The sequence below is a fragment of the Streptomyces sp. NPDC040622 genome (genome assembly GCF_055593965.1).
Genome location: NZ_JBVIXD010000012.1, coordinates 98,849 through 155,724, shown reverse-complemented (window position 1 = coordinate 155,724; position 56,876 = coordinate 98,849). Strand labels below are relative to the sequence as shown.

At 71.6% G+C, this 56,876-nt stretch carries 49 protein-coding genes (1 of these 49 cut by a window edge); 13 read left to right on the top strand and 36 right to left on the bottom strand.

Annotated elements, in window-relative coordinates; genetic code table 11:
- A protein-coding gene (gene pruA / locus ACZ592_RS32240) for an L-glutamate gamma-semialdehyde dehydrogenase (protein WP_471585220.1) crosses the window boundary here: on the bottom strand, positions 1-1,598 show its 5' portion. Its footprint begins 34 nt before the window's first position; the window shows 1,598 of its 1,632 coding nt (coding positions 1-1,598); its start codon is at positions 1,596-1,598; its stop codon lies off the left edge, out of view.
- 47 nt (positions 1,599-1,645) lie between these two features.
- Positions 1,646-2,572, bottom strand: a complete 927-nt coding sequence (locus ACZ592_RS32235) for a proline dehydrogenase family protein (protein ID WP_471585219.1) — start codon at positions 2,570-2,572, stop codon at positions 1,646-1,648.
- Between the two features lie 162 nt (positions 2,573-2,734).
- Here ACZ592_RS32235 and ACZ592_RS32230 point away from each other — a divergent pair, with 162 nt between their 5' ends.
- Both ACZ592_RS32230 and ACZ592_RS32225 read left to right on the top strand, forming a co-directional pair.
- The gene (locus ACZ592_RS32230; RefSeq protein WP_471585218.1) at positions 2,735-3,934 is read left to right on the top strand and encodes a PucR family transcriptional regulator; all 1,200 of its coding nucleotides are present in this window, start codon (positions 2,735-2,737) and stop codon (positions 3,932-3,934) included.
- Positions 3,935-4,054: 120 nt separating this feature from the next.
- Complete coding sequence (locus ACZ592_RS32225; RefSeq protein ID WP_471585217.1) at positions 4,055-4,408, top strand: hypothetical protein; 354 nt, start codon at positions 4,055-4,057, stop codon at positions 4,406-4,408.
- Between the two features lie 418 nt (positions 4,409-4,826).
- On the opposite strand, the gene ACZ592_RS32220 is transcribed toward ACZ592_RS32225, so the two are convergent.
- A complete protein-coding gene (locus ACZ592_RS32220) occupies positions 4,827-5,435 on the bottom strand; it encodes a TetR/AcrR family transcriptional regulator (protein WP_471585216.1) in 609 nt (202 codons plus the stop codon).
- Between the two features lie 110 nt (positions 5,436-5,545).
- On the opposite strand from ACZ592_RS32220, the gene ACZ592_RS32215 reads away from it, so the two are divergent.
- Complete coding sequence (locus ACZ592_RS32215) at positions 5,546-7,087, top strand: MFS transporter (RefSeq protein ID WP_471585215.1); 1,542 nt, start codon at positions 5,546-5,548, stop codon at positions 7,085-7,087.
- A 182-nt stretch (positions 7,088-7,269) separates the two neighbouring features.
- On the opposite strand, the gene serA is transcribed toward ACZ592_RS32215, so the two are convergent.
- The 6 genes from serA to ACZ592_RS32185 form a co-directional block, all read right to left on the bottom strand.
- Positions 7,270-8,874, bottom strand: a complete 1,605-nt coding sequence (serA, locus tag ACZ592_RS32210; RefSeq protein ID WP_471585214.1) for a phosphoglycerate dehydrogenase — start codon at positions 8,872-8,874, stop codon at positions 7,270-7,272.
- Positions 8,875-9,141: 267 nt separating this feature from the next.
- Positions 9,142-10,140 (bottom strand): ketol-acid reductoisomerase, encoded by a 999-nt coding sequence (ilvC, locus tag ACZ592_RS32205; RefSeq protein WP_471585213.1) that lies wholly within the window; start codon positions 10,138-10,140, stop codon positions 9,142-9,144.
- 115 nt (positions 10,141-10,255) lie between these two features.
- On the bottom strand, positions 10,256-10,783 hold the full coding sequence (ilvN, locus tag ACZ592_RS32200) for an acetolactate synthase small subunit (protein ID WP_030785263.1): 528 nt from the start codon (positions 10,781-10,783) through the stop codon (positions 10,256-10,258).
- A gap of 29 nt (positions 10,784-10,812) precedes the next feature.
- Complete coding sequence (locus ACZ592_RS32195; protein ID WP_471585212.1) at positions 10,813-12,660, bottom strand: acetolactate synthase large subunit; 1,848 nt, start codon at positions 12,658-12,660, stop codon at positions 10,813-10,815.
- Positions 12,661-12,894: 234 nt separating this feature from the next.
- Complete coding sequence (locus tag ACZ592_RS32190; protein WP_471585211.1) at positions 12,895-15,906, bottom strand: putative bifunctional diguanylate cyclase/phosphodiesterase; 3,012 nt, start codon at positions 15,904-15,906, stop codon at positions 12,895-12,897.
- A 386-nt stretch (positions 15,907-16,292) separates the two neighbouring features.
- Positions 16,293-17,246: a 2-hydroxyacid dehydrogenase gene (locus ACZ592_RS32185; RefSeq protein ID WP_471585210.1), complete on the bottom strand. Its 954-nt coding sequence runs from the start codon at positions 17,244-17,246 to the stop codon at positions 16,293-16,295.
- Between the two features lie 118 nt (positions 17,247-17,364).
- On the opposite strand from ACZ592_RS32185, the gene ACZ592_RS32180 reads away from it, so the two are divergent.
- Together ACZ592_RS32180 and ACZ592_RS32175 are read left to right on the top strand one after the other, a co-directional pair.
- Complete coding sequence (locus ACZ592_RS32180) at positions 17,365-18,390, top strand: aldo/keto reductase (RefSeq protein ID WP_471585351.1); 1,026 nt, start codon at positions 17,365-17,367, stop codon at positions 18,388-18,390.
- A 186-nt stretch (positions 18,391-18,576) separates the two neighbouring features.
- Positions 18,577-19,740 (top strand): PQQ-dependent sugar dehydrogenase, encoded by a 1,164-nt coding sequence (locus tag ACZ592_RS32175; protein ID WP_471585350.1) that lies wholly within the window; start codon positions 18,577-18,579, stop codon positions 19,738-19,740.
- 9 nt (positions 19,741-19,749) lie between these two features.
- On the opposite strand, the gene ACZ592_RS32170 is transcribed toward ACZ592_RS32175, so the two are convergent.
- The 7 genes from ACZ592_RS32170 to ACZ592_RS32140 all read right to left on the bottom strand — a co-directional run bounded on the left by ACZ592_RS32170 (position 19,750) and on the right by ACZ592_RS32140 (position 29,895).
- Positions 19,750-20,025 (bottom strand): DUF6191 domain-containing protein, encoded by a 276-nt coding sequence (locus ACZ592_RS32170; RefSeq protein ID WP_471585209.1) that lies wholly within the window; start codon positions 20,023-20,025, stop codon positions 19,750-19,752.
- A 433-nt stretch (positions 20,026-20,458) separates the two neighbouring features.
- Positions 20,459-23,590 carry a helix-turn-helix transcriptional regulator gene (locus tag ACZ592_RS32165; protein WP_471585208.1) on the bottom strand — a complete coding sequence of 1,044 codons (3,132 nt, stop codon included), beginning with the start codon at positions 23,588-23,590 and terminating at the stop codon, positions 20,459-20,461.
- 67 nt (positions 23,591-23,657) lie between these two features.
- Positions 23,658-23,837: a hypothetical protein gene (locus tag ACZ592_RS32160; RefSeq protein WP_471585207.1), complete on the bottom strand. Its 180-nt coding sequence runs from the start codon at positions 23,835-23,837 to the stop codon at positions 23,658-23,660.
- A 194-nt stretch (positions 23,838-24,031) separates the two neighbouring features.
- Positions 24,032-24,673 (bottom strand): hypothetical protein, encoded by a 642-nt coding sequence (locus ACZ592_RS32155; RefSeq protein ID WP_471585206.1) that lies wholly within the window; start codon positions 24,671-24,673, stop codon positions 24,032-24,034.
- A 35-nt stretch (positions 24,674-24,708) separates the two neighbouring features.
- Positions 24,709-25,266: a GNAT family N-acetyltransferase gene (locus ACZ592_RS32150; RefSeq protein ID WP_471585205.1), complete on the bottom strand. Its 558-nt coding sequence runs from the start codon at positions 25,264-25,266 to the stop codon at positions 24,709-24,711.
- On the bottom strand, positions 25,235-27,508 hold the full coding sequence (locus ACZ592_RS32145) for an MMPL family transporter (protein ID WP_471585204.1): 2,274 nt from the start codon (positions 27,506-27,508) through the stop codon (positions 25,235-25,237). The genes ACZ592_RS32150 and ACZ592_RS32145 overlap by 32 nt, the downstream gene beginning before the upstream one ends.
- 233 nt (positions 27,509-27,741) lie before the next feature.
- Complete coding sequence (locus tag ACZ592_RS32140; protein WP_471585203.1) at positions 27,742-29,895, bottom strand: phosphocholine-specific phospholipase C; 2,154 nt, start codon at positions 29,893-29,895, stop codon at positions 27,742-27,744.
- Positions 29,896-30,110: 215 nt separating this feature from the next.
- On the opposite strand from ACZ592_RS32140, the gene ACZ592_RS32135 reads away from it, so the two are divergent.
- Complete coding sequence (locus ACZ592_RS32135; RefSeq protein WP_471585202.1) at positions 30,111-30,884, top strand: SMI1/KNR4 family protein; 774 nt, start codon at positions 30,111-30,113, stop codon at positions 30,882-30,884.
- The gene (locus ACZ592_RS32130) at positions 30,881-31,330 is read left to right on the top strand and encodes a hypothetical protein (RefSeq protein WP_471585201.1); all 450 of its coding nucleotides are present in this window, start codon (positions 30,881-30,883) and stop codon (positions 31,328-31,330) included. The genes ACZ592_RS32135 and ACZ592_RS32130 overlap by 4 nt, the downstream gene beginning before the upstream one ends.
- Before the next feature lie 109 nt (positions 31,331-31,439).
- Here the strand turns inward: ACZ592_RS32130 and gatB are convergent, their stop codons facing one another.
- The 9 genes from gatB to ACZ592_RS32085 form a co-directional block, all read right to left on the bottom strand.
- Positions 31,440-32,954 carry an Asp-tRNA(Asn)/Glu-tRNA(Gln) amidotransferase subunit GatB gene (gatB, locus tag ACZ592_RS32125; protein WP_471585200.1) on the bottom strand — a complete coding sequence of 505 codons (1,515 nt, stop codon included), beginning with the start codon at positions 32,952-32,954 and terminating at the stop codon, positions 31,440-31,442.
- Positions 32,955-32,970: 16 nt separating this feature from the next.
- The gene (locus ACZ592_RS32120) at positions 32,971-33,210 is read right to left on the bottom strand and encodes a hypothetical protein (RefSeq protein ID WP_471585199.1); all 240 of its coding nucleotides are present in this window, start codon (positions 33,208-33,210) and stop codon (positions 32,971-32,973) included.
- The gene (gene gatA, locus ACZ592_RS32115) at positions 33,207-34,700 is read right to left on the bottom strand and encodes an Asp-tRNA(Asn)/Glu-tRNA(Gln) amidotransferase subunit GatA (RefSeq protein ID WP_471585198.1); all 1,494 of its coding nucleotides are present in this window, start codon (positions 34,698-34,700) and stop codon (positions 33,207-33,209) included. The genes ACZ592_RS32120 and gatA overlap by 4 nt, the downstream gene beginning before the upstream one ends.
- Positions 34,701-34,704: 4 nt before the next feature.
- Positions 34,705-35,001 carry an Asp-tRNA(Asn)/Glu-tRNA(Gln) amidotransferase subunit GatC gene (gatC, locus tag ACZ592_RS32110; protein WP_010984178.1) on the bottom strand — a complete coding sequence of 99 codons (297 nt, stop codon included), beginning with the start codon at positions 34,999-35,001 and terminating at the stop codon, positions 34,705-34,707.
- Positions 35,002-35,188: 187 nt separating this feature from the next.
- Complete coding sequence (locus ACZ592_RS32105) at positions 35,189-37,516, bottom strand: putative bifunctional diguanylate cyclase/phosphodiesterase (protein ID WP_471585197.1); 2,328 nt, start codon at positions 37,514-37,516, stop codon at positions 35,189-35,191.
- Positions 37,517-37,830: 314 nt separating this feature from the next.
- Positions 37,831-40,023 carry an NAD-dependent DNA ligase LigA gene (gene ligA / locus ACZ592_RS32100; protein WP_471585196.1) on the bottom strand — a complete coding sequence of 731 codons (2,193 nt, stop codon included), beginning with the start codon at positions 40,021-40,023 and terminating at the stop codon, positions 37,831-37,833.
- A 30-nt stretch (positions 40,024-40,053) separates the two neighbouring features.
- Positions 40,054-41,064: a methionine synthase gene (locus ACZ592_RS32095; protein WP_471585195.1), complete on the bottom strand. Its 1,011-nt coding sequence runs from the start codon at positions 41,062-41,064 to the stop codon at positions 40,054-40,056.
- Complete coding sequence (locus ACZ592_RS32090; RefSeq protein WP_471585194.1) at positions 41,061-41,750, bottom strand: SDR family oxidoreductase; 690 nt, start codon at positions 41,748-41,750, stop codon at positions 41,061-41,063. The genes ACZ592_RS32095 and ACZ592_RS32090 overlap by 4 nt, the downstream gene beginning before the upstream one ends.
- A 36-nt stretch (positions 41,751-41,786) precedes the next feature.
- Positions 41,787-42,332 (bottom strand): LOG family protein, encoded by a 546-nt coding sequence (locus tag ACZ592_RS32085; RefSeq protein WP_471585193.1) that lies wholly within the window; start codon positions 42,330-42,332, stop codon positions 41,787-41,789.
- Positions 42,333-42,460: 128 nt separating this feature from the next.
- On the opposite strand from ACZ592_RS32085, the gene ACZ592_RS32080 reads away from it, so the two are divergent.
- Positions 42,461-42,820: a DUF427 domain-containing protein gene (locus tag ACZ592_RS32080; RefSeq protein ID WP_471585192.1), complete on the top strand. Its 360-nt coding sequence runs from the start codon at positions 42,461-42,463 to the stop codon at positions 42,818-42,820.
- Here ACZ592_RS32080 and ACZ592_RS32075 read toward each other — a convergent pair.
- On the bottom strand, positions 42,804-43,799 hold the full coding sequence (locus ACZ592_RS32075) for a GlxA family transcriptional regulator (protein WP_471585191.1): 996 nt from the start codon (positions 43,797-43,799) through the stop codon (positions 42,804-42,806). The two genes, ACZ592_RS32080 and ACZ592_RS32075, sit on opposite strands and share 17 nt — an antisense overlap.
- Positions 43,800-43,939: 140 nt before the next feature.
- Between ACZ592_RS32075 and ACZ592_RS32070 the strand changes: the two genes are divergently transcribed.
- Entirely contained in the window at positions 43,940-44,881 is a 942-nt protein-coding gene (locus ACZ592_RS32070; protein ID WP_471585349.1) for an NADP-dependent oxidoreductase, read from the top strand.
- A 50-nt stretch (positions 44,882-44,931) separates the two neighbouring features.
- On the opposite strand, the gene mnmA is transcribed toward ACZ592_RS32070, so the two are convergent.
- On the bottom strand, positions 44,932-46,062 hold the full coding sequence (mnmA, locus tag ACZ592_RS32065; protein WP_471585348.1) for a tRNA 2-thiouridine(34) synthase MnmA: 1,131 nt from the start codon (positions 46,060-46,062) through the stop codon (positions 44,932-44,934).
- Between the two features lie 67 nt (positions 46,063-46,129).
- Here mnmA and ACZ592_RS32060 point away from each other — a divergent pair, with 67 nt between their 5' ends.
- Positions 46,130-46,870, top strand: a complete 741-nt coding sequence (locus ACZ592_RS32060) for an N-acetylmuramoyl-L-alanine amidase (protein ID WP_471585190.1) — start codon at positions 46,130-46,132, stop codon at positions 46,868-46,870.
- Positions 46,871-46,986: 116 nt separating this feature from the next.
- Here the strand turns inward: ACZ592_RS32060 and ACZ592_RS32055 are convergent, their stop codons facing one another.
- The 3 genes from ACZ592_RS32055 to ACZ592_RS32045 form a co-directional block, all read right to left on the bottom strand.
- Entirely contained in the window at positions 46,987-48,165 is a 1,179-nt protein-coding gene (locus tag ACZ592_RS32055) for a cysteine desulfurase family protein (RefSeq protein ID WP_471585189.1), read from the bottom strand.
- 48 nt (positions 48,166-48,213) lie between these two features.
- On the bottom strand, positions 48,214-48,432 hold the full coding sequence (locus ACZ592_RS32050) for a DUF4190 domain-containing protein (protein WP_471585347.1): 219 nt from the start codon (positions 48,430-48,432) through the stop codon (positions 48,214-48,216).
- A gap of 214 nt (positions 48,433-48,646) precedes the next feature.
- The gene (locus tag ACZ592_RS32045) at positions 48,647-48,799 is read right to left on the bottom strand and encodes a hypothetical protein (RefSeq protein WP_471585188.1); all 153 of its coding nucleotides are present in this window, start codon (positions 48,797-48,799) and stop codon (positions 48,647-48,649) included.
- 110 nt (positions 48,800-48,909) lie between these two features.
- On the opposite strand from ACZ592_RS32045, the gene ACZ592_RS32040 reads away from it, so the two are divergent.
- On the top strand, positions 48,910-49,542 hold the full coding sequence (locus ACZ592_RS32040) for a TetR family transcriptional regulator (protein ID WP_471585187.1): 633 nt from the start codon (positions 48,910-48,912) through the stop codon (positions 49,540-49,542).
- A 160-nt stretch (positions 49,543-49,702) separates the two neighbouring features.
- Positions 49,703-50,551, top strand: coding sequence for an alpha/beta fold hydrolase (locus ACZ592_RS32035; protein ID WP_471585186.1), 849 nt, complete (start codon positions 49,703-49,705; stop codon positions 50,549-50,551).
- On the opposite strand, the gene ACZ592_RS32030 is transcribed toward ACZ592_RS32035, so the two are convergent.
- The 3 genes from ACZ592_RS32030 to ACZ592_RS32020 form a co-directional block, all read right to left on the bottom strand.
- The gene (locus ACZ592_RS32030; RefSeq protein ID WP_471585185.1) at positions 50,548-51,024 is read right to left on the bottom strand and encodes a F0F1 ATP synthase subunit B family protein; all 477 of its coding nucleotides are present in this window, start codon (positions 51,022-51,024) and stop codon (positions 50,548-50,550) included. The genes ACZ592_RS32035 and ACZ592_RS32030 overlap by 4 nt on opposite strands.
- A 167-nt stretch (positions 51,025-51,191) precedes the next feature.
- The gene (locus tag ACZ592_RS32025) at positions 51,192-52,079 is read right to left on the bottom strand and encodes a thioesterase family protein (RefSeq protein WP_471585184.1); all 888 of its coding nucleotides are present in this window, start codon (positions 52,077-52,079) and stop codon (positions 51,192-51,194) included.
- 75 nt (positions 52,080-52,154) lie between these two features.
- Positions 52,155-52,829: a trimeric intracellular cation channel family protein gene (locus ACZ592_RS32020; RefSeq protein ID WP_471585183.1), complete on the bottom strand. Its 675-nt coding sequence runs from the start codon at positions 52,827-52,829 to the stop codon at positions 52,155-52,157.
- A gap of 188 nt (positions 52,830-53,017) precedes the next feature.
- On the opposite strand from ACZ592_RS32020, the gene ACZ592_RS32015 reads away from it, so the two are divergent.
- Positions 53,018-53,263, top strand: a complete 246-nt coding sequence (locus ACZ592_RS32015) for a hypothetical protein (protein ID WP_471585182.1) — start codon at positions 53,018-53,020, stop codon at positions 53,261-53,263.
- 81 nt (positions 53,264-53,344) lie between these two features.
- Here ACZ592_RS32015 and ACZ592_RS32010 read toward each other — a convergent pair whose 3' ends face one another.
- The 3 genes from ACZ592_RS32010 to ACZ592_RS32000 are packed head-to-tail and all read right to left on the bottom strand — an operon-like array spanning position 53,345 to position 56,771.
- The gene (locus tag ACZ592_RS32010) at positions 53,345-54,631 is read right to left on the bottom strand and encodes an ABC transporter ATP-binding protein (RefSeq protein WP_471585346.1); all 1,287 of its coding nucleotides are present in this window, start codon (positions 54,629-54,631) and stop codon (positions 53,345-53,347) included.
- A gap of 44 nt (positions 54,632-54,675) precedes the next feature.
- Positions 54,676-55,773 (bottom strand): ABC transporter ATP-binding protein, encoded by a 1,098-nt coding sequence (locus ACZ592_RS32005; protein WP_471585181.1) that lies wholly within the window; start codon positions 55,771-55,773, stop codon positions 54,676-54,678.
- Positions 55,770-56,771, bottom strand: coding sequence for an ABC transporter permease (locus ACZ592_RS32000; RefSeq protein WP_471585180.1), 1,002 nt, complete (start codon positions 56,769-56,771; stop codon positions 55,770-55,772). The genes ACZ592_RS32005 and ACZ592_RS32000 overlap by 4 nt, the downstream gene beginning before the upstream one ends.
- Positions 56,772-56,876: the final 105 nt, after the last annotated feature.

Genomic DNA, 56,876 nt, shown 5'->3' with positions numbered 1-56,876 from the left:
GGGACCAGCGTCTCCTTGATGGCGCGGGTCAGCGTCCAGCGCTGCAGGTTCTGCGGGGCGCCGGCCTTGTCGTTGGTGCCGGAGGCACGGCCGCCGCCGAAGGGCTGCTGGCCGACGACGGCGCCGGTCGACTTGTCGTTGATGTAGAAGTTGCCCGCGGCGTAGCGCAGCTTCTCCATCGTGTACGCGGCCGCGGCGCGGTCGCCCGCGATGACCGAGCCCGTGAGCGCGTAGTCGGAGGCCGACTCCATCTGGGTCAGCATCTCCTCGTACTTGTCGTCCTCGTAGACGTGGACGGCGAGGAACGGGCCGAAGTACTCGGTCGAGAAGACCTCGTTGGCCGGGTCCGAGCACTCGACGACGGTCGGGCGCACGAAGTAGCCGACCGAGTCGTCGTAGGTGCCGCCCGCGACGATCGTGCAGGAGTCGTCCGACTTCGCACGGTCGATCGCGGCCTTGTTCTTGGCGAACGCGCGGTCGTCGATGACGGCGCCGATGAAGTTCGACAGGTCGGTGACGTCACCCATCTTGATGCCGTCGACCTCGGCCGCGAACTCCTCCTTGAAGCCGGAGTTCCAGATGGAGGCGGGGACGTAGGCGCGCGAGGTGGCGGAGCACTTCTGGCCCTGGTACTCGAAGGAGCCGCGGGTCAGCGCGGTCTTGAGGATCGCGCGGTCGGCGCTCGGGTGCGCGACGACGAAGTCCTTGCCGCCGGTCTCGCCGACCAGGCGCGGGTAGGTGCGGTACTTCGAGATGTTCTCGCCGACCGTCTTCCACAGGTGCTGGAAGGTCGGGGTCGAGCCGGTGAAGTGGATGCCGGCCAGGTCGCGGTGGTGCAGGGCGACCTCGGAGACGGCGATGCCGTCGCCGGTGACCAGGTTGATGACGCCCTTGGGCAGGCCCGCCTCCTCCAGGAGCTGCATGAGCAGCACGGCGGCGTGCGTCTGCGTCGGGGACGGCTTCCACACGACCACGTTGCCCATCAGGGCGGGGGCGGTGGGGAGGTTGCCCGCGATGGCGGTGAAGTTGAACGGCGTGATCGCGTAGACGAAGCCCTCGAGCGGGCGGTGGTCCAGACGGTTCCAGACGCCGGTGGAGTTCGCCGGGGGCTGCTCGGCGAGCAGGTCACGGGCGTACTTCACGTTGAAGCGCCAGAAGTCGACGAGCTCGCAGGGGGTGTCGATCTCGGCCTGCTGGGCGGTCTTGGACTGGCCGAGCATCGTGGAGGCGGCCAGGGTCTCGCGCCACGTCGTGGAGAGCAGCTCGGCGGCGCGCAGGATGATCGCGGCGCGGTCGTCGAAGGACATCGCGCGCCACGCGGGAGCGGCGGCCAGGGCGGCGTCCACCGCGTCCTGGGCGTCCTGCTTCGTGGCGCCGCGGCCGGTGCCGATGACGGCCTTGTGGTTGTGCGGCTGCACGACCTGGAAGGGCTCGCCGCCGCCGAGGCGCTTGACGCCGCCGATGGTCATCGGCAGCTCGATGGGGTTCTCGGCGAGCTCCTTGAGCTTGCTCTCGAGACGGGCGCGCTCCGGGGAGCCGGGGGCGTAGCCGTGGACCGGCTCGTTGACCGGGGCGGGGACCTGGGTCACAGCGTCCATGAGTTCCTGAGCTCCTTTGTGCGGGGGCTTTGTACGGGTCGGGCGGCTCAGCCCTTGGTGAGGATGGAGCGGGCGAAGAAGAGCAGGTTGGCCGGCTTCTCCGCCAGACGGCGCATGAAGTATCCGTACCAGTCGGTGCCGTAGGCGGTGTACACACGCATCCGGTGGCCTTCCGCGGCGAGCCGCAGGTGCTCGTCGCTGCGGATGCCGTACAGCATCTGGAATTCGTACTCGTCCAGCTTGCGCCCCGCGCGCCGCGCGAGCTCCTGCGCGATGGAGATCAGGCGCGGGTCGTGGGACCCGATCATCGGGTACCCCTTGCCCTCCATGAGGATGCGCAGGATCCGGACGTACGCCTTGTCGATCTCGGACTTGTCCTGGAAGGCGACCTCGGCCGGCTCCTTGTAGGCGCCCTTCACGATGCGCACGCGGCTGCCGTTGCCGGCGAGGCGCCGGGCGTCGGCCTCGGTGCGGAAGAGGTAGGCCTGGATGACGCAGCCGGTCTGCGGGAAGTCCTTCCGCAGCTCGTCGTGGATGGCGAACATCGAGTCGAGGGTGGTGTGGTCCTCGGCGTCCAGGGTGACCGTGGTGCCGATGGCGGCGGCGGCCTCGACGACGGGACGCACGTTGCTCAGGGCGAGCTCGTGGCCGTCCGCCAGCGCCTGGCCGAACATCGACAGCTTCACGGACATCTCGGCCCTGGTGCCAAGGCCCAGGTCCTTCAGGCGCCCGATGAGCTCCAGGTAGGCGTCGCGGGCGGCGTGGGACTGCTCGACGGTGGTGATGTCCTCGCCCACCACGTCGAGGGTGACCTCCAGCCCCTTGTCGGCGGCGTCGACGATGACCGGGACGACCTGCTCGACGCCCTCACCGGCGATGAAGCGGGCGACGACCTGCTTGGTGCCGGGGGCCGCCGAGACAAAACGGCGCATCTTGTCGCTGCGCGACGCGGCGAGGATCACGGGACCCAGCACGGGGCACCTCCACGGGTGTACGAAATCGGGGGCCGTACCGACATAGCCCTATGTGGAGAGAATGCGGCGGTACGGCACGGAGAACCACCGTGAAATTTAAGGATCTCTCCGATCGTGGGCCATCGACAGCTGTCACGCATCCGTGCCCTGGATCTCAGACAGATGTATGAAGAACGGGGCGGGCCGCGCGAGAATGGGGTCATGAAGGGCGATTACCAAGAACTGGTCGACGAGATTTCGGCGCTGCTCGGCGCGCCCGCGACCCTGGAGAACCGGGATTTCGAGCTGATCGCCTTCGGCGCGCACGACGGCGGGGGCGACAGCGGCTTCGACGCGGCCGTCCTGGACCCGGTCAGGACCCGGTCGATCCTGACCCGCCGGTCCACGGCCGAGGTCCGCTCCTGGTTCGAGAGCTTCGGCATCACTCGCGCCACCGCCCCGGTCCGCATCCCGCCCACCCCGGAGGCGGGCGTCTACCGGGGCCGCATCTGCCTGCCCGTACGCCATCGGGGTTTCGCCCTCGGATACGTGTGGCTGCTCGACGACGAGCCGGGCCCCGCCGACCAGCAGCTGGCCGCCGCCATGGAGGTGGCCACCCGCATCGGCGCGCTGCTCGCCGACGAAGCGCAGGCGGGCGCCGACCTGACCAGGGAGTTCCGCGCGGTCCTGACGGCCGAGCGGGGCTGGCAGCGCGACATGGCGGTGTCGGCCCTGCGCACGGCGCTCGGCTCCCGCGCCGACGGGCTGCACGCGGTGGTGTGCGTGGCCCCCTGGCGCTCGGCGGACCCGGACGACGCCCCGGCCGCCCGTACGGTGCCGGGCGCGGCGGCGGTGTGCACGGCGCCGTGGGGCACGACCGCACAGTCCCTCGCGGCGCTGGTGCGGCTGCGTTCGGCCGACGCGCTGTCGCCCGCGCACACGGCGGCCTCGCGGCTGCTGGACTCGGTGCCGGGCGCGGCGGCCGGCATCGCGGGGGCCCGGCAGGGCCTGGAGGACCTCGGCGCGGCCTGGTGGGAGGCGTCGGGGGCGGCCCGTGCGGCGCTCGCCGAGCGGCGTTTCGGTCCGGTGGCGCAGTGGTCGGACGTGGGTCCGTACCGGCTGCTGACCGGGCTGCCCCCGGAGGCCGCGCACGACCCGGTGGCCCGCCTGCTCCTGAGCCCGGCCCACCGGGAACTGGCCCGCACCGCCGAGGTCTTCCTCGACTGCGCGGGCCAGGCCGGCCGCGCGGCGGCGGAGTTGGGCATCCACCGCCAGACGCTGTACTACCGGCTCTCGCGCGTGGAACAGCTCACCGGCCTCGATCTGGACGAGGGCGAGGACCGGCTGCTGCTGCACATGGTCCTGAAGTCGTCACGACTGTAGGCACCGTGGTCACGACTGTAAGCACCGCGCAACGAACGATCTCTCCCATGATCGTGGGGCGATACGGTTCCCCGCGTCCGAACATCCATCCCCCCACGCAAACGGGAGAACGAACACCTCATGAAGTTCAGACTGTTGGCCCCCGCGGTCGCCTTCTCCGCCGTCGCGCTCGCCGGCACCACCCTCGCCACCGGCGGTACCGCGGTCGCCGCGGCCAAGCCCGACTGCTCGCGGCAGATCGTCAACGTCCCCGCCAAGGAGACGGTCAAGGTGCGCACCCACACCAAGGTGAACGCCACCGCGATCGGCCAGTGGAACAAGGGCAAGAAGGGCAGTCTCTGCAACGACGGCCACTTCTACACGGGCCAGAAGTACAAGCTGTGCGGCAAGACCAGCACCAAGTGGCTGTACGGCAGCCAGTTCGGCACCAGCAAGCGGGGCTGGATCCCGGCCGCCTGCCTCAAGTGGTCATGACCACCGCGGCCTCGAGGCCGGCCCGGAACGCGGGCCGCGCCTCGACCCGGCACCCCAGCCGGTAGCCGGTCGTCGCCGACCGTCCGCGCACCCGGAGCCGCACCTCGGCCGGCCCCGGGTGCGCGCGCAGGCCCCCCCGGCCGCCGGACCGCGGCCGGCCTGACCTGCGCCTCGCGCTTGTCGAGGCGGGCCTTGACGAACATCGCGGCGTCCTCGACGAGTTGGGGCGACTCCAGCCGGTACGTCGCCGGGAAGAACATGCACTCGATGGGCCCGGCGACGAAGTCACCGCCGGCCGGCTGCCCGACCCCGGCGCCCCCGAGCACGCGAAGGACACCAGGACCCCTGACGGCCTGGGCCGCCTGGACCTCCTGGATCGCCCAAGACGGCCTGAACCGCCTGGCGAGAGCGAGAGCCACTACCCGAGGTTGGCCTCCGGCCGGCCTTCGGACCGCGCCATCACGCGCCGCAGCCCTTCGGTGAGCTGCTCGGCGGTCGTCGCCGAGTCCGGGTCGAAGAGCCACTGCACCATCAGACCGTTGAGCAGGGTGGTGTAGAAACGGCCCTCGCTCTCCACGACATCCTCGGGGAGCTCGCTCTCCTCGATGCCGGTGAAGAGCGCCGCGAGCCCGCTGCGCCCCTCCTTTTGCGCGTCGATCAGCAACTCCCGGATCCCGGCGAGGCGTTCGCCCTGCGTGATGACCTCCAGGGTCAGCATCCAGATGGGCCGGGACTGAGGCACGGACCGGATGATGCCGCCCCACACCTGCTGAAAGCGTTCGAGGCCGCCACCGGCGGCACCCGCTTCCGCCCCCTCGGCCCGCGAACGCTCGAAGTCGTCGCCCATCGGCTCGACGAGCGCGACGAACGCCTCGACCAGCAGCGCGTCCTTCGATCCGTAGTGGTAGCCGATGGACGCGAGGTTCGCCCCCGACTCCTTGACGATGTCGCGGGCCGTCGTCCGCACGAACCCCTTCTCCAGCAGGCAGCGCTTCGCGCCTTCGAGCAGGTCTTCTCGATGTCCCATGTCGACCACCCTAATCCGGATCCATACACACGTCCTACACGAGCGTCTTACACGCTGGATCTATACATCCGTACTAGACAAGCGTTTAAGACGTCCGTACAGTCCTCGGCATGCAGACGAACCCGCGCGCCACCCGCAAGGAATGGACCGCCCTCGCCGTCCTGATGCTCCCGCTGCTCCTGGTCTCGATGGACGTCTCCGTCCTCTACTTCGCCATCCCACAGATCAGTGCCGACCTGCGGCCCAGCGGCACGCAGCAGCTGTGGATCTTCGACATCTACGCCTTCGTGCTCGCCGGGCTGCTGATGACGATGGGCTCTCTCGGGGACCGCATCGGCCGCCGCAGGCTCCTCATGTTCGGCGCGGCGGCCTTCGGCGCGGCCTCGCTCGTCGCCGCGTACGCGACCAGCGCCGAGATGCTGATCGCGGCCCGCGCGGTCCTCGGCATCGGCGGCGCGACCCTGATGCCGTCCACGCTGGCCCTCGTGCGCAACATGTTCCGCGACGACGGACAGCGCGCGAAGGCGATCGGCATGTGGCAGGGCGTGATGGTCGCCGGTGTCGCGCTCGGCTCGGTGCTGAGCGGTGTCCTCGTCGAACACTTCTGGTGGGGCTCGGTCTTCCTGGTCAACCTGCCCGCGATGGTGCTGCTGCTCGTCCTCGCGCCCGTCCTGATCCCCGAGTTCAAGGACCCGCGCCCCGGCCGCTTCGACCTGCTGAGCGTGCCGCTGTCGATGGCCGCCGTACTGCCGCTCGTCTGGGGCCTCAAGGAGCTGCCCGCCGAGGGGATCAAGGTGTCCTACATGGCGTCCGTCGCCGTCGGCCTCGCGTTCGCCGCGCTCTTCGTGCACCGCCAGCGCACCGCCGCGTCGCCGATGATCTCGCCGGACCTGTTCCGCGGCCGGGCCCGCGCCTTCGGCGCGGCCGTCTCCCTGAACCTCGTCTCCTCGCTGGCGATGATGGGTTCGGCCTACTTCACCACGCAGTACCTGCAGTCCGTGCTCGGCAAGAGCGCCATGGAGGCCGCGCTGTGGGCCCTGTTGCCCTCGGTGCTCATCGGCTTCGCCGCTCCCGTCGCCACGGTGCTCGTGCAGCGCGGCATGAACCGCGCGCACGTCGTCGCCACCGGCTTCGTCCTCTCCGCCTGCGGCTACGGTCTGCTCGCCGTCACCGGCACCGACTCCCTGTGGCTCGTCCTCGCCGGAGCGGGCGTCCTGGCCTGCGGCGCGGTCGTCATCGGCTCGCAACTCACCGACCTGGCGCTCGGCGCGGCCCCTGCGGAGAAGGCGGGCACCGCGTCGTCACTCCTGGAGACCGGGCAGGAGTTCGGCGGGGCGATGGGCATGGCCCTGCTCGGCTCCATCGGCAACGCGGTCTACCACGCCCGGATCCCGGACTCCGCCCCCGGCGAGGCCCGCGAGACGCTCGGCGGCGCGGTCTCCGCGGCCCACCACCTGCCGGCCCGCGCGGCGGACGACCTCCTGACGGCGGCCCGCTCGGCGTTCACCGACGGCATGCACGTGGCGGCGCTGACGGGAGCGGTGCTCCTCCTCGTGGCGGCAGCACTGGCCACGGTGACGCTCCGCGGGGTACGGGTACCGGAACCGGCCCCCGAGGCGGCGGTCCCGGAGCCGGAGAAGACCCTGATCTGACGCCCCACACGTACGAGCGCCGGGCGGACCGGAATACCCGGTCCGCCCGGCGCTTTCGCTGTCAGCCCGTCCCGCGCCTCCGCACGAAATCGGCGAGCGCGGCATGTTCAGCGCGTCCGGCGTTCGAGGACGAACTCGGCGGTGCCGGTGACGACCCCGACCCCGCCCAAGGCTCCGGAGCCCTAGTCCGTCAGGTCGACCGCCCGCGCGGACTCCGCCCCGATCTCCGCGGCCAGCTCGTTCAGGACGGGCTGCGGCACCGTGTCGTCCACGGTGAGAACGGCCAGCGCCTCCCCGCCGACGTCCGCACGAGCGACCTGCATGCCACCGATGTTGATGCCCGACTCCCCGAGGACACGGCCGACGGTGCCGACGACACCGGGACGGTCCGCGTACCGCAGGACGACCATGTGCTCGGCGAGCGCCAGGTCCACGTCGTACTCGCCGATGGCGACGATCTTCTGCAGGTGCTTGGGCCCGGCCAGCGTGCCGGAGACCGCGATCTCCTCGCCGCCGGTCAGCGTGCCGCGCACCGTGACCACGTTGCGGTGGTCCGGGGACTCCGAGCTCGTGGTGAGGCGGACCTCGACGCCGCGCTCCTGCGCGAACAGCGGCGCGTTCACGTACGACACGGTCTCGTCGACGACGTCCTCGAACACGCCCTTCAGCGCGGACAGTTCGAGCACCTTCACGTCGTGCTGGGTGATCTCGCCGTACACCTCGACGTCGAGCCGCGCGGCGACCTCGCCCGCGAGCGCGGTGAAGATGCGGCCGAGCTTCTCGGCGAGCGGCAGTCCGGGGCGCACGTCCTCGGCGATGACACCGCCCTGCACGTTCACCGCGTCCGGCACGAGCTCACCGGCGAGGGCGAGGCGCACCGACTTGGCGACGGCGATGCCCGCCTTCTCCTGCGCCTCGTCCGTGGAGGCGCCGAGGTGCGGGGTGCAGACGACCTGGTCGAACTGGAAGAGCGGGGAGTCCGTGCAGGGCTCCTTCGCGTACACGTCCAGACCGGCGCCGGCGACGCGGCCTTCCTTCAGCGCGGAGTACAGCGCCTCCTCGTCGACGATCCCGCCGCGCGCGGCGTTCACGATGCGGACGGCGGGCTTGACCTTGTGCAGGGCCTCGTCGCCGATCAGACCGACCGTCTCGGGGGTCTTGGGCAGGTGCACGGTGATGAAGTCCGAGACCTCGAGCAGCTCGTCGAGGGTGAGGACCTTGACGCCCATCTGCGCGGCGCGCGCGGGCTGCACGTACGGGTCGTACGCGACGACCTTCATGCCGAAGGCGCTCATGCGCTGGGCGACGAGCGCGCCGATGCGGCCGAGGCCGACGACGCCGAGGGTCTTCTCGGCGAGCTCGACACCCGTGTACTTGGAGCGCTTCCACTCGCCCGCCTTCAGGGCCTGGCTGCCCTGGGGGATGTTGCGCGCGGTGGCGATGAGCAGGCCGCAGGCGAGCTCGGCGGCGGTGACGATGTTCGAGGTCGGGGCGTTCACGACCATCACACCGGCCTTGGTGGCGGCGGACACGTCGACGTTGTCCAGACCGACGCCCGCGCGGGCGACGACCTTCAGCTTCCTGGCCGCGGCGATGGCCTCGGCGTCGACCTTGGTCGCGGAGCGGACCAGGATCGCGTCGACGTCGGCGATGGCGGGCAGCAGTTCGGCACGGTCCGCGCCGTTGCAGTGGCGGATCTCGAAGTCCGGCCCCAGCGCGTCGACGGTGGCGGGCGACAGCTCTTCAGCGATGAGTACGACGGGTTTGCCGTTGGCAGCAGTGCTCACGTGAGTCCTCACAAGTCCAATGCGGACGGCCGTCCCGACGGCCGCAGGCGGTGGAGGGTGCTAGCCGCGTGGAAGACGCACGACGCTGTGGGCCCGACGCGAATGTTGAACAGAAGTGTAGTGGCGCCACGGCGACCGTCTTGCGCCTCCGTGGAAGGATCACTCGTCCGTGGCTGGACGCGATGGACTAAAGAAAAGCCCGTCCGGCGATTGAGGAGCGGGGTCCGGGGCAGAGCCCCGAGGCAGAGCCCCGGACCCGAGGAACACTCAGTCCTCGTCGTTGACCCAGGACATGAGCTTGCGCAGCTCCTTGCCCGTGGTCTCCAGGAGGTGGTTCTCGTCCTGGGTCTTGTACTCGTTGTACTTCTTCAGACCGCCGTGGTACTCGTCCATCCAGTTCTTGGCGAACGTGCCGTCCTGGATCTCCGCGAGGACCTTCTTCATCTCGGCCTTGGTGGCGTCCGTGATGATCCGCGGGCCGGTGATGTAGTCGCCCCACTCGGCCGTCTCGGAGACGGACCAGCGCATCTTCTCCAGGCCGCCCTCGTACATGAGGTCCACGATCAGCTTCAGCTCGTGGAGGCACTCGAAGTACGCGATCTCCGGCTGGTAGCCGGCCTCGGTCAGCGTCTCGAAGCCCGCCTTGACCAGCGCGGCGGTGCCACCGCAGAGCACGGCCTGCTCGCCGAAGAGGTCGGTCTCGGTCTCCTCGGTGAAGGTCGTCTTGATGACGCCCGCACGCGTGCCGCCGATGCCCTTGGCGTACGAGAGCGCCAGCGGGAAGCCCTTGCCGGTGGCGTCCTGCTCGACGGCCGCGATACACGGAACGCCGCGGCCCTCCTCGTACTGGCGGCGGACCAGGTGGCCCGGGCCCTTCGGGGCGACCATGCAGACGTCGACGCCCTCGGGGGCCTTGATGAAGCCGAAGCGGATGTTCAGACCGTGACCGAAGAACAGCGCGTCGCCGTCCTTGAGGTTGTCCTTGATGGACTCCTCGTAGACCTGGGCCTGGATCGGGTCCGGCACCAGGATCATGATGACGTCGGCCTCGGCCGCCGCCTCGGAGGGGGTGACGACCCGCAGGCCCTGCTCCTCGGCCTTGGCCTTGGACTTGGAGCCCTCGTGCAGACCGACGCGGACGTCGACACCCGAGTCACGGAGCGACAGCGCGTGGGCGTGGCCCTGGCTGCCGTATCCGATGACCGCGACCTTGCGGCCCTGGATGATGGACAGGTCGGCGTCGTCGTCGTAGAACAGCTCGGCCACTGGGAATCTCCTATGTGTGCTGGTGTTGCGTCCCACCGTACGGCGGGTTCGGTGAAGGAAGTCCGCGGGTCTCGCCATGCGGGCGGACCCGGGGGCGGGTTCGGGCCGGTCGGCGTCAGGCCGACCGGTCGAGCGCCCGCAGGCTGCGGTCCGTGATCGAGCGGGAGCCCCGGCCGATCGCGATGGTGCCGGACTGGACGAGCTCCTTGATGCCGAAGGGCTCCAGCATCTTGAGCATGGCCTCCAGCTTGTCGCTGCTGCCGGTGGCCTCGATGGTGACGGCCTCCGGGGAGACGTCCACGGTCTTGGCCCGGAACAGCTGGACGATCTCGACGATCTGGGAGCGGGTCTCGTTGTCGGCGCGGACCTTCGCCAGGACGAGTTCGCGGGCGACGGCGGCGCCCGGCTCCAGTTCGACGATCTTCAGGACGTTGACCAGCTTGTTGAGCTGTTTCGTGACCTGTTCGAGCGGCAGGTCCTCGACATTCACGACGATGGTGATGCGGGAGATGTCGGGGTGCTCGGTGACGCCCACGGCGAGCGAGTCGATGTTGAAGCCGCGGCGGGAGAACAGGGCCGTGATGCGGGCGAGGACGCCGGGCTTGTTCTCGACCAGGACGGAGAGCGTGTGCTTGGTGGACATGACTCTGGGTCTCTCTTTCGCTCTCGGTCTCAGTCGTCTTCGTTGTCGCCGAAGTCGGGGCGGACGCCACGCGCTGCCATGACCTCGTCGTTGGAGGTGCCGGCGGCGACCATCGGCCAGACCTGGGCGTCCTCGTGGACGATGAAGTCGACGACCACGGGGCGGTCGTTGATGGCGTTGGCCTCGGCGATGACCTTGTCCAGGTCCTCGGGGCGCTCGCAGCGCAGCGCCACGCAGCCCATGGCCTCCGACAGCTTCACGAAGTCCGGGACGCGGGTGCCCTTGTTGGGGCCGATGTCCTCGGGACCGCTGTGCAGGACGGTGTTGGAGTAGCGCTGGTTGTAGAACAGCGTCTGCCACTGGCGGACCATGCCGAGGGCGCCGTTGTTGATGATGGCGACCTTGATCGGGATGTTGTTCAGGGCGCAGGTGGTGAGTTCCTGATTGGTCATCTGGAAGCAGCCGTCGCCGTCGATCGCCCAGACCGTGCGGTCCGGCTGTCCGGCCTTGGCGCCCATCGCGGCCGGGACCGCGTAGCCCATCGTTCCGGCGCCGCCGGAGTTGAGCCAGGTGGCGGGCTGCTCGTACTCGATGAAGTGCGCGGCCCACATCTGGTGCTGGCCGACGCCCGCCGCGAAGATCGTGCCCTCCGGGGCGAGCTGCCCGACCCGCTCGATGACGTGCTGCGGGGAGAGCGAGCCGTCGTCGGGCTGGGTGTAGCCCAGCGGGTAGGTGTCGCGCCAGCGGCTGAGGTCGTTCCACCAGGCGGTGTAGTCACCCTGGTGGCCCTCGGTGTGCTCGGCCTGGACGGCCTGGACGAGGTCGGCGATGACCTCGCGGGCGTCGCCGACGATCGGCACGTCGGCGGCGCGGTTCTTGCCGATCTCGGCCGGGTCGATGTCGGCGTGGACGATCTTCGCGTACGGGGCGAAGCTGTCCAGCTTGCCGGTGACGCGGTCGTCGAAGCGGGCTCCGAGGGCGACGATCAGGTCGGCCTTCTGCAGCGCGGTGACGGCGGTGACCGCACCGTGCATGCCCGGCATTCCCACGTGCAGCGGGTGGCTGTCGGGGAATGCGCCGAGCGCCATCAGGGTGGTGGTGACGGGCGCTCCGGTGAGCTCTGCCAGGACCTTCAGCTCGGCGGTGGCCCGCGCCTTGAGGACGCCGCCGCCGACGTAGAGGACCGGGCGCCTGGCCGCGGTGATGAGCTTGGCGGCCTCGCGGATCTGCTTGGCGTGCGGCTTGGTCACCGGGCGGTAGCCGGGCAGGTCCTGCTGCGGCGGCCAGGTGAAGGTCGTCTGCGCCTGCAGCGCGTCCTTCGCGATGTCCACGAGGACCGGGCCGGGGCGGCCGGTGGAGGCGATGTGGAAGGCCTCCGCGATGGTCCGCGGGATGTCCTCGGCCTTGGTGACCAGGAAGTTGTGCTTGGTGATCGGCATCGTGATGCCGACGATGTCCGCCTCCTGGAAGGCGTCCGTGCCGATCGCCTTGGAGGCCACCTGGCCGGTGATCGCGACCATGGGCACGGAGTCCATGTGGGCGTCGGCGATCGGGGTGACCAGGTTGGTGGCGCCGGGGCCACTCGTCGCCATGCAGACGCCGACCTTGCCGGTGGCCTGCGCGTAACCGGTGGCCGCGTGCCCCGCACCCTGCTCGTGCCGGACCAGGACGTGCCGCACCCGGGTGGAGTCCATCATCGGGTCGTACGCGGGGAGGATGGCGCCGCCGGGAATGCCGAACACCGTGTCGGCCCCGACTTCCTCGAGAGAACGAATGAGGGACTGCGCACCCGTCACGTGCTCGACGGGGGCGGACTGGTGTCCTGAGGATCGGGGCCGCGGCTGCGGATGGTGGGCCCCGGTGGCCTGCTCGGTCATCGGCATTCTCTTCTCGAAGCTGAGGGTTTTTGCGGGGTGTTTGCGGGGATTTGGCAGGTGCCAGTGCAACAAAAAACCCCTCGTGCCGTGAGGCAAGCGAGGGGAGCGCGCCGGGTGCGGTCGCTGGGGATTCCGGTGTCGGACCGGTCAGTCCCAGCTTCAGCCGACGCGCTTTCCAAGTACGAGAATTCGGGTGCGCATGGCATTGACCCTCCCCCCGGCACGCTGTGCGTGTCAAGTAGGTGGGACGGGGGTCTCATTATGTGAGCGGACGTAGGACGAGGGGCCGCCGCCGAAGCCTCCTGCGGGGCCGCCCGCGAAGGACCCGACGGACCCGCCCGTGAACACCCCGGAGGGACCGCCCGCATACGTCCCCGCGGACCCGCCCCCATACGTGCCCGAGGGGCCGCCCGCGAGCACCGGCTCGGCGGGGCCGCGCGGTACCGGGTACTCCCCGAGCGAGAGCGCCCGGCGCAGCCGGTACTCGTCCAGGGGCCCGGAGAACGCCATCCCCTGCCCGTGCGTGCAGCCCATCGCCCGCAGGGCGACCACCTGCTCGGGCAGGTCGACGCCGTCGGCCACGGAGACGAGGCCCAGGTCTCCCGCTATCCGCAGCAGACCGGCGGTGATCTTGTGCAGGCGCGCGGACTCCACGACGCCCTCGATCAGGCTGCGGTCCAGCTTCAGTACGTCCACGGGGAGCCGGCGCAGGGCCGTGATCGCCGCGTAGCCACTGCCGAAGCCGTCGAGCGCGATCCGGACACCGAGCCTGCGCAGGGCCGCCAGGCGGCGCTCCAGTTCGTCGAAGGAGACCCGGGGGTCGCTGTCGGCGAGCTCGATGATGAGCGCGCCCGAGGGCAGGCCGTGCCGGGTCAGGAGGGCCTCGATGGAACCCATCGGCATGGAGCGGTCGAGCAGTCGGCGCGCGCTCATGCGGACGGCGACGGGCACGGCGTGACCGGTCCTGCCGCGCTCGGCGGCCTGCTCGACGGCCTCTTCGAACAGCCAGCGGCCGAGCTCGGCCGCGCGGCCGCCCTCCTTCCCCTCGCCGCCCTCGGAGACCCGCAGGAACTCGGCGGGCGTGAAGAGGATGCCCTGCGCCGAGCGCCAGCGGGCCTGGGCCGCGACCGCCGTGATCCGGCCATCGTCGAGGCAGACCACGGGCTGGTGGAGCAGCGCGAACTCGCCGTCGTGCAGGGCGGCGCGCAGCCGGGTGGCCAGCTCCGCCTTGCGGACGACATCGGCCTGCATCTGGGGCGCGTACAGCTCGACGCGGCCCTTGCCCGCGGCCTTGGCCCGGTACATCGCGAGGTCGGCGTTGCGAAGCAACTCGCCCGCTCCGATGCCCGGTTCGGCGAAGGACACGCCGATGGAGGCCGCTACGCGCACGTCGTTGCCGTCGATGGCGTAGGGCTGGGACAGGGTGATTCTCAGCCGGTCCGCGAGCTCGTAGATGTGCCGTTCTCTCGCGGCCTGGTCCCGGGTCCCGTCGCCGACGATGAGGGCCGCGAACTCATCGCCGCCGAGCCGGGAGGCGGTGTCGCTCGAACGCACCGCCTCCTGAAGTCTGCGCGCGGCCTGGATGAGGAGCTCGTCCCCGGCCTGGTGTCCGATGGTGTCGTTGACGGCCTTGAAGCCGTCGAGGTCGATGAAGAGCACGGCCGTGCCCCGGTCGGTCACCCTGCGGCCGGTCAGCGCCTGGCTCACGCGCCGGGTGAACAGGGCACGGTTGGGGAGGTCGGTCAGCGGGTCGTGCTCGGCGTTGTGCTGCAGCTGCGCCTGGAGGCGGACCCGTTCGGTGACGTCCCTGCTGTTGAAGATGAGGCCGCCCTGGTGGCGGTTGACGGTGGACTCCACGTTGAGCCAGTCGCCGTCGCCGGACCTGAAGCGGCACTCGATGCGGGTGGTGGGTTCCTCGAAGGGGTTGGCCGCGAGGAACCTGCGGACCTCGTGGACGACCCGGCCGAGGTCCTCGGGGTGCATGAGCGTGCCCAGTTCGGAGCCGACGAGTTCCTCGGCGTCGCGCCCGTACACCCCGGCGGCGGCCGGGCTCACGTATCTCAGGATGCCGTTCGGCGCCGCGATCATGATGACGTCGCTGGAGCCCTGGACCAGGGACCGGAAGTGGTTCTCCTTCTGCGCCAGCTCCTGGGTCAGCGTGATGTTGTCCAGGAGCATGATGCCCTGGCGCACCACGAGGGCGAGCACCACGGTGCACGCGGTGAAGAGCACGACGCGGTCGACGCTGCGGCCGCTCAGCACGTTGTAGATGATCCCCAACGTGCAGACCGCGGCGGCCAGATACGGCGTGAGTGCGGCCAGCGATCCCGCGATGGGGCGGGTCGCGGCGGGCCGCGGCTCTTCCGGCTCGCTGTCGTACTGCACGCGCGTGGGGCCGCCGCGGACGTGCCACGGGGCCGCCCACGGGGCGTACGCGAGGAGCACCGAACCGGCGAACCAGCCGGCGTCCAGCATCTGTCCGGAGCTGTAACTGGTGTGCAGCAGCGGCGAGGTGAACAGCGCGTCGCACATCACGGTCAGGGCGAGCGCACCGATCGCGGTGTTCACCGCGGAGCGGTTCGCCGACGACCGCCTGAAGTGCAGCGCCAGAACCATGCTGACCAGCGCGATGTCCAGGAGCGGGTAGGCGAGCGAGAGCGCGGCGTGCGCGACGCTCCGGCCCTCGAAGCGCGCGGTGTGCGCGAGGGCCAGGCTCCAGGAGAGGGTGAGGAGCGAGCCTCCGATCAGCCAGGAGTCGAGGGCGAGGCATCCCCAACCCGCCCTCGTCACCGGCCGCTTGGCGAGCACGAGCAGGCCGATGATGGCGGGCGGGGCGAAGCAGAGGAAGAAGAGATCGGCGACACTCTGACTCGGCACTTCGCGCTGGAGCACGACCTCGTACCAGCCCCAGACCCCGTTGCCCAAGGCCGCCATCGCGGAAGAGAACGCGAAGAGCAGCCATGCGGGTCGAAAGCGGCTGCGGCGGGTGCGGGAGTAGCGGAAGCAGGAGATCGCGGCCGCCGCCGCGGCGACACTCAGCCCGAAGTCGCCCATGATCAGAGCGAGTCGGGCCGATCCCCAACCGAGCGCGGAGCCGGTGGCGTACCCGCCGCAGAGCAGCAGGAGCACCAGCTGGGAGACCAGTCCACGGCCACCCGGCAGCGAACGCCGGGCCAGTGGGGCCCTGGGCGGCAGCGCCACCACTCCCCCGTCGAGTACGGCGGTGGAGGTCGGGCGGGCGTTCACCGGGCCGCCCTGGTCCGTGCCGCTCCCGTGTCCGTCCGGCCCATGCGCCGGCCGGGCCGGCACGGGCGTGGGTGCGTGCGGCGACGGACGCCCGCGCGGCTGCCGGCTCGCCTGCGTCTGCGGGCCGGTGTGCGCCAAAATCGGCGGCTGCGGTCCCGTCGCGTCGGATCGTTCGCCCATAGGCCGTGCATCGCCCGTCGCCCCCCTCGCAGTCTGATGTCTCGTCCCCGGCGCCGAACGGTCCACGGCGCATCCCCTGTCGGGACGATACACCAGACTCGTCACTCAGGGACATAGCTCCTCTACGCTCAGTGACTGTCGACGTTGAAGCAGACACGGGGCGCACGCGATCGGGTGCGGAGCGTGCGCAATGCGCTCCCCGGTGATCAACTGCCGGTGGTCAGCACGGTGTTGTCGACGGGCTGCCCGGCGGCGTAACGCGTCAGTTGCGCGGCCATCAGACGCTTGGCGCGGGGCAGGAACGCGGACGAGGAGCCGCCCACGTGCGGGCTGATGAGCACCCCCGGAGCGTGCCACAGGGGGTGACCTGCGGGCAGCGGTTCGGGGTCGGTGACATCGAGGGCGGCGGTGATGCGGCCCGACTCCAGTTCGGACAGGAGCGCCTTGGTGTCGACCACGGGTCCGCGGGCGACGTTCACGAGCAGCGCGCCGTCTTTCATCCGGGCCAGGAAGTCCGCTCCCACCAGCCCGCGCGTGCTCTCGCTGAGCGGCGTCGAGAGGATGACGACGTCCGCATCGGGCAGCAGAGACGGCAGATCGGCGAGCGGGTGCACGGGGCCGCGCTCCGTGGCACGGGCAGAGCGCGCGACGCGCGCCACCCGCGCGCACTCGAAGGGGGTGAGCCTGTCCTCGATGGCGGAACCGATCGATCCGTAGCCCACGATGAGCACGGACTTGTCGGCGAGCGCCGGATAGAAGCCGGAGCGCCACTCCTCCTTCCGCTGACCCTCGACGAAACGTCCGATGCCCCGCAGCGAGGAGAGGACCAGGGTGAGCGCGAGCTCGGCGGTGCTGGCCTCGTGCACACCTCGGGCGTTGCACAACTGCACGCCCGGCGCGAGGAACTTGATGCCGGGCTCCACGTGGTCGATGCCCGCGGTCAGTGTCTGTACGACGCGCAGGGACGTCATCGCGGACAGGGGACGTACGGCGGTCTCCGTGGCCTTCATGTAGGGCACCACGTAGAAGACGCAGTCGGCCGGGTCCGCGGGGAACTCCGGTCCGCCGTCCCAGAAACGGTAGGTGAGGCCTGCCTCGCCGGCCTCGGGCAGCCCTTGGATCTCGTGCGCTTCATAGGGAAGCCATACATCTGTGCTCATGGCCAGGAGGCTAGTGCGCACCGGCCGCGTCCCGCCTGTGGGGAGGCAGCGGACGGGTCCGCGGCGGCAGCGGTTAGTTTGGATGATCTCCGAACGAGGAGCGGGAGGGTACGGCCAGGTGGAGCGCAGGACGATCGGCGCGGGGGCGCTCGAGGTGGGCGCCGTCGGACTGGGGTGCATGCCGATGAGCTGGGCGTACACCGGCTCGCGGCAGCGCGGTGACGCGTCGCTGCGCACCGTGCACGCGGCCCTGGATGCCGCCGGCGCCGCCGGTGCGGGGGCGACGCTCCTTGACACCGCGGACATGTACGGGCCCTTCACCAACGAGCTGTTGATCGGCCGGGTGCTGAAGGAGCGGCGCGCCGAGGCGTTCGTGTCGACGAAGTGCGGGCTGCTGGTGGGTGAGCAGCACATCGTCGCCAACGGCCGCCCCGGCTATGTGAAGCGGGCCTGCGACGCGTCGCTGCGGCGGCTGCAGACGGAGACCATCGACCTGTACCAACTGCACCGCGCCGACCCCGAGGTGCCCGTCGAGGAGACGTGGGGCGCGATGGCCGAGCTCGTCGCCGCCGGGAAGGTACGGGCCCTCGGGCTGTGCGCGATGGGGGCGCGGGCTCATCGGCGTCCCGCGCCGGGGCGCCCGGGGCCGGGGCTGCACGACGCGACGATCCGGCAGTTGGAGCGGGTGCAGCAGGTCTTTCCGGTGAGCGCGGTGCAGGCCGAGCTGTCGGTGTGGTCGCCGGAGGCGTTGGACGCGCTGCTGCCGTGGTGCGTGGCGCGCGGCATCGGTCTGCTCGCGGCGATGCCGTTGGGGAACGGTTTCCTCACGGGCACGCTGAAGCCGGGCCAGGGTTTCGAGCCGGACGACCTGCGGGCCCGCCACCCGCGCTTCACCGCCGAGATGATGGCCGCCAACCAGCCGCTGGTGGTGGGGCTGCGCCGGGTCGCGGAGCGGCACGGGGCGACGCCGGCGCAGATCGCGCTGGCGTGGGTCCTCGCGCAGGGCCGCCATGTGGTGCCGGTGCCCGGGGCCAAGCGGGAGCGCTGGGCGGTCGAGAACGCCGGGGCGGCGGCGGTGCGGCTGACGGAGCGGGACCTGGCGGAGATCGCCGCGCTGCCGGCCGCGCTGGGGTCGTGGGACTGAGGCGTTCACCGGGACGGCCCCCTCGGCCTTCTTCACCCCTCTCCCCCTCCGCGCCGCGGGTCCGCCGGCGTGGCTGGCCCCCACCCGGGCCCTCGGTCCCCGTGCCGTGATTCTCGCGGCCGCGGATCGGGAACCTGAGGGGCGTGGGCGGTGTATGAACAGGAGAAGCGCTGCGTCGAAGGGACCCTGATCGTGCAACGACCTGCTGTTACGGCCGCGCTGGCCGCCGCCGCCCTCGTGTTCGCGGCCGGGTGCTCGTCCGGCGGCGACGAGCCGGACCGCCGCGGGAGCCCGCCGAAGCCGGGCGAGTCGAGCCAGTCCCCGACGGGGAAGGCGGGCGCCGAGGCCCCACCGGAGAAGGGTTCCGCGAAAGTCACCCGCACCCTCACCACGGATCTCAAGTCACCGTGGGGCCTCGCCGCGCTGCCCGGCGGCGACCTCCTGGTGTCCTCGCGCGACGAGGGGACGATCACCAGGGTCGACGGGAAGTCGGGCAAGAAGACGGAGCTCGGCTCGGTGGCCGGTGTCGCCCCCGGCGGCGAGGGCGGTCTGATGGGCCTCGCGCTCTCGCCCACGTACGCATCGGACCACCTGGTGTACGCGTACTTCACGACGGAGTCCGACAACCGCATCGCCCGCATGCTGTACGACGAGAAGAAGCCCTCCGGCGAACAGCTCGGCGCGCCCGACACGGTCTTCCGCGGCATCCCCAAGGGCATGATCCACAACGGCGGCAGGATCGCCTTCGGCCCGGACAAGATGCTGTACGCGGGCGCCGGTGAGACGGGCGAGACGGACCTCGCCCAGGACAAGGATTCCCTGGGCGGCAAGATCCTCCGCCTCACCCCGGACGGCGAGCCCGCCGCGGACAACCCCTTCGGCGACTCCCCCGTCTATTCGTACGGCCACCGCAATGTGCAGGGACTGGCCTGGGACGAGCAGAAGCGGCTGTGGGCCTCGGAGTTCGGCCAGGACACCTGGGACGAGCTGAACGAGATCAAGGCCGGCGGCAACTACGGCTGGCCGGAGGCCGAGGGCAAGGCCGGCGAGGAGGGGTTCCGCGATCCGGTCGCCGCGTGGAAGACCTCCGAGGCCTCACCGAGCGGTGTCGCCTACGCCGAGGGCTCGGTGTGGATGGCGGGCCTGCGCGGTGAGCGGCTGTGGCGCATCCCGGTGCGGGGCGTGGACGGCGAGCCGGAGCCGCAGTCCTTCCTGAAGGGCGAGCACGGCCGCCTGCGCACGGTGCTCGCGGCGGGCGGCGGCAAGCTGTGGGTGGTCACCAACGAGACGGACTCGCGAGGCACGCCGAAGAAGGGTGACGACAAGATCCTGGAGGTGCGGGTGAAGTAGGCCGACCGGTCATCCGGCCGAGTCACCGGGGCGCGGCAGCTGCTCGGAGGGCGGCGGGCCCTCGGGATCGGGCGCTTCCTCGGAGGCCGGTGACGCGTCGGTGCGCGGCGACGGCACAGGTGGGCGTACGACCACCTTGCCCGAGGTCAGATCGATCGGACCGCGCCCGGGGTCGCCGTCGGCGAGGTCGACGCGGGTGAGTTCAAGGCGCTTCTGCTCGTCGTCGGTGTGCTTGCGCCCCGGCGCGAACAAGGCCTCGATCGCGTTGAACACTGCGCCTCCCAAGGGCCGAGATCCTGCTGTCAAGCGTAAGCGAGCCCGTCGGAAACGTGTCCGGGGATCGAACGTGCAGGTCAGGTGCGGGGTGGGGGTGCGGTGGGCGCTGCGATCGATGGCGCGGGCGGCCGCGCGATCAACCGCGCGATCAGCCGCGCATGCAGCAGCGAGGGCGGGGAGGGACGACGACGCACGGGACCCGGCGGGCGACGGAAGGCAGGCGGCGGAAGGCAGGCGGCGGGCGCAGCCGTGAGCGCCCCCGGGGCGGGGCGGGGCGGGCCGTGGCCGGTCGGCGTCCGGCGGCCACCGAGCTGCGGGTCGAGCGGTGCGCGGGCCGCGGACAGCTGCGGACGGGCGGTGTGCGGGGTGCGGGGGGTGGTCCGCTGGCCGCTGGCCACGGGCCACGGGCCACGGGCCGCGGGCGGCCGCTCGCGCCCGGCCCCTAGCGCGAGGCCGGTTCGCCGCCCGTCGGGAACAGGCGCAGCCGGTGGGCGAGGGCGGCCGCCTCGCCTCGGCCGGTGACGGAGAGCTTGGCGAGGATGTTGGAGACGTGGACGCTCGCCGTCTTCGGGGAGATGAAGAGTTCCTCGGCGATCTGACGGTTGCTGCGACCCACCGCGACCAGCCGCAGGACGTCCCGTTCCCGGCTCGTCAGGCCCAGTGCCTCGGCGGGGTCGGCCGGGGCGGCGGGGGCGCGTACGGCCTCGGCCGGGTTCAGGGTGAGGCGGGCGCGCTGGGCGAGGCCGGTGATGGCGTCGGCGAGCGGCCGGGCGCCGAGCCGGTCGGCCACCTCGCCCGCCTGACGGAGGAGTTGGGTGGCGCGGTCGCGGTCGGTGGTGTCCGGAGCGAGGAGGGACTCGGCCAGGCGCAGTCGGGCCTGGGCCAGGTCGTAGGGGCGGTCGAGGGGTTCGAGGGCGGCGACCACTGCGGTCCAGTCGTCGGGTCCGTCGAGCCCCTCGGAGCGGCGGAGCTCGGCGCGGGTCCACTCGTCGTAGGCGCGCCAGAGGGGAATGGGGGTGGCGAGGGATTTGGCGGCGCCGCGGATCCGCTCGACGGCGGCGGGGCGGCCGGCCTCGGCGGCGGGCAGCCCGCGGGCGTCGGCCTCCATGGACGCGGCGGCGAGCAGCAACGGCCAGCCGTACTTGTAGGTGCCGACGGGGAGACCGACGGCGAGGCCGCGTTCGAGTTCGGCGCGGCCGTCCAGGATGCGGCCTTCGGCGGCGGCGATGCCGAGGGCGATGCGGATCAGCAGAAGGAGGTACTGAGGTTGCGGGTCGTGGGTGCCCAGGTGCTGGTGGGCGGCCTGCACGTGCCGGGTGGCTGCGGCGAGGTCGCCGCGGAAGAGCGCCATGCGCGCGGTGCGTTCGCAGGCGGACACGCGTGGCTTGGAACTGGTCACGCAGCGCTGGGTCTGGGCGACGGCCTCGGCGGCCTCGTCCCAGCGGCCGAGGGACATGAGCGACTCGGCGGCGTTGGCCCAGACCCAGCCCTCGGTGTCCACCAGGCCGTACTTGCGGCAGAACTCGATGCCCTCCATCGCGACCCGCACGGACTCGGCGGAGCGGCCGACGCCTTCGAGGGAGGAGGGGAGGTTGATGTGGACCCGGCTGAGGTTGGTGACCAGGGCCTCGCGGACGACGCGGTCCCGGATCTCGTACATCTCGGCGAGACCCGCCTCGGGGTCGCCGGCCTCGATGAGGAGGGCGCCGCGGGTGAGGCGGGCGTTGAGTTCGATGCTGTCGGCCTTGACCATGCGGGCGTACTCGACGGCGCGTTCGGCGACGGCCATGGTTTCGGGGCCCGGGTCGTGCAGCATGCCCCAGGAGGCACGGTGGACGAGGACGTCGGCGTGCATCTCGGAGGGCGGCAGGCCCTTCATCAGCTCCTCGGCCTTGGCGATCTCCTCCCAGCCGTCGCCGCGGCCGAGGACGGAGATGAGGCGGGAGCGGGCTATCCAGAACCAGGCGGCGCGGTGCGGGTCCCGCACGGTGCTGTGCGAGGGAGCGCCGGAGCGGGGGGCGCTGTCGCCGTCCAGGAGCCGCAGCGCGCGCTTGGTGATCTTCAGGGCGCGGTCGCGTTCGCCGCAGAGGCGGCCGGCGAGGGTGGCCTCGGCCATCAGGTCGAGGTACTGCAGCGGTGTGGTGTTCGGGTCGCAGCCGCAGGCCGGGTAGCCCTCGACGTAGTCGGCGGGGCGCAGTGCCTCGCGCACGGCTTCGGGGGCGTCGTCCCAGAGCTCCATCGCTCGTTCGAGGAGGCGCAGCTGCTCGGCGTAGGCGTGCCGGTGGCGGGCCTCGACGGAGGCGCTGAGGACGGCGGGCAGGGCCTTGGCCGCGTCGTGCGCGTAGTACCAGTAGGTGGCGAGGCGGGCGGCGCGCTGGTCGGCGGAGACCAGCGCCGGGTCGGCCTCCAGGGCCTCGGCGAAGCGGCGGTTGATGCGGGAGCGCTCGCCGGGCAGCAGGTCGTCGCTGACGGCCTCGCGGACCAGGGAGTGCCGGAAGCGGTAGCCGTCGCCGTCCGGCGAGGCGAGCAGGATGTTGGCGCCGACCGCGGCCCGCAGCGCTTCGATCAGGTCGTCCTCGCGGAGCCCGGCGACCTCGGCGAGCAGTTCGTACTCGACGGTGGAGCCACCCTCGGCGACGATCCGCGCCACCCGCTGGGTGTCCTCGGGCAGCTCCTCGACGCGGACCAGGAGCAGGTCGCGCAGGGAGTCCGTGAGGCTCGCGCAGCTGGTGCCGTGGGAGGCGACGGCGAGTTCCTCGACGAAGAAGGCGTTGCCGTCGGAGCGGTCGAACACGTCGTCGACCAGGGTCTGCTCGGGTTCGGCCGCGAGGATGCCGGCCATCTGCCGTGCGACCTCGTCCTTGCTGAGGCGGCCGAGCTCGATGCGGCGCACGGTGCGCAGCCGGTCCAGTTCGGCGAGCAGGGGGCGCAGCGGGTGACGGCGGTGGATGTCGTCGGCGCGGTAGGTGGCGAGGAGGACGAGACGGCCGCCGCGCAGGGTGCGGAAGAGATAGGCGAGGAGGTGCCGGGTCGAGGCGTCGGCCCAGTGCAGGTCCTCCAGGGCGACGACGACGGTGCGGTCGCGGGAGAGGCGTTCCAGGAGGCGCGCGGTGAGCTCGAAGAGGCGCGCCATGCTCTGTTCGTCGGTGCGGCCCACGGGGGCGTGCCCGGGCGCGACGGGCGCGGCCAGTTCGGGCAGGAGTCTGGCGAGCTCCTCCTCCTGGCCCTCGGCGGCGGCGGCCAGTTCCTCGGGGAGCCTGCGGCGCAGTGAGCGCAGGGCGGTGGAGAAGGGGGCGAACGGCAGACCGTCGGCGCCGATCTCGACACAGCCGCCGGTCGCGACGACGGCGCCCCGCCGCTCGGCGGCTTCGGTGAACTCCTCGACGAGGCGCGTCTTGCCGACGCCCGCCTCGCCACCGAGCAGCAACGCCTGCGGCTCGCCCGGGCCCGGGCCCCCGTCTCCTGCGAGAGGGGTGCCCGTGGCGCGGGCGAGCGCTTCGTTCAGTACGCCCAGTTCGTCGGCCCGGCCGACGAACACCGGGCTGACGGACCTGGTCTCCACAGGCGCGAGCATCGCACAGTGCCTGGTCGGTGCGGCACCCGCTGTCCGAGGAACGGTCACCGGCAGAGGGCCGGTCACCTCAGGCGGCCCGCGTGAAGCGGATCTTCCGGAGGGGCGTACTCACCCGCCCCTCCGTTTCGTCGCGGGCTGCGCGGCGGGCGGCGGCGCGGTTCTTGCGGGCCTCGTCGACCAGGCGGTGGTAGTCGGCCTCGCGGCCCAGCTGGGCGGCGCGCATCTGGTGCATCTCGTACTCGAACATCTCGTACCCCTCGGGTTGTCGGTGGTATCGCCGGTTCGTTCTCTGCGATGTCTCCACTTTCGTGTCCCAGGGGGGTCGCCCACATCGGGCGGGTTCCGCATCCGCGGAGGGCGGGGGGCCTTAGGTACGCACAAGGGCGGGGCAGGGGCCTTAGCCCCTGCCCCGCCCTTCGCCTTATGCGCGGGTCGCGCGGCTCAGGAAGGTGCCGACGGCAGTCCGAGCAGCAGGTCGGAGTACTTGGCGACGGCGAGCACGAGCCCGATCACACCGAGCGCGACACCCGCCCACGCCACGGACTTGATCCACGGCGCCTGCTCCTTGCCGGGGGCACCGAACGCGGGCCGCACGAGCACGAGGAAGCCGACGACCAGCGCGGCGGCGGCGAAGATGCCGGCGATCAGCGCGGTGGCCTGCCAGGAGTCGCCGTACATGGCCTGGAGCTGGTCGGAGACGCTCGCGGACTGCTTGGTCTCCAGCTGGCCCATGATGTTCGAGCGCGCCCCGGCGATCGTGCCGAGCCAGCCCCCGGAGAGGCCGATCACGCCGAGCGCGGCGGCGACGACGGCCGCGGCGCCCTGGCCGACCCCGGCGGAGGCGGAGGTGGTGACCACGACGGGCTCGGCGTCGAGGTCGGCGTCGTCCGCCGCGTCCTCGTCCGCGTCGTCCGCGTCGGCCGCGGCGGTGGCCTTGGCGTCCTCGGGCCCGGCGGCGTCGGCCGCGTCGGACTTCTTGACGTCGACCGTCTCCGGCTTCCCGGCCCCGGTCACTTCGTCGGCCTCGGCTTCGGTCCCGGCCGCACCCTTGGCAGCGGCCGCGTCATCTGTCTTAGTACCCATGCTGCGCACCGTACGGACGGAGTCTGAGAGCTTTCTTAACGCGCGTCCCGCGCCGCCCGCCACTCGGGTGCCAGGACGGACCAGACCTCCATGTCGTGCCGGATCCCCTGCCAGGGAAAGCTCTCCCGCAACACGCCGTCCCTGGTGAACCCGAGCCGCTCGGCGGCGGCCTTGCTGCGGTCGTTGAGCGAGGAGACGAGCCACTCCACACGGTGCATGCCGCGCTGGTCGACGGCCCAGTCGATGAGGACCTTCGAGGCCTTGTTCACCAGGCCGTGCCCGGCGGCGGACGGCTCGAGCCAGACGCCGATCTCACAGCCGTCGACGCTGGTGTCGAAGATCCGGAAGAGGACACCGCCGACGAGCGTGCCGTTCAGCCAGATGCCGTGGAAGCGCCCGGTGTCGGCGGCCTGCCTGTCGGCGAACGTCTGGAGGTGCTTGCGGGCGGATTCGAGGTCCCGCACGGTCTCGGTGAAGGGCACCCACGGCCCCGCGTACGCACGGGCCCGCTCGACGTGTTCGAGGAACTCCTGCGCCTGCCAGGGCTCGATCGGCCGCAGCTCAGCGCCCTCGGCCAGCGATATCGCGAACATCCTGCTCCCTCGGCCCACTCATGTCGTCGTCCGTGTCCCGCTGCCCCGGGATCCGTCCGGGGATCTTCGCACGCGCGCCCCGCGGATTCGAACGACATTCGGGCGGCTCGATGCTGATGCGCGGCAGGAGGCGGTCGAGGCGTCGCGGCAGCCACCAGTTCGCGCCGCCGAGCAGGTGCATGAGCGCCGGCACGAGCAGCGTGCGCAGGACGAAGGCGTCGAGCGCGACGGCCGCCGCGAGCGCGATGCCGAACATCGCGATGACCCGGTCGCCGCTGAGGACGAAGGCGAGGAAGACCGAGATCATGATCACGGCAGCGGAGTTGATCACGCGGCTGGTCTCGGCGAGGCCGACGCGGACGGCCCGCCGGTTGTCGCCGGTCTCCAGCCACTCCTCGTACATCCGGCTGACCAGGAAGACCTGGTAGTCCATGGAGAGCCCGAAGAGGACGGACACCATGATCACCGGCAGGAAGGGCTCGATGGGCCCGGCCCTGCCGAGGCCGAACAGTTCGCTCCCCCAGCCCCACTGGAAGACGGCGACGACGATCCCGAAGGCGGCGGCGACCGCGGCGACGTTCATCGCGGCGGCCTTGAGGGGGATCCCGACCGACCGGAAGGCCAGCAGGAGCAGAACGCAGCCGAGCCCGATGACCACGCCCACGAAAAGCGGCAGCTTGCCGACGATGACCTCCGCGAAGTCGTCGTAGCTCGCGGTGACGCCGCCGACGTGCAGGTCCAGGGAGCTGTCCGCCTCGGCCGCGGGCAGCACACCGTCGCGCAGCCGGTCGACGAGCGCGCTGGTCGCCTCGGACTGCGGTGCCGAGTCGGGCACGACGGTGAGGAAGGCGGCGCGGCCGCCGTCGTCGTACGTCACCGGGCTCACCGAGGCGACGCCCTCGGTCGACTTCAGCCGGTCGGCGAGGTCGTCGAGGGCCAGCCGGTCGCCGGCCCCGTAGACCTCGCCGACCAGCGTCAGGGGCCCGTTCACGCCGGGGCCGAAGCCGTCGGCGAGGAGGTCGTAGGCCTGTCGTGTGGTGGCCTTCGCCGGGTTGTTGCCCTGGTCGGAGGTGCCCAGGTGGAGGGCGAAGGTGGGCAGCGCGAGGACGGCCATGACCAGGACGGCGAGGGCGCCGAGCAGTCTGGGGTGGCGCTCCACGAAGGCGGCCCAGCGGGCGGCGAGCCCGGTGGGCAGCTCCGGTTCGGGTCCGTGCGCGGCGAGCCTGCGGCGTTCGCGGCGGCTGAGGGCGCGCGGGCCGATCCAGCCGAGGAGCGCGGGCAGCAGGGTCACGGACGCGGCGACGGTGAGGACGACGGTCAGCGAGGCGGCGATGGCGACGCCGTTCAGGAAGCTGAGGCGCAGGATGAGCATGCCGAGCAGGGCGATGCAGACGGTGGCGCCCGCGAAGACGACGGCGCGTCCGGTGGTGGCGACCGCGCGTTCGGCGGCGACGGCCACCGGCAGGCCCTTCTTCAGGCCCTTGCGGTGCCGGGTCACGATGAACAGGGCGTAGTCGATGCCGACACCGAGCCCGATCAGGGTGCCGAGCATCGGCGCGAAGTCCGCGACGGTCATCACCTGGCCGAGCAGCACGATGCCCGCGTACGCGGTGCCGACGGAGACCAGGGCGGTCGCGATGGGCAGGGCGGAGGCGGCGAGCGAGCCGAACGCGAGGAAGAGGACGACGGCGGCCACGGCCACTCCGACGATCTCGGCGACCTGGGCGCTCTTGGACTCGGTGAGCCCGACGGCGGTGCCGCCGAGCTCGACCTGGAGGTGGTCGGAGTCGGCGGCCTTCGCGGTGTCGACGACGGCCTGCGCGTCCGACGCGGCGATGTCGTCGGCCTGCTGGTGGAAGGTGACGGTGGCGTACGCGGTGCGGCCGTCCGCGCTGACTTGACCGGCGCCCTTGCCCTCGTACGGCCCCACCACGGAGGCCACCGAGGGGTGTTCGGCGATCTTGTCGAGGGTGTCGGACATCGTCTGTTCGATGTCGGCGGCGCGGACGGAGGTGCCGGGTCCCGTGTGCCAGACGACGGTGTCGCTGTCGCCGCCGAGGCCGTGGAAGTTCTCGTCGAGGAGCTGGGTCGCACGGCCGGACTCGGTGCCGGGCACCTCGTAGTCGTTCGAGTACGCGGATCCGGTGACCGCGGCGGCCGACGCGGCGCCGCCGAGAGCGAGGAACCACAGCAGGACGACGACGAGACGGTGGCTGACGCACCACCGGGCGAGTGCTGCCACGGACCGGCTCCCTGGTGTTTCGTGGATCTTTACCGGAGCGCGCAGTCGAGCAACTGGAAGTCCGCAAAGAACGCATGAGTGGCGACATGAGCGCCGCAGTCACCTTGACAGCACTTGATGATCCTTGGCCCCTTTCGTGGCCTTACTCACAAGAGCACAAGGCGTGCCTCCGGGCCGCCCGGGGAACGCACGGGGTCCGCCTGGACCCTCGTGCGCCCCGCGCACGCCGGGCGTCAGCCCGAGACGCTGGCCCGGCCGTTCTCGATGTGCCCCATGAGCCGCCGCCGGAAGGCCGCGCCGCCGCCGGTGGTGACCTCGACGTCGTACCAGCCGTGTTCGTCGGCGGTGTGCCAGGCGACCGTGCGGCTGCTGCGTGCCTTGACGCGAACGGTCCGCGTCCGCTTCCTCATGTCTGCTTCATCCACATATCCGAGTGGCTTGACCGTGAAGACGAGGTCATGACGGCCGCGGTTGGCCAGGGTGAGGTGGATCTCACGACGGGTGATCGCGGAGGCGAGCCCGGCGCCGCCGTCCATCTGTCCCTGTCCGCCCTTGCCTCCCTTGCCTTCCTTGCCGCCCTCGCCCCCCTTGCTGCCCGTGAACTCGCGCCGGAAGCCGTTCGGCCCGGTGACGGTGAAGGCGTACGTGTCGCCCGGCACCGGCACCGTCCAGGAGCCCTTGCGCACGACGTCCTGGTGCTGCGGGACCGTGAACTCCCCGGCGTACGGGTAGAGCGCGAAGTGCGCGCTGGAGCGGCCGCCGTTGCGCAGTCGCACCGTGAGCGCGCCGTCCTCGCCGGGCCGCACGTCGGCGTCGGGCTGGTAGGGCAGCGGGCGGGCGCGGCGGGTGCCCGGCTCCTGGACGGGCATGGACTGCTGCAGGGGCGGCTGCGGGGACCAGCGGCCGCTGAACCCGGGAATGGCGCCGGGCCGGTCCACCTCGGGCTGCCGGTGGCCGCGCCGGAAGTCGAAGGCGCCGGTGAGGTCGCCGGTGACCTTGCGGCGCCAGGCACTGATGTTGGGCTCGCGCACACCCGTCCACTTCTCAAGGAAGCGGACGACGGAGGTGTGGTCGAAGACTTCGGAGCAGACGTATCCGCCGACGGTCCAGGGCGAGACGACGAGCATCGGCACCCGCGCGCCCAGCCCGGTGGGCTTCCCCTCCCAGCGCTCCTCCAGCTCCTCGGCGGAGTCGCCGCCGGGCACGGGCGGCGGGACGTGGTCGAAGAAACCGTCGTTCTCGTCGTAGTTGATGAAGACGGCGGTGCGGCGCCAGACCTCGGGGTGGGAGGCGAGGGCGTCGAGCACCTTGTAGACGATGGTCGCGCTGTGGACCGGCGAGGAGACGCTCGGGTGCTCGGAATCCTGGGCGGAGGGCACCAGATAGGTGACCTCGGCGAGGGTGCCGCCCGCGACGTCCTTGGCGAACTCCTCGGCGAGCTTGCCGGTCGGCACGCGCCGCAACCCGCGCTCGAAGAGGGACCGCTCACGCTTGGTCAGCGTGGCGACGCCCTCCTCCAGGGTGGCGAGCAGCTTGGCGCGCTCGCTCTCGTCCTTCGCGTCGCGCACCTTGGCGTAGAACGCCTCCATGAAGGTCAGGCCGGTCTTGGCGAGGACCTTGCGGGCGATGGCCTTGAAGGTGGTGAAGAACTCGATCTGGTTGTCGGTGAAGTTCTCCCACTCGGTGTAGGTCCGCCAGCTCACGCCGGCCTTCTCCAGGCGCTCGGCGTACGTCCCCCAGCCGTACCCGGGGTGCGTGCCCTCGTCGTACGCGTCGTTGCCGACGGCCCGCTTGCCGTTCGGTTCGTAGCCCGTCTTGCCGCTCCACAGGTGGTTGCGGTTGGGGCTGGTGGAGGTGTGGATCGACGAGTGGTAGGCGTCGCAGACGGTGAAGGTGTCGGCGAGTTCGTAGTGCAGCGGGATGTCCTCGCGCGTGTAGTACGCCATGGTGGCCGCCGTCTTGGCGGTGATCCAGCCGTCCATCCAGCCGTCGTGCCAGGCCTTGGCGCCACCGCTCCAGGAGTGGTCGAGCGCGCCGATGTACTGCAGGTCCTTCTTCTGCGTCGCGGCGGCCTGCCGGACCGGGAAGGGCAGGATCGTGCGCAGGGCGGCGGGCTGCTCGAACACCGACGTGCCGCCGGGGAGGCGGATCGCGTTGCGGTCGCCGAAGCCTCGGACACCGCGCAGGGAACCGAAGTAGTGGTCGAAGGACCGGTTCTCCTGCATCAGGATCACCACGTGCTCGATCGTGTCGAGGCCGCCGTCCTTCGGCGGCTCGTGCGCGAGCGCCTCCTGCAGCGAGGGCGGCAGGAACGAGCCGACGGTGGCGGCGCCGAGCGCGCCCCCACCGATCGCCATCAGGCGTCTGCGCGAAATCTCCGGAGTCACGTGCGACCTCCCAGTAGTCCTGGCCAACATCCAATGGTTCTCTGCCGATCCATTGACCTGTTCGGCGGGGACGCTAGTGACGTCCGGTTTCCCTGTGAAGGCCGTGGGACAAAGTCGGGGTGAACGTCCAAAAGGTCTCGGTCGCGGGGGCGTTGGCCCCCGTGCGGGGCGCGGGACCGAGGGCGCTGTCAGTGGCGGGTGCCATTCTCGGAGACATGGATCTCACCGCGCGCATCGCCGCCTTCACGGACCTGGTCGGGCCACCGCCCGACACCGTGCCCGCCGTCGACTGGACCGCGGTGGAGGCCTGGCTCGAACTCCCCCTGCCCGCCGACTACAAGGCGCTGGCGTCGGCGTACGGGCCGGTCGAGGTGGGCCACCCCGACGCCGCGGCACTGCGGCTGCACACGCCCTGCGTCAGCGCCGACGGCCGCTACGAGTACGCCTCCTGGGTCGTGGAGACCCACCGGCACTCCGCGATCAGGCCTCTGTTGTTCTCCCGGCGGGAGCGCCCCTTCCTGCCCGAGGAGGGCGGCCTGCTCGCCTTCGCCACCACCTCGGACGGCGACCACCTGTTCTGGGACACGGCCGCGTCGAAGGACCCGGACGCCTGGCCGGTCGTCCTGCTGACCACGTCGGTCGCGGTCGGCGGCGACGCGCCCTGGGTGGAGTACGAAGTCCCGCTGCTCGACTTCCTGTTCACGGCCCTGCGCACCGGTGTCCCGCACCCCGCCCGCGCGCACCGGCTGCTCGGACCGCTGCCGGGCGCCGTGCGCACCTGGGCCCCGACGTCCGACGCGACGCCCTGGACCCCGCCGCCCCGGGGGACGTACGTGGACGGCCCCCAGCACGCCGCGCTCACCGAGGGCGAGGGCGTGCCCGCGATCACCGCGCTGATACCGCCGCCCCTCACCCCCCCCACCTGGGCAAGGGCAGTTGGGAGGAGCTGTTCGAGCGCATCGGCACCCGGCTGCCCCCGGACTTCGTGACGCTCGCGGAGCGGTACGGAGCGGGGAACTGGAGCTGGTGGCTGGACATGCCGGCCCCGCTCGACCTCGACCACCGGCTCGGCCTCGCGGGGGTGATCGAGGAGATGCTGGAGGGCTACCGGTCGCTTCGGGAGGATTTCCCCGAGGACTTCCTGCTGCCCGCCTGGCCCGCGCCCGGCGGCTTCCTCCCCGTCGCCTCGACCGTCGACGGGGACCAGATCGGCTGGTGCGCCGAGGGCGAACCCGAGGAGTGGCGCGTCGCGGTCACCCCCCGGCACTCCGACCAGGGCCCGCCCCTGACGGCCAGCTTCACCGAGACGCTGCTCACCTGGTTGCGCGGCGGCGGCCCGGCCGTCGAGGGCTTCTTCTGGCTGCGCAGGGACCAGGACCCGCTGGAGCACATGTTCTTCGAGCCCTTCGGAGCGCCGCGGGAGGACGAGCCCTGACCCGAGCCGCGGCACGAACCTGGCGGACGGCCCCGGATACGCGAAAGGGGCGGCGCACCCGTCAGGTGCCCCGCCCCCGTCACGTGGTCACGTACCGGAGAGGAAGGACTCAGCCTTCGCTGACGCCCAGCTTCTCCAGGATCAGCTCCTTGACGCGGGCCGCGTCGGCCTGGCCACGGGTGGCCTTCATGACCGCGCCGACCAGGGCGCCGGCGGCCGCGACCTTGCCGCCGCGGATCTTGTCCGCGACGCCGGGGTTGCCGGCGATGGCCTCGTCGACGGCGGCCGTCAGCGCGCCCTCGTCCGAGACGACCTTCAGGCCGCGCTTCTCCACGACCTCGTCGGGCGTGCCCTCGCCCTTCAGGACGCCCTCGATGACCTGGCGGGCCAGCTTGTCGTTCAGGTCACCTGCGGTGACGAGCTCGGCCACCCGGGCGACGTGCGCCGGGGTGATGGGGAGCTCCTCCAGGGCCTTGCCCGACTCGTTGGCGTGGCGGGACAGCTCGCCCATCCACCACTTGCGGGCCGACGCGCTGTCGGCGCCCGCCTCGATGGTGGCGACGATCGGGTCGACCGCGCCCGCGTTGAGGATCGACTGCATGTCGTGCTCGCTGACGCCCCACTCCTCGCGGAGGCGGTTGCGGCGCACGCGCGGCATCTCGGGCAGACCGGCCCGCAGCTTCTCGACCCACTCGCGGGCCGGGGCGACGGGCACGAGGTCCGGCTCCGGGAAGTACCGGTAGTCCTCGGCGTTGTCCTTGATGCGGCCGGAGGTCGTGGAGCCGTCCTCCTCGTGAAAGTGACGGGTCTCCTGCACGATCGTGCCGCCGGAGCCGAGCACCGCCGCGTGCCGCTGGATCTCGAAGCGCGCCGCGCGCTCCACCGAGCGCAGCGAGTTGACGTTCTTCGTCTCGCTGCGGGTGCCGAACTCCTGCTGCCCCTTGGGGCGCAGCGAGAGGTTCACGTCGCAGCGCATCTGGCCCTTGTCCATCCGGGCCTCGGAGACGTCGAGCGCCTTGATGAGCTCGCGCAGCTCGGCGACGTACGCCTTGGCGACCTCGGGGGCACGCTCGCCCGCGCCCTCGATCGGCTTGGTGACGATCTCGATGAGCGGGATGCCGGCGCGGTTGTAGTCCAGGAGGGAGTGCGAGGCGCCGTGGATACGGCCCGTCGCGCCACCGACGTGCGTGGACTTGCCGGTGTCCTCCTCCATGTGGGCGCGCTCGATCTCCACGCGGAAGATCTCGCCGTCCTCCAGCTGGACGTCCAGATAACCGTTGAAGGCGATCGGCTCGTCGTACTGGGAGGTCTGGAAGTTCTTCGGCATGTCCGGATAGAAGTAGTTCTTCCGGGCGAAGCGGCACCACTCGGCGATCTCGCAGTTCAGCGCGAGGCCGATCTTGATCGCGGACTCGACGCCGATCTCGTTGACGACCGGCAGCGCGCCGGGCAGGCCGAGGCAGGTCGGGCAGGTCTGGCTGTTCGCGTCCTGCTGGAGCGCGGTCGAGCAGCCGCAGAACATCTTGGTCTTGGTGCCGAGCTCGACATGGACCTCGAGGCCCATGACGGGGTCGTACGTCGCGAGGGCATCCTCGTACGACACCAGGTCAGAAGTGACAGTCACGGTGAAACTTTCCCTCTCAGCCCAGCAGGACGTCGTCGTCGCCGAGGCGCTTGAGCTCGCGGAAGAGCAGCGCGACGCCGGTGGCGATGGCGGCAGCGGAGACGACGGCGTCCACGAGACGGAGCGTGTCGTGGTCATAGCGGGCCTTCTTGGCCTGCTTGAGCACGCTGATCGCACCGAAAGCGGTGGTGCCGATCGACAGGTACGTGCCGGTCTTGGACTTCTTGAAGCCCTTGGCCTTGTTCAGTGCACTCACAGCGACGGAGCCTCCTCGAGGAGCGGGTGCCCCCACCTTTCCACGAAGGCGGCCTCGACGGCAGCGCCGACCTTGTACAGCCGGTCGTCCTTCATGGCGGGAGCGATGATCTGCAGTCCGACGGGCAGGCCGTCCTCCGGCGCGAGGCCGCAGGGCAGCGACATGGCGGAGTTGCCCGCCAGGTTGGTCGGGATGGTGCACAGGTCCGCGAGGTACATCGCCATCGGGTCGTCGGCGCGCTCGCCGATCGGGAAGGCGGTGGTCGGCGTCGTCGGGGAGACGATCACGTCGACCTGCTCGAAGGCCGCCTCGAACTCGCGGGTGATGAGCGTGCGGACCTTCTGGGCGCTGCCGTAGTACGCGTCGTAGTAGCCGGAGCTCAGCGCGTACGTGCCCAGGATGACGCGGCGCTTGACCTCGTCGCCGAAGCCGGCCTCGCGGGTCAGCGCGGTGACGTCCTCGGCGGACCGCGTGCCGTCGTCGCCGACGCGCAGGCCGTAGCGCATGGCGTCGAAGCGGGCGAGGTTCGAGGAGCACTCGGACGGCGCGATCAGGTAGTACGCGGAGAGCGCCAGGTCGAACGTCGGGCAGTCCAGCTCGACGATCTCGGCACCGAGCTCCTTCAGGAGCTCGACGGACTCGTCGAAGCGCTGCACGACGCCGGCCTGGTAGCCCTCGCCGCGGAACTGCTTGACGACACCGACGCGCATGCCCTGGACGCTGCCGTTGCGCGCGGCCTCGACGACGGCGGGGACCGGGGCGTCGATGGACGTCGAGTCGAGCTCGTCGTGCCCGGCGATCACCTCGTGCAGCAGCGCGGCGTCCAGGACCGTACGGGCGCAGGGGCCGCCCTGGTCGAGGGAGGACGAGAACGCGACCATGCCGTAGCGGGAGACGCCGCCGTAGGTCGGCTTGACGCCGACCGTGCCGGTGACGGCCGCGGGCTGGCGGATGGAGCCGCCGGTGTCCGTGCCGATGGCCAGCGGGCTCTCGTACGCGGCGAGGGCCGCGCTGGAGCCGCCGCCGGAGCCGCCGGGGATGCGGGTGAGGTCCCAGGGGTTGCCGGTGGGCCCGTAGGCGCTGTTCTCGGTGGAGGACCCCATGGCGAACTCGTCCATGTTGGTCTTGCCGAGGATGACGACGTCGGCGGCCTTCAGGCGCTTGGTGACGGTCGCGTCGTACGGCGGGATCCAGCCCTCGAGGATCTTGGAGCCGACCGTGGTCGGCACGCCCTCGGTGGTGAAGATGTCCTTGAGCGCGAGCGGGACGCCGGCCAGCGGACCGAGCTTCTCGCCCTTGGCGCGCTTCTCGTCGACGGCGCGGGCCTGCGCGAGGGCACCCTCCCGGTCGACGTGCAGGAAGGCGTGCACCTTCTCGTCGACGGCCTCGATCCGGGCCAGGTGGGCCTCGGTGACCTCGACGGCCGTGAGCTCGCCGGAGGCGATCCTCGAAGCGATCTCGGCGGCGGTGAGCTTGATGATGTCCGTCATGTTCTTAGTCCTCCCCCAGGATCTGCGGCACCTTGAAACGCTGCTGCTCCTGGGCCGGGGCGCCCGAGAGCGCCTGCTCGGGGGTGAGCGACGGACGGACCTCGTCCGCGCGCATGACGTTCGTCAGCGGCAGCGGGTGCGAGGTCGGCGGTACGTCTTGGTCGGCGACCTCGGAGACGCGGGCGACCGCGCCGATGATGTCGTCGAGCTGTCCGGCGAAGTGGTCGAGCTCCTCGGCCTTCAGCTCCAGACGTGCAAGGCGGGCGAGGTGGGCGACCTCCTCGCGCGTAATGCCAGGCATGCGGCGATCCTCAGGGGTGAGTGTGTGGGTTGTGGGCCCAATCCTATGGGGCGGTGCGGTGTGCCCGTTAAACGGTTTCTTCCCCGCCGCCCGGCGACGGGCTCGCCACCGCGCCACCACGGGCCCCGCGCCGCCCCCACGACAGCTTTCACCGCGCCCACCCGCGCCGCCGCCGGACCGGCCGCCCTTACTGCACCACGTGCCCCGAGGACTGCCCCACGTCGGAGCCCTCGGCGGCGGCCGCCGCCTCCGCGGCGAGGTCGGCGGGGCGGCGCCAGCCGTGCGACCCCCGCGCCCGCAGCCACGCCGTCGCCTCGTCGGCGGGCATCGCCGCGGCGACCAGCCAGCCCTGCACCGCGTCGCAGCCCAGGTCCCGCAGGCGCTCCCAGGTCTCGTCGTCCTCGACGCCCTCGGCGACGACGAGCAGACCGAGGGAGTGGGCGAGGTCCACGGTGCAGCGGACGATCTCCGCGTCCTCGTTGTCGATGGCCAGGCGGGCCACGAAAGAGCGGTCGATCTTCAGTTCGCTGACCGGGAGGCGACGCAGGTGGACCAGAGAGGAGTAGCCCGTGCCGAAGTCGTCGAGCGACATCTTGACGCCGTGGCCGGTCAGCCCGGCCAGCGTGTCGGCGGCGCGCTGCGGGTCCTCCAGGAGGACGTGCTCCGTTATCTCCAGCTGCAGGGCACCGGCGGGCACTCCGTGACGGGCCAGCCGCGCCGCGACCGCGCCGGCGAAGCCGGGGGTGTGGACGTCGCGCGGCGAGACGTTGACGGCGACGGGGACCTTCAGGCCCTGCGCCTGCCACCGCGCGACCTGCGCGAGGGCCGTCTCCAGGACGTACTCCGTCAGGTGCGGCATGAGGCCGGACGACTCGGCGATCGCGATGAACTCGTCGGGCGGCACCTTGCCGCGCTCGGGGTGCACCCAGCGCACCAGCGCCTCAAGGCCGGCGACCTTGCCGTCGAAGCGGACCTTGGGCTGGTAGTGGAGCTCGACGTCGCCCGCGTCCAGGGCGCGGCGCAGGTCGCCCAGGAGGCCCAGGCGGTCGGGGGTGTTGGAGTCCCGCTTGGACTCGTACACCTCGACGCCGGTGCGGTCGCGCTTGGCCTGGTACATCGCGACGTCGGCCCGCCGCAGGAGGCCCTCCGCGTCGAGCGCGTGGTCGGGGAAGACGGCGAGGCCCGCGCTGGCCTCCAGGACCAGGGTCAGGCCGTCCAGGTCGAGCGGGGAACCGAGCGCGGCGACCAGCTGGCGGGCCACGCGCGTTGCCGACGTGGTGGAGTCGGCGACCGGCAGCAGGACGGCGAACTCGTCGCCGCCGAGGCGCGCGGCCTCCGCGCCCCGGGGCAGCGCGACGCGCAGCCGGTCCGCTATCTGCAGCAGCAGCCGGTCACCTGCCAGGTGGCCGAGGGTGTCGTTGACCGAACGGAAGCGGTCCATGTCGATCAGCATCAGGGCGGAACGCGCCCCGATCCGCTCGGCGTCGTCGAGGGCCGTCCAGGTCCGCTCGAGCAGCCACTGCCGGTTGGGCAGCCCGGTCAGCGGGTCCCGCAGCTGCTCCTCGGCCCTGGCGCGGGCGATCCAGAGGGTGGAGTCGAGCGCGACCAGCGGGATCGCGAAGAGCGGCAGCAGGATCGGCAGGGAGATGGCCACGACGCAGATCAGTGGGGCGATGCCGAGCAGCGCGATGCCGAGGAGTCCCTGCCGGACCAGGGCCGTTCGGGTGACGGTCGGCAGGGCGCCGGTGCGGGGCGCGTGGACGTACCAGAGCAGGACGCGGGTGACGGCGAGGTAGGCGACGGCGACCAGGCCCACCTGGGGGGCGGTGTACAGGTCCCAGGTCTCGGGCAGCCACGGCGACTCGGCGCTCGGCGAGGTGCCGAACGCGGCCAGGGCGAGCGCGCCCGCGCCGATGCCGAGGATGTCGACGGCGCCGTGCAGCACGCCCTGGCGCCAGCGGTGCCTGCGGGCGACGCCGACCAGGACGACGACGGTGAGGCTGACCATGCCGGCCGGCACCCAGCCATAGAGCAGGAGGACGGCGACGGTGAGGGCGCCGCCGGAGCCCGTGCCGCCCCACCAGCGGTCCCGGCCGAGGGCGACGAGATGGCCGACGATGAGGCCGGTGAGGATCGCGAGGGACCAGCCGGCCGTGCCGGTGGGGAAGAGGGCGTGCCGGCCCGAGACGGCCTGGAAGAAGCCCGCGCCCAGCAGGACGGCGGCCGCGGCGACGGCGGCGACGGGCAGCAGCGGCCAGCGCTCACGGACGTCCTGCGCGGCGTCGCCCGTGCCGGCGCAGGCCGTGGAGTTGTCCGCGCCGTGCGGGGAGGTCCAGGCGCGCTCGCGGGGTTCGACGGCGGTGCTCAGCGCGCCCGTTGCGGCGCGGGCCGGTCCGGGCGCCGTGCCCGGGTCGGTGGTCGTCGCGGTCCGGCGGCCGCGCAGCCAGGCTCCCGGCGCGCGCCACAGGCGCGCGCGCAGCCGTGAGTCCGGGGCGGCGCTCTCGGTCGGTTCCATTCCCGTCCCTCTCACAGCCGGCGGTGCCCACGCCAAGCGGACTCGGACCTTGTTCGGCCGCGTCCGGATTTCCGTCCCCGAGCTCTCCACGAGCAAGGAGATGCCCTGCTCCCGAACTCGTGTCGAGCAGGGGATGCCCCCTTCCAGGCTCTGAATGAGCAGGAGGTACCCCGTTCGCATCGGGGCACGGCAGGCGCACACCTCAACAGTAGGCCGCAGAAGGCTTCCACGGGCAGCGGTCGACTACGGTTGCCCGAATGCGACCCGGCCACCCGTATGCATCTGGTATGCGCTGAACGGGTGGCCTTCAACCGCTACTCCTCGGTCGGAAGCGCGACGTCCTTCGCCGCGTCCGGTCCCTGTTCGAGCAGGACAGCGAAGCCTTCCTCGTTGAGAACCGGAACCTTCACCTGCATGGCCTTGTCGTACTTGGATCCCGGGTTGTCACCCACGACCACGAAGGCCGTCTTCTTCGAAACGGAACCGGTCACCTTGGCCCCGAGGCTCTGCAGCGCCTCTTTCGCGCCATCCCGGGTGTGGTGTTCCAGCGTTCCGGTGACGACCACCGTGAGGCCTTCGAGCGGGCGGGGTCCCTCGTCCTCGCCGCTCGCCTCCTCCTCCATGCGCACCCCGGCAGCCCGCCACTTGCGCAGGATCTCCCGGTGCCACTCCTCGGCGAACCACTGTTTGAGCGAGGCCGCGATGGTCGAGCCGACGCCCTCCACTGCGGCCAGTTCCTCCTCGGTGGCCTGTTCGATGCGGTCGATGGAACGGAACTCGCGGGCCAGCGCCTCGGCGGCCACCGGGCCGACGTGCCGGATCGAGAGGCCCGTGATGACGCGGGCGAGCGGCCGTTCCTTGGCCGCCGCGATGTTCTCCAGCATGGCGAGGGTGTTCTTCTTCGCCTCGCCCTGCTGGTTGGCGAAGAAGGTGACGACCTTCTCCTCGCCGGTCTTGGGGTCGCGCTTGGGCAGTCCCGAGTCCTGGTCGAGGACGTAGGACTTGATGGGCAGCAGCTCCTCGACCTTCAGGCCGAAGATGTCGCCCTCGTCGAGGATCGGCGGGTCGGCGGGCTCCAAGGGCTTGGTGAGCGCGGCCGCGGCGACGTACCCGAAGTTCTCGATGTCCAGGCTCTTGCGGCCCGCCAGGTAGAAGAGACGTTCACGCAACTGGGCGGGGCACGACTGGGCGTTGGGGCAGCGGAGGTCGATGTCGCCCTCCTTCATGGGCCGCAGCGCGGTGCCGCACTCGGGGCACTCGGCGGGCATGACGAACTCCTGCTCGCTGCCGTCCCGCAGGTCCACCACCGGGCCGAGGATCTCCGGGATGACGTCGCCCGCCTTGCGGATCACGACGGTGTCGCCGATGAAGACGCCCTTCTTCTTCACCACGTCCTGGTTGTGCAGGGTCGCGAACTCGACCTCGGAGCCCGCGACGGTGACGGGCTCCACCTGGGCGTACGGCGTGACGCGGCCGGTGCGGCCGACGCCGACGCGGATGTTGATGAGCTTGGTGTTGACCTCCTCGGGCGCGTACTTCCAGGCGATGGCCCAGCGCGGGGCGCGGGAGGTGGAGCCGAGGCGGCCCTGGAGCGGGATCTCGTCGAGCTTGACGACGACGCCGTCGATCTCGTGCTCCACGGAGTGGCGGTGCTCGCCGAAGTACGCGATGAAGTCCCGCACGCCCTGGAGGCCTTCGACGACCTTGTTGTGCTGGGCGGTGGGCAGGCCCCACTCGTGCAGCAGCTCGTAGGCGTGGCTGAGGCAGTCGATGTCGAAGCCCTCGCGGGCGCCGATGCCGTGCACGACCATGTGCAGGGGGCGGGTCGCGGTGACGCGCGGGTCCTTCTGGCGCAGCGAACCCGCCGCCGCGTTGCGGGGGTTGGCGAAGGGCTTGTCGCCGGCCTCCACCAGGCGGGCGTTGAGCTCCTCGAACTTCTCCATCGGGAAGAAGACCTCGCCGCGGACCTCCACCAGGGCCGGGACGCGGTCGCCCTTGAGCCGCTGGGGGATGTCCGCGATCGTACGGACGTTCGGCGTGATGTCCTCACCGGTGCGGCCATCGCCGCGGGTGGCGGCTCGGGTCAGCTTGCCGTCCTCGTACGTCAGGTTGACCGCGAGGCCGTCGACCTTCAGCTCGCACAGCAGGTGGAAGTCCGGGGTGCCGGCCTCCTTGGCGACGCGGTCGGCCCAGGCGGCCAGGTCCGCGTCGTCGAAGGCGTTGTCCAGGGAGAGCATGCGCTCGCGGTGCTCGACCGCGGTGAACTCCGTCTCGTAGGACCCGGAGACCTTCTGGGTCGGCGAGTCCGGGGTGCGCAGCTCCGGGTGCTCCTCCTCCAGGGCCTGGAGAGAGCGCAGGAGTGTGTCGAACTCGGCGTCGCTGACGACCGGTTGGTCCTTCACGTAGTACCGGAAGCGGTGCTCCTCGATCTGTTCGGCCAGCTGGGCATGCCGATCCCGTGCCTCGGCGGGCACAGATCCTTGCTGGCCTTGCTGTTCGACAGCCACCGTTTCGTCCTCCCGTTACGTCATACCCAATTACTCAGGGTTGTCTGCGAGCGATCTCGCCGCCTTGACGCAGTGGGCGAGCGCCGCGCGCGCGTACGCGGGTGAAGCGCCCGCGAGCCCGCACGACGGAGTGACCACGACCGACTCCGCGAGTGATCCCGGATTCAGCCCCAGCCTGCGCCACAGCGTCCTGACACCCATGACGCTACCGGCAGGGTCTGACAATCCGCCGTCCACGCCCGGCACGACACCGACGAAGAGCCGTGTGCCCCCCTCGACCGCCTCACCGATCGCCTCGTCGTCACGCTCGGTGAGGAGCGAGAAGTCACAGGAGATCGCGTCGGCACCGGCGCGGCGCAGCAGCGCGAACGGCACGTCCGGCGCGCAGGAGTGGATGACCGCGGGGCCCTCGCCGTGGACGCCCAGGACGTCCCGCAGCGTGCTCTCGACGGCCTGGCGGTCCACGGCGCGGTGCGTGCGGTACTCGCTGGCGGTCTTGACCTGTCCGCGCAGCACGGCGATGAGCGAGGGCTCGTCGAGCTGCAGGACCACCTGGGCGCCCGGCACCCTGCGCCGCACGTCCGCCAGGTGTTCGCGCAGGCCTTCGGCGAGGGATCCCGCGAGGTCACGGACGGCGCCGGGGTCGGAGAGCGCGGACTCGCCGTTCTTGAGCTCCAGGGCGGCGGCGAGGGTCCAGGGGCCGACGGCCTGGACCTTGAGCGGCCCCTCGTACCCCTGGGTGAACTCCTCCAGGGCGTCGAGGTCTTCGCCGAGCCAGGCCCTGGCCCGCCGGGTGTCCCGGCCGGGGCGGTCGCCGACGCGCCAGCCGCTGGGCTCCACGCGCGCGTACAGGTCGACGAGGAGCCCTGCGGTGCGGCCGATCATGTCGGCGCCGGGCCCGCGCGCGGGCAGCTCGGCGAGGTGGGCCATGCCCTGCTCGGGCCACTCGAAGCTGCCGGTGACGGTCTTCGCGGCCTCCCGGGCGTCGCCGCCGGGCATGGACCCGACGCCGGTCGCCGGGCCCCAGGTGAACGCGCTCATCGGCCGGGCCGCACCGTCAGGTCGTTGACCTCCGCGTCGCGCGGCAGGTCCAGGGCCATGAGGATCGTCGTGGCGACCGACTCGGGGTCGATGAAGCGGGAGGGGTCGTACTCCTTGCCCTCCTGCTGGTGGACCTTGACCTGCATGGCGCTCGCCGTGCGGCCCGGGTAGACGGAGGTGACCCGCACCCCGCCCGCGTGCTCCTCCTGGCGCAGGGAGTCGGCCAGCGCCTTCAGGCCGTGCTTGGAGGCGGCGTACGCGGACCAGTCGGCGCCGGCGTTCAGTCCCGCGCCCGAGTTGACGAAGACCACGTGGCCCTGGGCGACCCGCAGTTGGGGCAGGAAGTGGCGGGTGAGCTCGGCGGGGGCGATGAGGTTGACGTTGAGCTGGTGGCGCCAGGCCTTGGGGGTGAGCTCGCCGACCGGGCCGAGGTCGACGACGCCCGCGATGTGCAGGAGCGAGTCCACGCGCGCGGGCAGCGACTGGTGCCCGAAGGCCCAGGAGAGCTTGTCGGGGTCGGAGAGGTCGCCGACGAGGGTGCTCGCGCCGGGGAACTCGGCGGCGAGCTCCTTGGCGCGGCCCGCGTCGCGTGCGTGCAGGACGAGCTCGTCGCCGCGTGCGTGGAGGCGGCGCGCGACGGCCGCGCCGATGCCGGAGCCGGCCCCGGTGATCACATGTGTTGCCATGCGCCCATGGTCCCACCCCGGCCCGCGCGGGCCTGCTCAGAGGGTGCCGGCCTGCTCCTCCAGGTAGGCCAGGGCGCCCACGGGCTCCTCCGCGAAGAAGACGAGGTCGGTCAGCGGGACGGGCAGGAAGCCCTCGTCCTCCATACGGCGGAACTGCTCCTTGAGGCCGTCGTAGAAGCCTTCGGAGTTCAGCAGGACCACGGGCTTGGTGTGCTTGCCGTGCTTCTTCAGCTCCAGGATCTCGGTGGCCTCGTCGAGCGTGCCGGTGCCGCCCACCATGATCACGACGGCGTCGGCCTTCTCCAGGAGCAGCGCCTTGCGCTCGGCGAGGTCACGCGCGATCACCATTTCGTGGGGCGCGGACACCTGCCTGGCCTTGGCCGCGAGGAAGTCCACGGAGACGCCGACGAGCCCGCCTCCCGCCGCGTCCACGCCGTCCGCCACGACCTTCATCAGGCCGCTCTCGGAGCCGCCCCAGACCAGCGTGTGGCCTCCCCTGCCGAGCAGCTCGGCGAATTCGCGCGCCGGGCGGGTGTAGCGGTCGTCGAGGTCGGCGGCGGAGAGGAAGACGCAGATGTTCATGCGCCCACGGTACGGTCCGCGCGGCCGCACGGCGCCGACGGGTGGCGGCCCCGCGGAGCGCCGGGGGAAGAAGGCGGCCCGTACGGGCGCTGACGTACGGGAGACCACTCGACGAGGAGGGCACGACCGTGAGCGAAGGACATGTGATCACCATCGAGCGGGGCACGGACCACGTACGCGTGGTGCGGGACGGGCAGGTCGTGGCGGAGAGCCGCCGCCCCCTGCTGCTGCACGAGACGGGCTGTCCCGTGCGCCACTACCTTCCCCCGGAGGACGTGCGCACCGATCTCCTGACGCCGTCGGAGACCCGCACGTACTGCCCGTTCAAGGGAACGGCCTCCTACTGGTCGCTGCCGGACGGCAAGGACGGCAAGGACGGCAAGGACGGCAAGGACACCGTGTGGGCGTACCCGGAGCCGAAAGCCGCCGTGGCCGGGATCAAGGACCACTTCTGCTTCTACGAGGCGGAGGTCACGAAGCAGCCGTGAACGTCCGCCGGTAGGCGAGCGGCGAGACGCCGAGGACGGAACGCATGTGCTGGCGCAGGGAGTTGCCGGTGCCGAACCCTGACCGGTGGGCCACCACGTCCACGGGCAGGTCGCTGGACTCCAGGAGCTGCCGGGCCAGTTCGATGCGCTGGGCGGTCAGCCACCGCCCGGGAGGCATGCCCACCTCCTCCTGGAAGCGGCGCGTGAAGGTCCGCAGGCTCATGCGTGCGTGGGCGGCCAGCTCCCCCAGGGGCAGCGGTTCCTGGAGCCGTTCGAGGGCCCACGCACGCGTGGCGGCCGTGGTGGCGAGCGTGGGCTCGGGGACGGGCCGCTCGATGTACTGCGCCTGACCGCCGTCGCGCCAGGGCGGTACGACACAGACGCGGGCGACGTGGTTGGCGACGGCGGCGCCGTGGTCGCGGCGCACGAGGTGCAGGCAGAGGTCGATGCCGGCCGCGACGCCCGCCGCGGTCAGGACGTCGCCGTCGTCCACGAAGAGCACGTCCGCGTCGACCTTGATCCGGGGGAAGGACCGCTGGAAGTCGCGGGCGACGTTCCAGTGCGTCGTCGCGGGCCGCCCGTCCAGGAGGCCGGTGGCGGCGAGGACGTACGAGGCGTTGCAGAACGAGACGATCCGGGTGCCGGGCCTGATCCGCGCCAGGGCGTCGGTCACCGCCGCGGGCAGCCCGTCGGCCGCCATCCCCTCGTCGAAGTGCCGGGTCGGCGGGATCACCACGGTGTCCGCCGCCTCCAGGGCCTGCGGGCCGTGCTCGGCGGAGACCGTGAACCCGGAGTCCGTGCGCACCGGCCGCCCGTCGACCGTGCAGACCACGACGTCGTAGAGCGGCCGCCGCAGGCCGTCCTGCGCGCTGCCGAACACCCGGGACGGGATGCCCAGCTCGAAGGCGTAGACGCCGTCCAGGGCGAGGACGGCCACGCGGTGCGCGCCCCGCACGCCCTTCACTCCACTGCAGACCATGGCCGAATCCTGTCACATCATGGCCAAACTGCCAGCACCGCGCCCGTGCGCACCGACGCACTCTGGTCCCACGAGCCGTTCCCGGAACCGGCCGTTTCCCGTAACCGGCCGTTCCCGAAAGAGGAAGACAGACCATGAAGATGCGTGCCGTCAGCCCCCGCGCCTGGGGCGCCCCCGAGAACCTGGTCCCGGTCGAGGTGGACCGCCCCGAGCCCGGCCTGACCGAGATCCTGGTCCGGGTGCACGCCGCGGGCGTCAACCCGGTCGACTGGAAGACCCGCGCGGAGGGCGCCTTCGGCAGCTGGGGCGAGACCCCGATCCTCGGCTACGACGTGTCCGGCGTCGTCGAGGAGGTCGGCCCCGGAGTCACCCTGTACCGGCCCGGCGACGAGGTGTTCGGCATGCCCCGCTTCCCCGAACAGGCGGGCGGCTACGCCGAGTTCCTCGCGGCGCCCGCCCGGCGCTTCGCGCCCAAGCCGCAGGGCATCGACCACGTCCAGGCCGCCGCGCTGCCGCTGGCGGCGCTCACCGCCTGGCAGGGGCTCGTCGAGACGGCGGGGCTGCGGTCCGGGCAGCGGGTGCTGATCCACGCGGCGGCCGGGGGCGTCGGGCACCTCGCCGTGCAGATCGCCAAGGCCCACGGGGCGTACGTCGTCGGAACGGCCCGCGCGGACAAGCACGCCTTCCTGCGCGGGCTCGGCGCGGACGAGATCGTCGACTACACGCGCGTGGACTTCGCCGAGGCGGTGCGCGACGTGGACATCGTCCTGGACGGCGTGGGCGGCGCGTACGGCACGCGCTCCCTCGACGTGCTGCGCCCCGGCGGCCACCTGGTCACGCTGCCCGACCCGGGCGGCCTGCCGGACCCCGTGCGGGCCGCGGAGCTCGGCGTGCACGCGGGGTGGACGGTCGTCGAGCCGGACCGCGCGGGACTCCTGGAGATCGTCCGCCTGGTCGAGGCGGGCAAGCTCCGCGCCGAGATCGACACGGTGCTGCCCTTGGAGGAGGCCGCCAAGGCCCACGCGCACGGGGAACAGGGCCGCACCCAGGGCAAGATCGTGCTCCAGGTCGCGGGGCGCTGAGGGCCGCACCCGGACCGCAGGGGCTCGGGAGGGCCCCGCGGGGCTCGGGGCTACACCGCCGCCGCTGCCCGCTCCGTCGTCGCGATCGTCGCCGAGCCGACCACGCGCGTGCCGTCGTAGAGCACGATGGCCTGGCCCGGGGCGACGCCCCGGACGGGCTCGGCGAAGGACACCCGCAGCTCGCCCTCGACCAGCTCGGCGGTCACCTCCGTCTCGCCGCCGTGCGCGCGCAGCTGCGCCGTGTACGTGCCGGGCCCGGTGGGTGCGAGGCCGCACCAGCGGGGCTTGAGGGCGGTCAGGCCGCTCACGTCCAGGGCGGCGGCCGGGCCGACCGTCACGGTGTTGTCCACCGGGGAGATGTCCAGGACGTAGCGCGGCTTGCCGTCGGGGGCCGGGGTGCCGATCCGCAGGCCCTTGCGCTGGCCGATGGTGTAGCCGAACGCGCCCTCGTGGGTGCCGAGCTTGGTGCCCTCGGCGTCCACGATGTCGCCCTCCGCCTTGCCGAGGCGGGAGGCGAGGAAGCCCTGGGTGTCGCCGTCGGCGATGAAGCAGATGTCGTGGCTGTCGGGCTTCTTGGCGACGGCGAGCCCGCGGCGCTCGGCCTCCGCGCGGATCTCCTCCTTGGTGGTGACCGTGTCACCCAGGGGGAACATCGCGTGGGCGAGCTGCTTCTCGTCGAGCACCCCGAGGACGTAGCTCTGGTCCTTGGCCATGTCGGAGGCGCGGTGCAGCTCGCGGGAGCCGTCGTCGTGGACGATCACCTGGGCGTAGTGGCCGGTGACGACCGCGTCGAAGCCGAGGGCGAGCGCCTTGTCGAGCAGCGCGGCGAACTTGATCTTCTCGTTGCAGCGCAGGCACGGGTTGGGCGTGCGGCCCGCCTCGTACTCGGCGATGAAGTCCTCGACCACGTCCTCACGGAAGCGCTCGGCGAGGTCCCACACGTAGAAGGGGATGCCGATGACGTCCGCGGCACGGCGGGCGTCGCGCGAGTCCTCGATGGTGCAACAGCCCCGCGCGCCCGTACGGAACGACTGCGGGTTCGCCGAGAGTGCGAGGTGCACTCCCGTCACGTCGTGCCCGGCCTCGGCGGCACGGGCGGCGGCGACGGCGGAGTCCACGCCGCCGGACATGGCGGCGAGGACACGGAGGGGGCGCTGGGCACGCTGCGGGGTCTCGGTCAAAGTCATAGCTCTAACAGAGTACGGGGCGTCGGGAACCGGACGCCCGTGAGTAAGCGTTGAAGATCGCATGGGGGAACCACAGCGAGGGCCCACGGATTCACCGGGCGCGAAGGGGCGGGCCGACGGGCCGGGCCCCCGGCGCGGCATCGACCGGCGCACGCTCCTGATCGGCGGCGCCGCGGCGGCCGCGGGCACCGCCCTGCTGGCCAAGGACGAGCTCGGCCGGCTGTGGTGGCGGATGCCCGGCGTGGTCAAGAAGCGCAAGGAGGGCGCGGTCGACGCCGCCGGCGTGCAGTGGATCGCCGCCTCCGACTACAACTGGCGCCGCGCGGACCGCCCCGACGACTACGCCATCGACCGTGTCGTCATCCACGTCGTCCAGGGCGGGTACGAGACGGCGCTGCGGGTCTTCAAGGACCCCGCGCACGGCGCCGCCGCGCACTACGTTGTGCGCAAGGACGGGCACATAGCGCAGATGATCCGCGAGCTGGACGTGGCCTTCCACGCGGGGAACAAGAGCTACAACGAACGCAGCATCGGCATCGAGCACGAGGGGTTCGTCGACAAGAAGTCGTCGTTCACCGCCCCGATGTACGCGGCGTCCGCGCGGCTGACCGCCGGGATCTGCCGGCGGTACGACATTCCCGTGGACCGCGAGCACATCGTGGGCCACGTGGAGGTGCCGGGCACGGACCACACGGACCCGGGCCCCTACTGGGACTGGGACCGGTACCTGCGCCTGGTGCGGGCCGAGCGGGACAAGCCGCAGCGCACACCGAAGCCGAGGGCGTCGGAGAAGAAGACCTAGCGACCGCGCGGACCCAGCGGGTCCAGCAGCCCCGCCGGCTCGGCCCCGCAGACCCCGTGGCCCCCCGCAGCCCCGCCAGCTCGGCCCCGCAGACCCCGTGGCCCCCCGCAGCCCCGCTAGCTCAGCCCCGCCGACCGCGCCCGCTCCACCGCAGGGCCGATCGCCGCCGCCACCGCGTCGACGTCCGCCTTGGTCGACGTGTGGCCGAACGAGAAGCGGAGCGTGCCGCGGGCCAGGTCGGGGTCAACGCCGGTGGCGAGCAGGACGTGGCTGGGCTGGGCGATGCCCGCCGTGCACGCGGAGCCGGTGGAACACTCGATGCCCTGCGCGTCCAGGAGGAGGAGCAGGGAGTCGCCCTCGCAGCCGGGGAAGGTGAAGTGCGCGTTGGCGGGCAGCCGTCCTTCCGGGGCGGGATCGCCGCCGAGGATCGCCTCGGGGACCGCCGCGCGGACGGCGGAAACCAGGTCGTCCCGGAGCGCGCCCACCTCGGCGGCGAACCGCTCGCGGTGCGTCGCGGCGTGCTCCCCCGCGACGGCGAACGCGGCGATGGCGGGCACGTCCAGCGTCCCGGAGCGCACGTGCCGCTCCTGGCCACCGCCGTGCAGCACGGGCACGGGGCTGTACTCGCGGCCGAGCAGCAGCGCGCCGATGCCGTAGGGGCCACCGATCTTGTGGCCGGAAACGGTCATGGCGGCGAGCCCGGAGGCACCGAAGTCGACGGGGATCTGGCCGTAGGCCTGTACCGCGTCGGCGTGCAGCGGGATGCCGAACTCCTGGGCGACGTCGGCGAGTTCTCGGATCGGCTGGATGGTGCCGATCTCGTTGTTGGCCCACATGACGGTGGCGAGGGCGACGTCGTCGGGGTCGCGCTCGATGGCCTCGCGCAGCGCGTCGGGGTGCACGCGGCCGTACCCGTCGACCGGCAGATACTCGACGGTGGCGCCCTCGTGCTCACCGAGCCAGTGCACGGCGTCGAGGACGGCGTGGTGCTCGACGGGGCTCGCGAGCAGCCGGGTGCGGGCCCGCGCCCCCTCGCCCGCGTTTCTCCTGGCCCAGTACAGGCCCTTGACGGCGAGGTTGTCGGCCTCGGTGCCGCCGGAGGTGAAGACGGTCTCGCTGGGGCGGGCGCCGAGTGACTCGGCGAGCGTCTCGCGGGCCTCCTCGACGGTGCGTCGCGCCCGCCGCCCCGCCGCGTGCAGCGAGGAGGCGTTGCCGGTGACGGCGATCTGGGCGGTCATCGCCGCGATCGCCTCCGGGAGCATCGGAGTGGTCGCTGCGTGGTCGAGGTAGGCCATGGTGCGCACGATTCTACGAGCCGCGCGAGGCCCTTCGCCCCGGCGGTATCAGCCTGCGAGACCCCAGGACACCGTGCCGTCCATCGCGACGAGCGTGGCGAGCACCACGAGATCGGCGACGCCGAGCCCGAGTCCGAGCAGCGCGCGGCCCTTGCGGGTGGTGCCGCGCCACAGGGCGATGCCCGCGAGGACGATCGCGACGGGCCCGAGGAAGAGGTTCAGGACGAGCAGCCCGACAAGACCGAGGACGAAGGAGGCGACGGCCATGCCGTCGGTGTCACGGCGGCCGGTGGGACGGGACGCGGTGCGGTCCGTCCGGTCCGTCCGGCCCGCGGCGCCTCGGTCCGGGGCCGGCTCGCCCACGTTCTCGGCAACACGATCCGTGCGTTCGGTGTGTTCCGTGCGTTCGGCGGTGAGTTCCATGGTGCGACTCCTGGCAGGTGGAGGTGTCGTACGGAGTGGAGGGGTCGTACGGAGTGGATCAGCGGTGGCGCGCGTGACGCTCGCGGAGGGCGAAGACCATGAGCCACACGCCGATGACCACGGCGGCGACGAGGCTGACCGGAAGCGGGGCGTGGGCCACGGAACCCATGGCGACACCCAGCAGCAGAAGGGCGGCGACAAGGAAGAGCATGAGATCCCTCTCAGTTCGGTGAACGCTTGTGGTAACAGTTGTTCACTGACTATGGAGTCTACTCCCTCCGCGGCTTTCAAATCTCGGAGAACAGTTGTTAACTGCATGGCATGAGTCACACTCTCGGCGTCCGGCAGGCCCAGAAGCAGAAGACCCGGCAGGCCCTCCTCGACGCGGCGCTCCTGCTGCTGGAGGAGCAGAGCCTCAGCAGCCTGGGCCTGCGCGAGGTCACCCGCGCCGTGGGCGTCGCCCCCACCGCCTTCTACCGGCACTTCCGCGACACCGCCGACCTGGGCGTCGCCCTGGTCGAGGAGGCGCTCGACAGCCTGCACACGACGCTCACCGAGATGCTGGCCGCCGAGACCGGCGACAGTGAGCAACGCATCGCGGGCACGGTCGAGTTGATAGCGCGGTACGTCCACGCGCACCCCTCCCACGTCCGCTTCGTCGCCCGCGAGCGGCACGGCGGCGTCAAGGCGGTGCGGGACGCGATCGGCGCCCAACTCGAACTGTTCGCACGGGAGGTGGCCCATCAGTTCGGCCGTGAGGCGCCGACGTCGCGGTGGGCCGAGGACGACCTGCTGATGCTGGCCGGAATGTACGTCGACCACATGGTGATGACCGCGTCGGCGTTCCTGGACGCGGGCCCGGGGACCGCACAGGAGGCGCGGGTCGCGGACATCGCCCGCAGGCAGCTGCGCCTGGTGGGCCTGGGACGCCGGCACTGGCAGGACGAGAACTGACGCCCGCCCGGGACGCCGGACGCCGGGATGCCGGGATGCCGGGACGTCCGGACGCCGGAACGCCGGGACGTCGGCCCCCAGAACCCCAGGCCCCCAAGAGCCCAGGAGCGCCGCCTCCACACCCTCGACTCCCCCGTAAGGAGCTACTAGCCTTACGGTCATGACAGTCGCCCTTGACTCCTGGACGCTCGACCAGACCTTCGCCGGCTCCTCGGGCACCGTCCGCTGGGCCGCCCTCGGCCCCGCCGACGCCCCTCCCGTCGTTCTCGTCCACGGCACGCCCTTTTCCTCGTACGTCTGGCGTGCCGTCGCCCGCGCGCTGTCGGCCGACCACCGCGTGTACGTGTGGGACCTGCCGGGGTACGGCGTCTCGGAGATGCGGGCGGGCCAGGACGTGTCGCTCGCCTCGCAGGCCCGCGTCCTCACCGAACTCCTCGGCCACTGGGGCCTGGACGCGCCGGCCGTGGTGGCCCACGACTTCGGCGGCTGCGTCGCCCTGCGGGCACATCTGCTGCACGGTGCCCGGTACGCACGCCTCGCCCTGGTCGACCCGGTGGCGCTCGCCCCCTGGGGCTCCCCCACGTACCGGCTGCTCGGCGAGAACGCCGATGTGTTCGCCCGGCTGCCGCCCGCGCTGCACCGGGCGCTGGTCCGCGAGTACGTGAGCTCGGCCAGCTCGCGCGGACTGCACCCGGCCGTGCTCGACCGGCTCGTCGAGCCCTGGTGCACGCAGGAGGGCCTGAGCGCCTTCTACCGGCAGATCACGCAGAACGACCAGCGGTTCACGGACGAGATCCAGGGCCGGTACGGCGAGTTGAGCCTGCCCGTGCTGATCTGCTGGGGCACGCGGGACAGCTGGATCCCGCCGACCAGGGGCGAGGAGCTCGCGAAGCTGATCCCCGGTGCCGAGCTGCGCCTGATCGAGGGCGCGGGGCATCTCGTGCAGGAGGACGCGCCCGCCGAACTCACCGCCGAGGTGGGGCGATTCCTCCGGACCGAGTCCTCCTAGCTGCCGGAACCCGCCGTGGCGACCGGCTCGCCCACGATCCTGCTCGCCAGCCCGGCTGCCAGCTCCGGGACGTGGGCACGCAGCTCCGCATCCGCCGACACGCGCTGAGCCTCGATGCCGGCCTTCCCGCTCACGAGCAGCTCGTCGCGCTCTCGCACTCCGTCCTGGCGGGCGGCGGCGATCAGGGCGGCGCCTTCCTCCCGGGCCCGCTGCCGCGTCCGCGCGGCCTCGCCGCGGGCCGCGGCCAGCGTCGCCTCCTTCTCGGCGTGGGTCCGCTCGGCCTCCCGCCGCAGGTGTTCCGCGGGCCCGCCGGTCACCCCTTCAAGGATCGTGGCGCGATCTTCGAGCACGCGGTTGACACGGAGGACCATGCGCCTGACGAAGAAGTAGAGGGAGCCGAACAGCACGACTCCTACAGCGAGATTCTCGACATCCGGATTGATGGGCCCCAGTGGCAGGGGAATGAGCTGCATGCCGGCGATCTACCCGCTCATCCGTGCACAACAACGCGCATCCGTACGGGAGTTGGGTGACGCCCGCCACTCCAGGCGGAACTCCACGGCCCGCACACCGCCGTGGGCCACCTCACCCACCGTCCGACCACCGGGAAGGCCCAGGCGGGCCCTGGCCCAGGCAGGCCCTAGCCCAGCCGGGCCCGTGCGAGCTGTCGCGACTGGGCCACCAGCCGGTCCTCGCTGTCCCAGACCTCCGCGTCCTCCTCCAGGAAGCCGCCCGCGAGGTTCCGCGTGGTGATGGCGACGCGCAGCGGGCCCGGCGCGGGGCGGTGGCGGACGTGGACCGTCAGTTCCACGGTCGGGACCCAGCCGGTGAGGCCCAGCTCGAAGGCGGTCGGCGGCAGCGCGTCGACGGCGAGCAGCAGGGACAGCGGGTCCGCGTCACGGCCGTCCGCGAGACCGAACCAGGCCCGCATCTCGCCCTTGCCGGACGGCTGTCCGAGCGCCCAGCCGAGCGTGGCGGGGTCGAGCTTGAGGAAGAGGCGGTCGGCGATGGCCGAACTGCCGGGCACGGGCCGGTGGTCGGGGGCGTCCTGCGCGCCGAAGCACTGGTCGAGCGGCGGGATGGCGGGCGGCACGGCCGTGGTGCGGACGTCGTCGGGGAGGGCGTCGAGGTCGCCGTAGGAGGCGAGCACGCGGATCCGCTCGACCTCGCGCCCCTCCTCGTCGTACTGGAAGAGCGAGGCCTGACCGGTGGAGAGGGACCGGCCGCCGCGCACCACGTCGGTGCGGATCACGGCGGGTCCGGGGCTGGACGCGGTGAGGTAGTGCGCGGAGACGGTGAACGGGTCGGAGTGCGGCAGGGCGTCCGCCAGCGCGCGGCCGATGACGGCGAGGAGATAGCCGCCGTTGACCGCGCTGATGATCGTCCACCCCGCGGAGAGCTCGGTGTCGTAGACGCCCTGCTCGCGGCGGGTGACCGCGGTGTCGCGGTCGAACTCGCTGTCGCCGATGCTCGCGGGCACCGATGCCGGTATGGAGGCTGCCGAGGCCGCCGATGCTGCCGTTGCCATGGCAGCAACGTACAACAGGAAACTACTGAGCGGTAGCTTTTTCTGCTTCGGGCAGGCCCGGCAGGCTGCCCCCACTCACGGCGTCTCCTCCACCTCGGCCTCCACCGCCGTCGACCGGCGGTTCCAGGCGCGCGGTGCCCGCCAGTGGTAGTGCAGGGCCAGCAGCCGCAGGACGAACGTCGTCACGACGGCGAAGCCGCTGGTGAGGGCCGTCAGCATCTCGAAGCGGATGCACAGGGCGACCATCGCCGCGCCCACGATGGCGGGCACCGCGTACAGGTCGCGGTCCCAGCGGACCAGGGACGGCACCTCGTTGGCGACGATGTCGCGCAGCACACCGCCGCCCACCGCGGTCATCAGGCCGAGGGCGGCCGACGCGGTGAGGCCGAGGCCGTAGTCGTACGCCTTGGTCGTGCCCGAGACGCAGAACAGGCCGAGGCCCGCCGCGTCGAAGACGTTCACGGCGAGCTGGGTGCGCTCCACCTCCGGGTGCAGGAAGAAGACCAGTGCGGCCGCGAACAGCGGGGTGATGAAGTAGCCGAGGTCGGTGAAGGCGGCCGGCGGGACCGCCCCGATGACCAGGTCGCGGAAGAGTCCGCCGCCCAGCGCGGTGACCTCGGCGAGGACGGCGATGCCGAAGACGTCGAAGTTCTTGCGCACGGCGAGCAGCGCGCCGGAGATCGCGAAGACGAAGATCCCCACGATGTCGAGCGAGTGCTGGACGGAGGGGGTGAACAGATCCTGGAGCACGCGCCATTCTTACCCGCGCACGGCCCGGCCCCGCCGCTTCCCTCTCCGGCATTTGAGACTTGCGGGGCCACCAGGCCCGTTCCGACAAGGCCTCTCGCGCCCGAAGTCCCCAGAAGGACTTCAATGAGAAAGTCGAAGGACGGTGGCAGAGAGCGGCCTGATGCGCTGGCGGAGAGGGGGCGGGAGACGTGAGGTTCCTGCTGGAGGTCGACATGGGCGAGACGGCGTTCGAGGGGAACGCCGCGGACGAGCTGGGCCGGATCCTGCGGTACTGGGGCGGCAACCTGCGGCACTACACGCTGGAGCCGGGCGACGGGGAGGCCGTGTACGACTCGCGGTACCGCGAGGTCGGCGGCTGGCGGGTCGTACGTGGGGCGCCGTCGGAAACGGACCGTCCCCACGCACCGGAGGCTCACGGCCCGGAGCCCCGCTGAGGGCCCGGACATGCCGGACGGGAGAGTGCCGCGAGTCCTGCGGACTCCGCACTCCCCCGTCGGGGCACGCACACGCTCAGGTCAGGCCGACGTCCCGCCCGAGCCCTTCTCGCCCTTCACGTCCTTCTTGACCTCGGGCTCAGCGGACTTCGCGGCCTCGGAGGGCTTCGCGGCCTCGGAGGGCTTCGCGGCCTCGGAGGACTTCGCCGGCCCGGAGGGCTTCGCGGCCTCCGGCGAGCTCGCCGGCCCGGCGGCCGCCGACTTCGCCGCCGTCTCGTCCGCCTTCGTCGCGACCGACACCACGTCGATCGCCTCCTTGGCGGCCGCGAGCAGCTTGGTGTCCCCGGGCTGCTGGTCCTCGGCGTTCTCCGGGTGGTGGCAGGCCACCTGGTGCCCGGAGGCCAGGGCGATCAGCGGCGGCTCCTTCTTCGCGCAGATCTCCGTCGCCTTCCAGCACCGCGTGTGGAAACGGCAGCCGGTCGGCGGGTCGATCGGCGAGGGCACGTCGCCGCGGAGCAGGATCCGGTCGCTCTTGGCGCCGCGCCGCTTGGGGTCGGGCACCGGCACCGCGGAGAGCAGCGCCTTGGTGTACGGGTGCATCGGCGAGGAGTAGAGGTCCTTGCGGTCCGCCAGCTCCACGATCTTGCCGAGGTACATCACCGCGATGCGGTCCGACACGTGCCGGATGACCGACAGGTCGTGCGCGATGATCACGTACGTGAGGCCGAGCTCGTCCTGCAGGTCGTCCAGGAGGTTGACCACCTGGGCCTGGATGGAGACGTCCAGGGCCGAGACCGGCTCGTCGGCGACGACGAGCTTGGGCCGCAGTGCCAGCGCGCGGGCGATGCCGATGCGCTGGCGCTGACCGCCGGAGAACTCGTGCGGGTAGCGGTTGTAGTGCTCGGGGCTGAGCCCGACGCGCTCCAGCATCTCCTGCACGGTCTTCTTCACGCCGCCCTCGGGCTTGACGCCCTGGAGCTTGAAGGGCGCGCCGACGATCGTGCCGATGGTGTGCCGGGGGTTCAGCGACGAGTACGGGTCCTGGAAGATCATCTGCACGTCGCGGCGGAGCGGACGCATGCCCCCGGTGTTCAGGTGCGTGATGTCCACCCCCTCGAACTCGACGCGGCCACCGGTCGGTTCGAGCAGCCGGGTGATCAGCCGGCCCATCGTCGACTTGCCGCAGCCGGACTCGCCGACCACGCCGAGCGTCTCGCCGGGGCGTACGTCGAAGGAGAGCCCGTCGACCGCCTGGACGGCCGCGACCTGGCGCTGGAGCAGCCCCTTCTTGATGGGGAAGTGCTTCACCAGGCCGTCGACCTTGAGCAGCGGCTCGGGCGAGCTCTTCGTCTGCGCCGGGATCGTCATCTCCTGGCCCTTCACGGTGTCTTTCGGGTCCTTCGCGGCATCGTTCACAGCTTCGGCGCAATCTCTTCGGTCCAGATCCGCGTGCGCTCGTCCTGCGACATGTGGCAGGCGGAGTAGTGTCCGGCGGCCACCTGGCGCAGTTCGGGGCGCTCGGTGCGGGTGATCTGGTCCTTGGGGATGTCCGCGTAGGGGCAGCGCGGGTTGAAGGCGCAGCCGCTCGGCAGGTTGATCAGGCTGGGCGGCGAGCCCTTGACCGGGATGAGGCGCTCGGTCTCCTCGCGGTCGATGCGGGGCATCGAGCCCAGCAGGCCCCAGGTGTAGGGGTGCTGGGGTTCGTAGAAGACCTTCTCCGCGGTGCCGCGCTCGACGCACCGGCCGCCGTACATGACCAGGAGCTCGTCCGCCATCTCGGCGACCACGCCCAGGTCGTGCGTGATCATGATGACCGCGGAGCCGAACTCCTTCTGCAGGTCCCGGATGAGGTCGAGGATCTGCGCCTGGACGGTCACGTCGAGGGCGGTGGTCGGCTCGTCCGCGATGAGCAGCTCGGGGTTGTTCACCAGTGCCATCGCGATCATCGCGCGCTGGCGCATGCCGCCGGAGAACTCGTGCGGGTAGGAGTCGACGCGCTTGTCCGGCTGGGGAATCCCGACCCGGTCGAGCATCTCGATCGCGCGCTTGCGGGCGGTCTTCTTGTCGACGGCGTTGTGGACCCGGTACGCCTCGGTGATCTGCTTGCCGATGGAGTAGTACGGATGCAGCGCGGAGAGCGGGTCCTGGAAGATCATCGCCATCTCGCGGCCGCGCAGCTTGCGCACCTCGTCGGGATCGGCGGAGAGCAGTTCCTGGCCGTTGAGCCAGATCTCGCCGGAGATCCGCGCCCGGCGGCGGCCGTACTGGCCCGCCGTGTGCAGGCCGAGGATGCCCAGCGAGGTGACCGACTTGCCGGATCCGGACTCGCCCACGATGCCGAGAGTCTTGCCCTTCTCCAGGGAGAAGTTGAGCCCGTCGACGGACTTGACCAGGCCGTCGTCGGTCGGGAAGTGCACCTTGAGGTCGCGCACCTCGAGGAAGGCGGAGGGAGCGGGCGAGCCGGCGACGGGTTCGCCCACCGCTGCTCCGCTCTTGGACAGTTCGGTCATCCCAGCCTCACTCGCGGGTCGATGACGGCGTACATAAGGTCGACGACGAGGTTGGCGACGGCGATCGCGAGCGCCGCACACAGGGTCACGCCGAGAATGACGGGCAGGTCCTTGCTGCTGATGGCCTTGACCGCCTCGAGGCCGAGCCCCGGAAGGTTGAACGTGGACTCGGTGAGCACCGCGCCGCCCATCAGGACGCCGAGGTCGAGCCCGAAGACGGTGAGGATCGGCGTCATCGCGGAGCGCAGCGCGTGCCTGCGGATGACGACCCCCTCGCCGAGGCCCTTGGCGCGTGCCGTGCGGATGTAGTCCTCGCCGAGCACTTCGAGCATGGTCGCTCTGGTGAGGCGGGCGTACATGGCCGCGTTGAGGAAGGCGAGCACGATCCAGGGCAGGATCAGCGTCTGGAACCAGACGTCGATCGAGTCCTCGGTACTGAGGCTGTCCGCGATCTTCACCCAGCCGAGGCTGTGCACGAAGATGCCCATCGCGATCATGCCGGTGAAGAAGACGGGCAGCGAGACGCCGGCGAGCGCGGTGGTCATCGCGGCGCGGTCCCAGATGGTGCCGCGGCGCAGCGCGGAGATCACGCCGGTGATGACGCCACCGGCCAGCCACAGCACGCAGGCGCCCGCGGCGAGCGCACCGGTGACGGGCAGCGCGTCCTTGAGGGTGTCCCAGACGGGCGCCTCGGTACGGAAGGAGTAGCCGAAGCAGGGCGCCGGGCAGTGCGTGACGTCACTGCCGTTGACGTAGTCCCGCCCCATGGGGATGCCCTTGATGAAGTCCCAGAACTGGACGAGCAGCGGGTCGTCGAGGCCGAGTTTGATGCGGATGCCCTGAAGCTGCTCGGCACCCGATGCCTTGCCGGCGAAGAGGACGGCGATGTCCTGTCCCGCCCACTTGGGCAGCATGAAGAAGATGGTGAAGGTCGCGAGCAGTACGACCAGCACCATGATGATGACGGCGATCAGGCGCCGGATGAGATAAGCAAGCACTGTGCGCGGCCCGGGGGGGGGGGGGGGGGGGGGGGGGGGGGGGGGGGGGGGGGGAGAGGGGGGGATAGAGACCGCGCACACAACCGACGAGTTTGCTTTACGGCT

Excerpts from the sequence above, each read along its gene's own strand:
- ACZ592_RS32090 (WP_471585194.1), bottom strand. The coding sequence starts at position 41,750 with ATGGCAACACATGTGATCACCGGGGCCGGCTCCGGCATCGGCGCGGCC.
- ACZ592_RS32195 (WP_471585212.1), bottom strand. The coding sequence starts at position 12,660 with ATGACCGAGCAGGCCACCGGGGCCCACCATCCGCAGCCGCGGCCCCGA.
- ACZ592_RS32165 (WP_471585208.1), bottom strand. The coding sequence starts at position 23,590 with ATGCTCGCGCCTGTGGAGACCAGGTCCGTCAGCCCGGTGTTCGTCGGC.
- ACZ592_RS32155 (WP_471585206.1), bottom strand. The coding sequence starts at position 24,673 with ATGGGTACTAAGACAGATGACGCGGCCGCTGCCAAGGGTGCGGCCGGG.
- ACZ592_RS32030 (WP_471585185.1), bottom strand. The coding sequence starts at position 51,024 with ATGCAGCTCATTCCCCTGCCACTGGGGCCCATCAATCCGGATGTCGAG.
- ACZ592_RS32055 (WP_471585189.1), bottom strand. The coding sequence starts at position 48,165 with ATGGCCTACCTCGACCACGCAGCGACCACTCCGATGCTCCCGGAGGCG.
- ACZ592_RS32040 (WP_471585187.1), top strand. The coding sequence starts at position 48,910 with ATGAGTCACACTCTCGGCGTCCGGCAGGCCCAGAAGCAGAAGACCCGG.
- ACZ592_RS32050 (WP_471585347.1), bottom strand. The coding sequence starts at position 48,432 with ATGGCCGTCGCCTCCTTCGTCCTCGGTCTTGTCGGGCTGCTCGTCCTG.
- ACZ592_RS32185 (WP_471585210.1), bottom strand. The coding sequence starts at position 17,246 with ATGAGCACAGATGTATGGCTTCCCTATGAAGCGCACGAGATCCAAGGG.
- ACZ592_RS32230 (WP_471585218.1), top strand. The coding sequence starts at position 2,735 with ATGTATGAAGAACGGGGCGGGCCGCGCGAGAATGGGGTCATGAAGGGC.
- ACZ592_RS32075 (WP_471585191.1), bottom strand. The coding sequence starts at position 43,799 with ATGGTCTGCAGTGGAGTGAAGGGCGTGCGGGGCGCGCACCGCGTGGCC.
- ACZ592_RS32035 (WP_471585186.1), top strand. The coding sequence starts at position 49,703 with ATGACAGTCGCCCTTGACTCCTGGACGCTCGACCAGACCTTCGCCGGC.
- ACZ592_RS32215 (WP_471585215.1), top strand. The coding sequence starts at position 5,546 with ATGCAGACGAACCCGCGCGCCACCCGCAAGGAATGGACCGCCCTCGCC.
- gatC (WP_010984178.1), bottom strand. The coding sequence starts at position 35,001 with ATGCCTGGCATTACGCGCGAGGAGGTCGCCCACCTCGCCCGCCTTGCA.
- ACZ592_RS32150 (WP_471585205.1), bottom strand. The coding sequence starts at position 25,266 with ATGTTCGCGATATCGCTGGCCGAGGGCGCTGAGCTGCGGCCGATCGAG.
- ACZ592_RS32160 (WP_471585207.1), bottom strand. The coding sequence starts at position 23,837 with ATGTTCGAGTACGAGATGCACCAGATGCGCGCCGCCCAGCTGGGCCGC.
- ACZ592_RS32105 (WP_471585197.1), bottom strand. The coding sequence starts at position 37,516 with ATGGAACCGACCGAGAGCGCCGCCCCGGACTCACGGCTGCGCGCGCGC.
- ACZ592_RS32010 (WP_471585346.1), bottom strand. The coding sequence starts at position 54,631 with ATGACGATCCCGGCGCAGACGAAGAGCTCGCCCGAGCCGCTGCTCAAG.
- ACZ592_RS32095 (WP_471585195.1), bottom strand. The coding sequence starts at position 41,064 with ATGAGCGCGTTCACCTGGGGCCCGGCGACCGGCGTCGGGTCCATGCCC.
- ACZ592_RS32220 (WP_471585216.1), bottom strand. The coding sequence starts at position 5,435 with ATGGGACATCGAGAAGACCTGCTCGAAGGCGCGAAGCGCTGCCTGCTG.
- ACZ592_RS32060 (WP_471585190.1), top strand. The coding sequence starts at position 46,130 with ATGGGGGAACCACAGCGAGGGCCCACGGATTCACCGGGCGCGAAGGGG.
- ACZ592_RS32025 (WP_471585184.1), bottom strand. The coding sequence starts at position 52,079 with ATGGCAACGGCAGCATCGGCGGCCTCGGCAGCCTCCATACCGGCATCG.
- ACZ592_RS32005 (WP_471585181.1), bottom strand. The coding sequence starts at position 55,773 with ATGACCGAACTGTCCAAGAGCGGAGCAGCGGTGGGCGAACCCGTCGCC.
- ACZ592_RS32070 (WP_471585349.1), top strand. The coding sequence starts at position 43,940 with ATGCGTGCCGTCAGCCCCCGCGCCTGGGGCGCCCCCGAGAACCTGGTC.
- ACZ592_RS32135 (WP_471585202.1), top strand. The coding sequence starts at position 30,111 with ATGGATCTCACCGCGCGCATCGCCGCCTTCACGGACCTGGTCGGGCCA.
- gatA (WP_471585198.1), bottom strand. The coding sequence starts at position 34,700 with ATGACGGACATCATCAAGCTCACCGCCGCCGAGATCGCTTCGAGGATC.
- ACZ592_RS32085 (WP_471585193.1), bottom strand. The coding sequence starts at position 42,332 with ATGAACATCTGCGTCTTCCTCTCCGCCGCCGACCTCGACGACCGCTAC.
- ACZ592_RS32225 (WP_471585217.1), top strand. The coding sequence starts at position 4,055 with ATGAAGTTCAGACTGTTGGCCCCCGCGGTCGCCTTCTCCGCCGTCGCG.
- ilvN (WP_030785263.1), bottom strand. The coding sequence starts at position 10,783 with ATGTCCACCAAGCACACGCTCTCCGTCCTGGTCGAGAACAAGCCCGGC.
- ACZ592_RS32045 (WP_471585188.1), bottom strand. The coding sequence starts at position 48,799 with ATGCTCTTCCTTGTCGCCGCCCTTCTGCTGCTGGGTGTCGCCATGGGT.